General features: G+C 33.8%; 48 protein-coding genes and 1 pseudogene (1 of these 49 running past the window's edge). 23 read left to right on the top strand and 26 right to left on the bottom strand.

What is annotated here, in order from left to right:
• Positions 1–43: 43 nt before the first annotated feature.
• Complete coding sequence (locus PHR76_RS01235; protein ID WP_300057530.1) at positions 44–1,576, top strand: cryptochrome/photolyase family protein; 1,533 nt, start codon at positions 44–46, stop codon at positions 1,574–1,576.
• Here the strand turns inward: PHR76_RS01235 and PHR76_RS01240 are convergent.
• The 13 genes from PHR76_RS01240 to PHR76_RS01300 form a co-directional block, all read right to left on the bottom strand.
• Positions 1,573–3,960, bottom strand: a complete 2,388-nt coding sequence (locus PHR76_RS01240) for a penicillin acylase family protein (RefSeq protein ID WP_300057533.1) — start codon at positions 3,958–3,960, stop codon at positions 1,573–1,575. The two genes, PHR76_RS01235 and PHR76_RS01240, sit on opposite strands and share 4 nt — an antisense overlap.
• Before the next feature lie 85 nt (positions 3,961–4,045).
• Positions 4,046–5,134 (bottom strand): agmatinase family protein, encoded by a 1,089-nt coding sequence (locus PHR76_RS01245; protein ID WP_300057535.1) that lies wholly within the window; start codon positions 5,132–5,134, stop codon positions 4,046–4,048.
• Between the two features lie 18 nt (positions 5,135–5,152).
• Complete coding sequence (gene kynU / locus PHR76_RS01250) at positions 5,153–6,442, bottom strand: kynureninase (RefSeq protein WP_300057537.1); 1,290 nt, start codon at positions 6,440–6,442, stop codon at positions 5,153–5,155.
• Positions 6,443–6,751: 309 nt separating this feature from the next.
• Positions 6,752–7,801 carry a tRNA preQ1(34) S-adenosylmethionine ribosyltransferase-isomerase QueA gene (queA, locus tag PHR76_RS01255; RefSeq protein ID WP_300057539.1) on the bottom strand — a complete coding sequence of 350 codons (1,050 nt, stop codon included), beginning with the start codon at positions 7,799–7,801 and terminating at the stop codon, positions 6,752–6,754.
• Between the two features lie 178 nt (positions 7,802–7,979).
• Positions 7,980–9,221 (bottom strand): 3-phosphoshikimate 1-carboxyvinyltransferase, encoded by a 1,242-nt coding sequence (aroA, locus tag PHR76_RS01260; protein WP_300057542.1) that lies wholly within the window; start codon positions 9,219–9,221, stop codon positions 7,980–7,982.
• The gene (locus PHR76_RS01265) at positions 9,222–9,548 is read right to left on the bottom strand and encodes a multidrug efflux SMR transporter (RefSeq protein WP_300057870.1); all 327 of its coding nucleotides are present in this window, start codon (positions 9,546–9,548) and stop codon (positions 9,222–9,224) included. It abuts the gene before it with no gap.
• Positions 9,549–9,550: 2 nt separating this feature from the next.
• Positions 9,551–9,877, bottom strand: coding sequence for a nucleotide pyrophosphohydrolase (locus PHR76_RS01270; RefSeq protein WP_300057545.1), 327 nt, complete (start codon positions 9,875–9,877; stop codon positions 9,551–9,553).
• 108 nt (positions 9,878–9,985) lie between these two features.
• Positions 9,986–11,965 carry a DUF3857 domain-containing protein gene (locus tag PHR76_RS01275; RefSeq protein ID WP_300057548.1) on the bottom strand — a complete coding sequence of 660 codons (1,980 nt, stop codon included), beginning with the start codon at positions 11,963–11,965 and terminating at the stop codon, positions 9,986–9,988.
• Between the two features lies 1 nt (position 11,966).
• Entirely contained in the window at positions 11,967–13,970 is a 2,004-nt protein-coding gene (locus PHR76_RS01280; protein WP_300057551.1) for a DUF3857 domain-containing protein, read from the bottom strand.
• 3 nt (positions 13,971–13,973) lie between these two features.
• The gene (locus PHR76_RS01285) at positions 13,974–15,881 is read right to left on the bottom strand and encodes a DUF3857 domain-containing protein (RefSeq protein WP_300057554.1); all 1,908 of its coding nucleotides are present in this window, start codon (positions 15,879–15,881) and stop codon (positions 13,974–13,976) included.
• A gap of 112 nt (positions 15,882–15,993) precedes the next feature.
• Positions 15,994–16,446: a D-aminoacyl-tRNA deacylase gene (gene dtd, locus PHR76_RS01290; RefSeq protein ID WP_300057556.1), complete on the bottom strand. Its 453-nt coding sequence runs from the start codon at positions 16,444–16,446 to the stop codon at positions 15,994–15,996.
• A gap of 41 nt (positions 16,447–16,487) precedes the next feature.
• On the bottom strand, positions 16,488–17,468 hold the full coding sequence (rsgA, locus tag PHR76_RS01295) for a ribosome small subunit-dependent GTPase A (protein ID WP_300057558.1): 981 nt from the start codon (positions 17,466–17,468) through the stop codon (positions 16,488–16,490).
• A 25-nt stretch (positions 17,469–17,493) separates the two neighbouring features.
• Complete coding sequence (locus PHR76_RS01300) at positions 17,494–18,576, bottom strand: bifunctional 3-deoxy-7-phosphoheptulonate synthase/chorismate mutase type II (RefSeq protein ID WP_300057561.1); 1,083 nt, start codon at positions 18,574–18,576, stop codon at positions 17,494–17,496.
• Positions 18,577–18,863: 287 nt separating this feature from the next.
• Here PHR76_RS01300 and gldA point away from each other — a divergent pair, with 287 nt between their 5' ends.
• Positions 18,864–19,763, top strand: coding sequence for a gliding motility-associated ABC transporter ATP-binding subunit GldA (gene gldA / locus PHR76_RS01305; RefSeq protein ID WP_300057564.1), 900 nt, complete (start codon positions 18,864–18,866; stop codon positions 19,761–19,763).
• Positions 19,764–19,765: 2 nt separating this feature from the next.
• On the opposite strand, the gene PHR76_RS01310 is transcribed toward gldA, so the two are convergent.
• From PHR76_RS01310 to PHR76_RS01320, 3 genes are all read right to left on the bottom strand, one after another.
• On the bottom strand, positions 19,766–20,503 hold the full coding sequence (locus PHR76_RS01310; RefSeq protein ID WP_300057567.1) for a head GIN domain-containing protein: 738 nt from the start codon (positions 20,501–20,503) through the stop codon (positions 19,766–19,768).
• A 59-nt stretch (positions 20,504–20,562) separates the two neighbouring features.
• Positions 20,563–21,648 carry an acyloxyacyl hydrolase gene (locus tag PHR76_RS01315; protein ID WP_300057569.1) on the bottom strand — a complete coding sequence of 362 codons (1,086 nt, stop codon included), beginning with the start codon at positions 21,646–21,648 and terminating at the stop codon, positions 20,563–20,565.
• 128 nt (positions 21,649–21,776) lie between these two features.
• Positions 21,777–22,691: a choice-of-anchor J domain-containing protein gene (locus tag PHR76_RS01320; RefSeq protein WP_300057570.1), complete on the bottom strand. Its 915-nt coding sequence runs from the start codon at positions 22,689–22,691 to the stop codon at positions 21,777–21,779.
• Positions 22,692–22,939: 248 nt separating this feature from the next.
• Between PHR76_RS01320 and metK the strand changes: the two genes are divergently transcribed.
• A complete protein-coding gene (gene metK / locus PHR76_RS01325; RefSeq protein WP_300057573.1) occupies positions 22,940–24,190 on the top strand; it encodes a methionine adenosyltransferase in 1,251 nt (416 codons plus the stop codon).
• A gap of 57 nt (positions 24,191–24,247) precedes the next feature.
• On the opposite strand, the gene PHR76_RS01330 is transcribed toward metK, so the two are convergent.
• Both PHR76_RS01330 and PHR76_RS01335 read right to left on the bottom strand, forming a co-directional pair.
• Complete coding sequence (locus PHR76_RS01330; protein ID WP_300057576.1) at positions 24,248–26,974, bottom strand: carboxypeptidase-like regulatory domain-containing protein; 2,727 nt, start codon at positions 26,972–26,974, stop codon at positions 24,248–24,250.
• Between the two features lie 23 nt (positions 26,975–26,997).
• Positions 26,998–27,900: a GLPGLI family protein gene (locus PHR76_RS01335; RefSeq protein WP_300057579.1), complete on the bottom strand. Its 903-nt coding sequence runs from the start codon at positions 27,898–27,900 to the stop codon at positions 26,998–27,000.
• A 112-nt stretch (positions 27,901–28,012) separates the two neighbouring features.
• Between PHR76_RS01335 and PHR76_RS01340 the strand changes: the two genes are divergently transcribed.
• The gene (locus PHR76_RS01340; RefSeq protein ID WP_300057583.1) at positions 28,013–28,810 is read left to right on the top strand and encodes a hypothetical protein; all 798 of its coding nucleotides are present in this window, start codon (positions 28,013–28,015) and stop codon (positions 28,808–28,810) included.
• Positions 28,810–29,424 (top strand): deoxynucleoside kinase, encoded by a 615-nt coding sequence (locus PHR76_RS01345; protein WP_300057585.1) that lies wholly within the window; start codon positions 28,810–28,812, stop codon positions 29,422–29,424. Before PHR76_RS01340 ends, PHR76_RS01345 begins: the two co-directional genes overlap by 1 nt.
• Positions 29,425–29,678: 254 nt before the next feature.
• Here PHR76_RS01345 and PHR76_RS01350 read toward each other — a convergent pair whose 3' ends face one another.
• Together PHR76_RS01350 and PHR76_RS01355 are read right to left on the bottom strand one after the other, a co-directional pair.
• The gene (locus PHR76_RS01350; RefSeq protein ID WP_300057587.1) at positions 29,679–32,141 is read right to left on the bottom strand and encodes a sodium-translocating pyrophosphatase; all 2,463 of its coding nucleotides are present in this window, start codon (positions 32,139–32,141) and stop codon (positions 29,679–29,681) included.
• A gap of 110 nt (positions 32,142–32,251) precedes the next feature.
• Positions 32,252–32,782 carry an inorganic diphosphatase gene (locus PHR76_RS01355; RefSeq protein ID WP_300057589.1) on the bottom strand — a complete coding sequence of 177 codons (531 nt, stop codon included), beginning with the start codon at positions 32,780–32,782 and terminating at the stop codon, positions 32,252–32,254.
• Positions 32,783–33,129: 347 nt separating this feature from the next.
• Between PHR76_RS01355 and PHR76_RS01360 the strand changes: the two genes are divergently transcribed.
• The gene (locus tag PHR76_RS01360; protein ID WP_300057591.1) at positions 33,130–34,107 is read left to right on the top strand and encodes a T9SS type A sorting domain-containing protein; all 978 of its coding nucleotides are present in this window, start codon (positions 33,130–33,132) and stop codon (positions 34,105–34,107) included.
• Between the two features lie 2 nt (positions 34,108–34,109).
• On the opposite strand, the gene PHR76_RS01365 is transcribed toward PHR76_RS01360, so the two are convergent.
• On the bottom strand, positions 34,110–36,593 hold the full coding sequence (locus tag PHR76_RS01365) for a DUF5686 and carboxypeptidase-like regulatory domain-containing protein (RefSeq protein WP_300057594.1): 2,484 nt from the start codon (positions 36,591–36,593) through the stop codon (positions 34,110–34,112).
• 63 nt (positions 36,594–36,656) lie between these two features.
• Positions 36,657–37,637: pseudogene (locus PHR76_RS01370) on the bottom strand (pyruvate dehydrogenase complex E1 component subunit beta); the annotation flags it as partial.
• Between the two features lie 269 nt (positions 37,638–37,906).
• Here PHR76_RS01370 and PHR76_RS01375 point away from each other — a divergent pair.
• The 5 genes from PHR76_RS01375 to PHR76_RS01395 all read left to right on the top strand — a co-directional run bounded on the left by PHR76_RS01375 (position 37,907) and on the right by PHR76_RS01395 (position 43,056).
• Positions 37,907–38,653: an electron transfer flavoprotein subunit beta/FixA family protein gene (locus PHR76_RS01375; RefSeq protein ID WP_300057596.1), complete on the top strand. Its 747-nt coding sequence runs from the start codon at positions 37,907–37,909 to the stop codon at positions 38,651–38,653.
• 35 nt (positions 38,654–38,688) lie between these two features.
• Entirely contained in the window at positions 38,689–39,657 is a 969-nt protein-coding gene (locus PHR76_RS01380) for an electron transfer flavoprotein subunit alpha/FixB family protein (protein ID WP_300057598.1), read from the top strand.
• A 127-nt stretch (positions 39,658–39,784) separates the two neighbouring features.
• On the top strand, positions 39,785–40,402 hold the full coding sequence (locus PHR76_RS01385; RefSeq protein WP_300057601.1) for a bifunctional nuclease family protein: 618 nt from the start codon (positions 39,785–39,787) through the stop codon (positions 40,400–40,402).
• A gap of 48 nt (positions 40,403–40,450) precedes the next feature.
• Positions 40,451–42,109 (top strand): nucleoside transporter C-terminal domain-containing protein, encoded by a 1,659-nt coding sequence (locus tag PHR76_RS01390; RefSeq protein ID WP_300057603.1) that lies wholly within the window; start codon positions 40,451–40,453, stop codon positions 42,107–42,109.
• 122 nt (positions 42,110–42,231) lie between these two features.
• Positions 42,232–43,056, top strand: a complete 825-nt coding sequence (locus PHR76_RS01395) for a thymidylate synthase (RefSeq protein ID WP_300057605.1) — start codon at positions 42,232–42,234, stop codon at positions 43,054–43,056.
• A 59-nt stretch (positions 43,057–43,115) separates the two neighbouring features.
• On the opposite strand, the gene PHR76_RS01400 is transcribed toward PHR76_RS01395, so the two are convergent.
• Entirely contained in the window at positions 43,116–43,412 is a 297-nt protein-coding gene (locus PHR76_RS01400; RefSeq protein ID WP_300057607.1) for an isoamylase early set domain-containing protein, read from the bottom strand.
• Between the two features lie 246 nt (positions 43,413–43,658).
• On the opposite strand from PHR76_RS01400, the gene PHR76_RS01405 reads away from it, so the two are divergent.
• Positions 43,659–43,988, top strand: coding sequence for a 2TM domain-containing protein (locus PHR76_RS01405; protein WP_300057873.1), 330 nt, complete (start codon positions 43,659–43,661; stop codon positions 43,986–43,988).
• Positions 43,989–43,994: 6 nt separating this feature from the next.
• Complete coding sequence (locus tag PHR76_RS01410; protein ID WP_300057609.1) at positions 43,995–44,477, top strand: dihydrofolate reductase; 483 nt, start codon at positions 43,995–43,997, stop codon at positions 44,475–44,477.
• Between the two features lie 61 nt (positions 44,478–44,538).
• On the opposite strand, the gene PHR76_RS01415 is transcribed toward PHR76_RS01410, so the two are convergent.
• A complete protein-coding gene (locus PHR76_RS01415; protein WP_300057611.1) occupies positions 44,539–45,021 on the bottom strand; it encodes a hypothetical protein in 483 nt (160 codons plus the stop codon).
• 33 nt (positions 45,022–45,054) lie between these two features.
• Between PHR76_RS01415 and ubiE the strand changes: the two genes are divergently transcribed.
• Both ubiE and PHR76_RS01425 read left to right on the top strand, forming a co-directional pair.
• Positions 45,055–45,786 (top strand): bifunctional demethylmenaquinone methyltransferase/2-methoxy-6-polyprenyl-1,4-benzoquinol methylase UbiE, encoded by a 732-nt coding sequence (gene ubiE, locus PHR76_RS01420; protein ID WP_300057613.1) that lies wholly within the window; start codon positions 45,055–45,057, stop codon positions 45,784–45,786.
• Between the two features lies 1 nt (position 45,787).
• Positions 45,788–46,489 (top strand): porin family protein, encoded by a 702-nt coding sequence (locus tag PHR76_RS01425; protein WP_300057615.1) that lies wholly within the window; start codon positions 45,788–45,790, stop codon positions 46,487–46,489.
• On the opposite strand, the gene PHR76_RS01430 is transcribed toward PHR76_RS01425, so the two are convergent.
• Complete coding sequence (locus PHR76_RS01430; RefSeq protein WP_300057617.1) at positions 46,486–47,214, bottom strand: RNA methyltransferase; 729 nt, start codon at positions 47,212–47,214, stop codon at positions 46,486–46,488. The genes PHR76_RS01425 and PHR76_RS01430 overlap by 4 nt on opposite strands.
• A gap of 36 nt (positions 47,215–47,250) precedes the next feature.
• On the opposite strand from PHR76_RS01430, the gene PHR76_RS01435 reads away from it, so the two are divergent.
• From PHR76_RS01435 to accD, 3 genes are all read left to right on the top strand, one after another.
• Positions 47,251–49,806 carry a BamA/TamA family outer membrane protein gene (locus tag PHR76_RS01435; RefSeq protein ID WP_300057619.1) on the top strand — a complete coding sequence of 852 codons (2,556 nt, stop codon included), beginning with the start codon at positions 47,251–47,253 and terminating at the stop codon, positions 49,804–49,806.
• Between the two features lie 120 nt (positions 49,807–49,926).
• Complete coding sequence (gene fbaA, locus PHR76_RS01440) at positions 49,927–50,994, top strand: class II fructose-bisphosphate aldolase (RefSeq protein WP_300057622.1); 1,068 nt, start codon at positions 49,927–49,929, stop codon at positions 50,992–50,994.
• An 87-nt stretch (positions 50,995–51,081) separates the two neighbouring features.
• Positions 51,082–51,936: an acetyl-CoA carboxylase, carboxyltransferase subunit beta gene (gene accD, locus PHR76_RS01445; protein ID WP_300057625.1), complete on the top strand. Its 855-nt coding sequence runs from the start codon at positions 51,082–51,084 to the stop codon at positions 51,934–51,936.
• A 54-nt stretch (positions 51,937–51,990) separates the two neighbouring features.
• Here the strand turns inward: accD and PHR76_RS01450 are convergent, their stop codons facing one another.
• A complete protein-coding gene (locus PHR76_RS01450) occupies positions 51,991–53,244 on the bottom strand; it encodes an ABC transporter permease (protein WP_300057629.1) in 1,254 nt (417 codons plus the stop codon).
• Between the two features lie 249 nt (positions 53,245–53,493).
• Here PHR76_RS01450 and purH point away from each other — a divergent pair, with 249 nt between their 5' ends.
• The 5 genes in view from purH to mrdA are tightly spaced (at most 57 nt apart) and all read left to right on the top strand, a layout consistent with a single transcriptional unit that may run on beyond the window.
• Positions 53,494–55,020, top strand: coding sequence for a bifunctional phosphoribosylaminoimidazolecarboxamide formyltransferase/IMP cyclohydrolase (gene purH, locus PHR76_RS01455; RefSeq protein ID WP_300057632.1), 1,527 nt, complete (start codon positions 53,494–53,496; stop codon positions 55,018–55,020).
• A gap of 57 nt (positions 55,021–55,077) precedes the next feature.
• A complete protein-coding gene (locus PHR76_RS01460) occupies positions 55,078–56,106 on the top strand; it encodes a rod shape-determining protein (protein ID WP_300057635.1) in 1,029 nt (342 codons plus the stop codon).
• A gap of 56 nt (positions 56,107–56,162) precedes the next feature.
• Complete coding sequence (gene mreC / locus PHR76_RS01465) at positions 56,163–56,987, top strand: rod shape-determining protein MreC (protein WP_300057638.1); 825 nt, start codon at positions 56,163–56,165, stop codon at positions 56,985–56,987.
• Positions 56,980–57,486 (top strand): rod shape-determining protein MreD, encoded by a 507-nt coding sequence (locus tag PHR76_RS01470; protein ID WP_300057641.1) that lies wholly within the window; start codon positions 56,980–56,982, stop codon positions 57,484–57,486. Before mreC ends, PHR76_RS01470 begins: the two co-directional genes overlap by 8 nt.
• Positions 57,483–57,671: the beginning of a penicillin-binding protein 2 gene (mrdA, locus tag PHR76_RS01475; RefSeq protein WP_300057644.1), read on the top strand. 1,665 nt of this gene lie beyond the right edge of the window; only the first 189 of its 1,854 coding nucleotides appear in the window; the start codon lies at positions 57,483–57,485; the stop codon falls past the right edge of the window. The genes PHR76_RS01470 and mrdA overlap by 4 nt, the downstream gene beginning before the upstream one ends.

Below are 57,671 nucleotides of genomic sequence, written 5' to 3' on the forward strand. Positions count from 1 at the left end.
TAATCACGTCTTAATACTTAATACTAAAATCTTAATACATCAAATGAAAAAACTAAGACTTATTCTCGGAGATCAATTAAACAGTCAACATTCATGGTTTACAGAAGTAGATGAAAACACGATTTATTTGATGGCAGAAATGCGTCAAGAAACCGATTATGTGAAACATCATATTCAGAAAGTAGTGGCTTTTTTCCTTTCGATGCGAAATTTTGCTGCTGATTTACAAGCAAAAGGTCATGACGTGATTTATTTTAAAATTTCGGATGAAAACAATTTGAACGATTTGGAAAAAATCATTTCAAAATGTATTGAAGAACATCAAATTACCCAATTTGAATATCAATTGCCTGATGAATTTCGATTAGATGAACAATTGAAACAAATTTGTGCGAACTTAAAAATTGATTCTAAAGTTTATGATACCGAACATTTTTATACGTCAAGAACCGAATTAAAAGAATTTTTTGAAGGCAAGAAACTCTTGTTAATGGAAAGTTTTTATAGAATGATGCGTAAAAAACACCATGTTTTAATGCAAGGTTCGCAACCCGAAGGCAATCAATGGAATTATGATAAAGACAACCGACTGAAATACAAAGGCCAAGTTCCTGTTCCAAATGCTATTATTTTTCAAAAAAATATCGAAGAATTGGTTGCTGAAATTGAAAAAGCTAAAGTAATAACATTTGGAAAAATTGATGTTTCAAGTTTTAATTGGCCAACATCAAGATCAGAATGTTTAGCACAATTGGACTTCTTTTGTACGCATTTATTGAAACATTTTGGAGATTATGAAGATGCTTCGCACACCGATGAAAAGTTTTTATTTCATTCGAGATTATCGTTTGCTATGAATAGTAAAATGCTTTCCCCGAAAGAAGTTAATAATAAAGTTGTAGCGTATTATTATGAGAATCAAGAAGATATTTCCATTTCTCAAGTAGAAGGTTTTGTGCGACAAATTTTAGGCTGGCGAGAATATGTTCGCGGTATTTATTGGAAAGAAATGCCGAATTACGGAAAAATGAATTCCTTGGAAAATCACAATAAACTACCTGATTTTTATTGGACAGGTAAAACCAAAATGACTTGTATGCAAAAAGCGATTTCTCAAAGTTTGGAAGAAGCCTATGCTCATCACATTCAACGGTTGATGATTATTGGCAATTTTTCTTTACTCACACAAATGCATCCTGATGAAGTAGATGCTTGGTATTTAGGCGTTTATATTGATGCGATTGAATGGGTCGAATTGCCCAATACGCGTGGTATGAGTCAATATGCTGATGGTGGCATTTTGGCTACAAAACCCTATGTTTCCTCAGGAAGTTATATCAATAAAATGAGTAACTATTGCACTACTTGTCATTATAATGTAAAAGACAAGTTTGGTGAAAAAGCGTGTCCTTTTAATACCTTATATTGGAATTTTTTGGATGAGAAAAAGGAGCATTTCAAAAACAACCAACGCATGGCGATGATGTTAAATTTATTGAATAAGATTCCGGCAGAGGAGCTATTTAAAATAAAAATAAAAGCCAATCATGCGATTAAAAACCTTGATGATTATTAGCTTTTAGGACGAAAAATCAACTTAGTAGAAACGCTTTCAATCTCCTTTTTATTCAACAGCATTTTTCTAAATTTCCCTTCATTAAACAGGACTGCTTGGTCTTTGTAATGCGAGCTTAGCGGATTTCCCGACTGACCTGTTGGCAAAATACTCATACTGTTTTCTACATCTGAAAAATCGATAATTCTTCGCGTCGAAGGTCCAGCTTTCACTTCATGATTTCCTTCTTTGGTAAACGTAAACGCTAAATTATTAATCACTTCATTCGAGCCACTGATTTCATAGGGTCCAACATTAAAATAACTACGTAAAGCGGCCACTTCCCCTAATGGATGCTTGTGTTCTACCGTATGCACACGATTCCAAGTCCAAGTAGTAAAATCTTGGCCTAATTTATTTTGAAGATGAGCAATTGTTTTTTGAAAGCTATTTGTCAAAATTGTTTCACGGGTTTCGGTTACATCTTTTGTTAGAATATTGTCCCACCAAGGAGAAGTTTCATTAGCCGTTTGAGCCGCAATCATTTGTTTCATGATGTGCGTGGTTAGAAAAAGCTCAAATCGGTCTTGTCCCAATTCGTCTGCAAAAGTATCTTGTAGATAAAAATACATCCATTGATTATAAATCGTCGAAGCAATTTCATTCAAACCGTTGCTTCCTTTCCATTTTTGTAATTCGATAAACGCTTTTTTCTCGACTTCTGAAAGTTGACTTTCTGTAATACTTGCTAGCATGTTTTGAGCTACAGATGGTGTTACAGCCGAAGTGTCATCATTAATCATGTTCATAAAATCCTCTTTTGTCCAATCATTTTTGGGTTCTATCAATTGCGTAATTCGTTTGGCTCTATCTTCTGGTAAATAATAACCGGGATATAAATAATCGCCCATTTTTTCAACCTGATTATTGGAAGAGTAAACATAATGCCAATCTGGATTAATCGAATAGGGATTTTGTTCAAAATCGTAGTATTCTTTTTGTTCATCGAGCCCATTTGAACCATTTAGAATAAAATTTGCGTTGACATTTTCAGGCATTTTATATAATTTTCCTGAAGTTATCCATGCAATATTCCCTTTTGCATCACCGTACATGATGTTCAATCCAGGAGCAGCAATTAACTCGATACTTTGATGAAAATAGTCGACATCTTTTGAATGCGATAACGCATAAAGTGCCTCCAAAATATGATTTTTATGCTGCAAATAGGTCCACCACATCGAAACGGGTTTATCTTTATTTATTCCGGCCACTAAATCATTGATTAACGGTCCGTGATGGCTTTTTCTCACCGTCAAGACCGTGGGTGTAGAATCTTTAACACGGATTGTTTTTTCAACCACTTCATAGTTTTTAAAACCTTCTACGGTTTGATATTGAGTTGCATTTTCAGGATTATTGGTTTCTAAAAACAAATCCATATCATCGTTTTCAAACATCGTTAAGCCATAGGCATATTCGCGATTGTGTCCTAATAACGGAAAAGGAGTCCCAGCTAAATAATAACCATAAATTTCATAATTAGGTGTAGAAATATGAGCTTCATACCACGTTGCAGGTTGCGAAAAACCAATATGTGGATCATTAGCAAAAAGCACTTTTCCGTTTTTTGTTTTTTGTGGTCCTACAACCCAACTGTTACTTCCAATAAAAGGAGGAACTGGTGATTGTTCTAACAAACCAGCTACTGATTTAGCAATTTCAGAATAAGCTTCTGTTTTTCCTTTGAAACTTTTTAACTTGGTATGAGCCAATGAACCATCAATGCCAAAATCTTTAAGATATTCCATTCCCAGCTCGTCGCGAATATCCGTTAGTAACGGGTCTGATTTTTGAGCCATCGCAAAACTAAAAGCCATGTAACCAAAAATATTATAAACATCTTTAACAGTAAATTTTTCTTTTTCAACGCCCACTAATTGAAATTCAATTGGCATTGCTCCTGTTTCAAGGTATTGATTTACTCCCTCTAAATAAGCTAAGGTTAATTGATAACTTTCGCTATTTTTATCGAGTAAGGCAATGGCTTTTTCACTATCCTCATCAATTCCAATACCTGCAAAAAACATATCGTTTTTTAACATGACCGAACCAAAAATTTCAGACAATCTTCCTGGAGCAATGCGTCGCATCAATTCCATTTGCCATAAACGGTCTTGTGCGTGCAAATAACCTAAAGTGGTCATGGCATCTTTTTGGGAATTGGCATAAATATGTGGAATTCCATACGTGTCAAAATAAACAGTTGTTTCTTTTTCTATCTTTTCTAAAGCCACTTCCCCTTCGTATTTGGGTTTTAAATAAAAGCCATAGGCAACAGCTGCAATAGCCAAAATAAGAAAAAGAATAAAAACACCAATTATGATTTTTTTTAATCTACGCATGGATAGAAGCATTTTTGGTTAAAAACCGGTGAGTAAAATATTTTTTTTTAAAAGTTCAAGAAGACAAATAATGGAAGTTATAAAATTATTTTCTATTGAAAACGATACTTTCACCAACATTCATCTTGTTGTTTTTTGCTAAAACACCACAAAGGTGAAATAACATTCGAGCTCCCACATTTCCATCCCAATCATCCGTTTGACCCGGGGCAACTTCGACTAAATCAATGCCAATAATTTCTTTATCTGTATTGGCTAATCTACTTAATAAATACGTTGCTTGTTCAAAAGAAAATCCGCCAGGAACTGGAGTCCCCGTATTCGGGCAATACCATGGATAAAGTCCATCAATATCAAAACTAATACATACTTTTTGAGGTAAAGCTGCAATTATAGCGTCACATTGTTGTTGCCAAGTTTTCCCTTCGAACGCCTCTCTTTTCAAATCGGAATCACTGTGAATAACTACACGATCTTTTTCGTTTTTTGCTACTGCTACTTCTTGCTCACAAAAATCGCGAATACCTACTTGTACGATTTTAGTAATTTGTGGAATTTGCAATGCATTATACATAATGGAAGCGTGTGAATATGTAAACCCTTCATAACCAATTCTTAAATCCATGTGAGCATCTAAATGAAGAATACCAAAATGATCATTCTTTTCTGCTAAAGCTTGATAATAACCCAGTGGCGTACTATGGTCACCGCCCAAAAGCACGACTTTTTTTCCGGTATTTAACCAATGGAGTGTTTTTTTACGAACGGCTTCAACCATATCCGCACACGCATAATTGATTTTATCCAACTGTTTTTGTAAACCTGGATGATTTTCAATAACAGTTCCGCTTTCTAAGGCTTCAATAATTGGTTGGGCTTTCTTTTTAAATTTTTTAGAATTCTTTTTAGTTCCTTTGGGTGATTCATCCATAAATATCCCTAATTTCCATAATTCTGGAAATTCTTGGTGATTTAAATCGACTTGAAAAGAAGCTTCTACTATTGCTTCTGGTCCTTTAGAGGCACCTGAACCATAACTTACGGTTACTTCCCAAGGCACTGGAATGATAATGATTTCGCTATCTTCAATAGAAAAAGGCAATCCAAAGATGGTTGCATCGGCCAAACCAGGTTGACTTGGGTCAAATGTTTTGAGTAGTTCTTGTTTATTCATTTTTATGAGTTGCTGAGTTTACTTGCTTATTCCCGCTTTTAAAATTTGTCCGAATTCATACATATCTTCAAAAGAGCAGTATAATGGAACAGGAGCTAAACGAATTACGTTTGGTTCACGCCAATCAGTTATCACACCATTTTTCATGAGGTAATCAAACAATGTTCTTCCTTGACCATGCAAATATACAGACAATTGACAAGCTCGTTCCTCTTGATTCGCTGGCGTAATAATTTCAAATTCGGTTCCGTCAATTTCACGATCAATTTCATGAAGAATGAATTCAAGATAAGCCGTTAAAAGATTTCTTTTTTTGATTAATTTTTTCATTCCTACTTCGGCAAACATTTCAACAGAAGCCAAATACGGAGCTAGAGATAAAATTGGAAGATTACTAATTTGCCAACCATCTGCACCTTGTACGGGCTCAAAAACAGGTTCCATTTTAAAACGCCGTTCTTTGTTATGTCCCCACCAACCTGCAAAACGAGGCAAGTCCTTGTCATGGTGATGTTTTTCATGCACAAAGCAACCGGATGCATTTCCAGGTCCAGAATTCATATATTTATAACTACACCAGCAGGCAAAATCGACGTTCCAATCGTGTAATTTCATTTCGATATTTCCAGCGGCATGAGCTAAATCCCATCCTACATATACTCCTGTTTTTTGGGCTACAGCCGTAATTGTTTTCATGTCAAACACTTGACCCGTATAATAATTAACTCCACCAATTAGAACCAAAGCTAATTCGTCGCCAATTTCTTCAATTTTGGCAAGTACATCTTCTAATCGAATATTGTGCTCGCCTTCTCTTCGTTTGATTTCAACTATAATTTCTTGCGGATCAATTCCGAGGTGTTGTGCATGAAAATGAGCCTGACTTTGAAACATATATTGGTCGGAAGGAAATGCTTTTTCTTCGCACAAAATTTTATATTTTTTTATCGTTGGCCGATAAAACGAAACCATCATTAAATGAAGATTAACCGTTAAGGTATTCATCACTGTAATTTCAGTAGGTTTAGCTCCGACAATTTCACTTAACGGAACTGCAAATCGTTCATGGTAATCCCACCACGGTTTATCGGCATAAAAATGTCCTTCCACCGCAAGTTTGGCCCAATCATCCATCACTTCGTCAACATATGCCTTGGTTCTTTTAGGTTGTAATCCCAACGAATTGCCTGTAAAATAAATTACTTTTTTTCCGTTAACGGAAGGAAAAATAAACTCCTCTCGGTAATTAAAAAGTTCATCTTGTTGGTCAAGTTGTTGGGCAAATTCGCGTGTATTTTGAAAATTCATGAATTTTTTGGTTTGTTGCGTAAAGATAATAATTTTTTGGGATTTTTTGGATTTTTTGGACAGGTCGCGACCTGTCCGTACGGAATATTATTATAGTGCGAAAATGCGTGAGGGATTAAAGTGAAAAGCCCGGAGCGGCAAGTGGCTCATTTTTTTGGGTGGCAAAAGCGACTAAAAGAAGCTCTTTGTCGCTCGTTAAAAATTGCTACTTGGCGTGAGGACTTGTAACGGAAAGCCCGACCCTTGGGTCACGCCAAAAAAAATCCCACACTTTCGTATGGGATTATATAAAAATATGTTGATTTTTTCTTAGATAATCAGCATTGCATCGCCATAGGAATAAAATTTATATTTTTCTTTAATGGCTTCCTCGTACGCTTTTTTCATTAAATCGTGTCCGCAAAATGCAGAGACCATCATAAGCAAAGTTGATTTTGGTGTGTGAAAATTGGTAATCATACAGTTAGCAATACTAAAATCATACGGTGGATAAATAAATTTATTGGTCCAACCTTCAAAAGTATTTAACGTTCTGGCAGAAGAAACCGCACTTTCAATGGCACGCATCGAAGTGGTTCCTACGCAGCAAATACGTCTTTTTTGTGTAATAGCATTATTCACTATATCACACGCTTTTTGATTAATGATTAATTCTTCCGAATCCATTTTGTGTTTCGATAAATCTTCAACTTCCACAGGATTGAAGGTGCCTAAACCAACATGCAAGGTTACTTCTGCAAAGTCAACACCTTTTATCTCTAATTTTTTCATCAAATGCTTAGAAAAGTGAAGTCCTGCCGTTGGTGCTGCTACAGCACCTTCTACTTTTGCATAAATGGTTTGGTAACGCTCTTCATCTTCTGGCGTAACTTCTCTAGTGATGTATTTTGGTATTGGTGTTTCACCTAACTCTGTCAGTTTATAACGGAATTCTTCATACGAACCATCGTAAAGAAAACGCAAGGTTCTTCCTCTTGAGGTTGTATTATCAATAACTTCGGCAACTAACGAATCGTCTTCGCCAAAATATAATTTATTTCCGATACGAATTTTTCTCGCTGGATCAACTAAAACATCCCAAAGTCGTTGTTCTGCATTTAATTCGCGAAGTAAAAAGACTTCAATTCTTGCTCCGGTTTTTTCTTTATTTCCGTATAATCGAGCAGGAAATACTTTCGTATTGTTCATAATCATAATATCGCCATTGTCAAAATAATTGATAATGTCTTTAAATAATTTATGTTCAATTGTTTTTTTAGCTCGATTGATGACCATTAAACGTGATTCGTCACGGTTTTCAGAAGGAAATTCTGATAATAGTTCGGTTGGCAAATTAAATTGAAAATGAGATAATTTCATATAAAGTAATTAGTGATTAGTAATTAGTGTATAGTTTCACTACATCTAATTTTTCTGGTTGCAAAGATACGACTGTGAAGTAGGCGTTGTCAAGTGTTTTAAGGTTTATTTTCTGAGAAAGATGCAAAGGTGCAACGACACTAAGGTTGTCTAACACAAAAACCTTTAGAAAACGTCTTTATAATGTTTGAAATCCGACACTTTTCAAATCTTTCCAAAAAGAAGGATACGATTTTGAAACTACCCCAGCTTCTTCAATAACAAGGTTTGTTCTTAAAGCCAAAGGAGCAAAAGCCATTGCCATACGATGATCTTGGTAGGTTGCAATGCGTTTATTCGCATTTAGCGAATGTGCTTGTTCAATTGAAAGCGAATTTGTTGTAACAGAAACAATGGCACCGAGTTTTATTAATTCATTTTTTAAAGCTTCTACTCTATCGGTTTCTTTTATTTTTAAAGTGTGTAATCCTGAAAGATGACAAGCAATTCCTAATCCGAAACAAGTTACCGCAATAGTTTGAGCAATATCAGGAGCGTTAACGAGGTTGTAGTTTACAGCTTGTAGGTTGTGCATGTCGATTTTTGAAATGGTGATGGAGTCATTTTTATTGAATACGGTTTTAACCCCAAAATCTTTATAAATTTCGACTAGTATGGCATCGCCTTGTAAACTGTTCTTTTTGAATTTTGAAAGTGTAATTTGTGTTCCAATTTCTGCTAAAGCGACAATAGAATAAAAATAGGAAGCCGAACTCCAGTCTGATTCGACACTTATTTGAGCTGCTGAAACAGATTTAGCCTGGCCAACTTTAATAATATTATTTTCAAAAGAAGTTTCAATACCGATTTCATTTAATAAAGCTAAGGTCATTTTGATGTAAGGCAATGACGCGATTGGTCCTTCTACTAGTAATTCTAAACCGTTTTCAAGTTTTGGAGCAATTAGTAAAAGTGCTGAAATATATTGACTACTCACGTTAGCCTCGAGTTTAACCTTACTTTTTGTTAGTTTTTTTCCTTTAATCCGTAAAGGCGGAAACCCTTCTTTTTTTTCATAAGTGATTGCTGCTCCAAGTTGTCTTAAAGCATCGACTAGAATTTTTATAGGCCGTTCTTCCATTCTTGATGAACCCGTTAAAACCAGTTCTTCTCCTTCTTGAATAGCAAAAAAAGCAGTTAAAAAACGCATTGCTGTTCCCGCATGATGAACATTAATAGGATAGTTAGTTATTGACTGAGCATAATCAGAAAGCACTTTAATCATTACGTCAGAATCATCTGATTTTGAACTATTTTCTATCGTAATGTTAGGATATAAAGCTTGTAACAATAACAAACGATTGGTTTCTGATTTAGAACCTGTGATTATTATTTTTAAAGTTTGTCTTTTGACTTTTGACTTTTGAAAAGAAATATCCATCTAATTTGAAACAAATTTTAATCCTACAATAGAGAGAATTAAAGTGGTTATAAAAAAAACACGCCAAAAAGTGGCTGGTTCTTGGAACACAAAAATACCAACTAAAACACTTCCTACCGCTCCAATTCCTGTCCAAACTGCATACGCAGTTCCGATTGGTAGTTCTTTTGTAACTTTTACTAATAACGCCATGCTGATTGTTAGGCAAATTAAAAAACCGGCATACCAAAAAAGAGCAGTGCTTCCAGTCGTTTCTTTTGCTTTTCCTAAGCAAGTGGCAAAACCAACTTCAAATAATCCGGCGATGAGGAGTAAAATCCAATTTATCATTATTTCAATTTCTCATTATTGTGATGTCTATCGTGATCACGATTGGTTTTTACGTCCATTTTTTTATCAAAAGCCGCTTGTAAATCAATTCCTGTTTGATTTGCCAAACACAAAACCACAAAAACAACATCAGCCAATTCTTCACCTAAATCTTTGTTTTTATCGCTTTCTTTTTCGGATTGTTCACCATAACGACGGGCGATAATTCGAGCTACTTCACCTACTTCTTCTGTAAGTTGAGCCATATTTGTGAGTTCGTTAAAATAGCGAACGCCGTGATTTTTAATCCAATTATCTACTTCGAGTTGAGCATGTTTTAGGTTCATGGTATATTTTAAATTTTGGTCTTTTTAGATTTCCTTTTTTAATAAAAGTAGCTTCTCAAAATTACAAACAAAACATGAGAAATAGAAATTACTTTTTTATTGAAATCTTCAGCCTTTTTTAAGCACCACTTTTTCTGTTTGTTTGCTCACCATTTGTTTAAAAAATAATTTTAATTCTTGGTAATAATCTGCATTAATAAGTGGTTGATTGATTTCTAAAACACATAAGAGTTGAATCAGATTTCCATTATTGGATATTGAAAATTTAAAACTTCCTAATCCATCTGGCAAAGAAATTACCTTTGACTCAGGCATTGTTTCAATACTGTATCCTTCAGGAATTTTAACACTTACATTGTATTTTTCTTGATAAGGAAAAACAAAATCAATTGGATACAATCGGTTTTCTTGTTTAAACGGATTCTCTGTTGTAGCAAAAAATAATAAGGGCGAAAAGTACATGTTGTTTCCAATAATTTCAACTTCATTACTAGACTCAAAACTATAATTTTCGATAATCGGTTTAGCAACTTCTTTATTTTGGAGCACTTCATGATTAAGCACTTCTAAACTGGAATGTTCTTTTTCGATATAATCCATCCGAATCGTTGAATTTGAATTCCCAAAAATAGATCTAAACCAAAGGGCAAAATAATCAAAAAATTGTTCTCTAATTTTTCCGTTCACTTCGCCGTTTGAATTAATTTCTGCCATGACATTAACCATCTTGACTGAGTTTTTTTTGGGCATTAAATCAACTTCTTCACTACTGTTATTAGGGTCCATACTTCTTCCAGACCAATTTAATGCACGCAAAGGAATACTATTGATATCGGTATATTTTTCTGTTGCATCTAGCAAGAGTGTTTCTCCGTCTAATTTAACCGAAGTTATTACATAATTAAAAACAGAATGATTTGGGAAAAATGCTACTCCGTTTTTTCGAGTACTCACTAAAACAGGATTTGCATCGAACCCAACTAATCGCAACATCGCCGTGAGAATTAAATTAATTTCAGCTACGTTACCCGTTTTTTCTTTATAAGCGGCTTCAACTCCTTTTTTAGTATAATAACCATAACGATTATTCCAATTCATTCTGTCTTGTACATATGAAAATATTGCTTTCATTTTTTGTTCATTTGTAGTCAAACCACGCACTAGATTTTCTGCGTCTTTTAGAAAATAATTGAACTTTATTAATTCAAAACCAAACTCTTTTTCTTCAAAAATGGTTTTTACTACATTTTCCCAAGTGGTTGATATTTGTTTCGGTTGTTCACCTGGCAAACGAACCGTTTCTAATTCATGAAGCACTTTGCCATAATAATTGTCAATGTTATTTACATATTCTTCCTCAATGAGTGGTTTCACATCTTTTATACTGTAAAGTGTAACAACTTGCTTGTAGACCATTTTTAACCCTTGGTTATATTTATCCTGAAAAACATCTACTTTGCTATTCATTTTTTGTTCTGACGCAATTTTCTCAAATCCTGTAACAAAACCTTTGTATAAATAAAATTCAGGAATTTCTGTTAGTAATTCAGCATAGTTTACTGGAATTTCATATTGAAATTGGAATTCTGGTAAAATACTAATATTTTCCGTTTTCAATTTGTATTTCAATTCGATAATTGAACCTGCTTTAACACTTGGAAAACTGACTGTTATTTTACTCCAAAATTCGTTTAACTGGTTATCAAATTTACTTTCTTTAGTTACTTTTTGTTTATCAATTGCATTATCAACTAAGTTATAAGTAAAGGCAGAAAGTATTTCTATTTTCTCGTCTTTTAATTTTTCATAGCCAATATAGTATGGAATTTCAACATCAGCCCATTTAAAACCTTCAGGTTTATAGACTTTTATTTTCATTTCAACCTCTGTAAACGACTTAAAACCATCATTCTTATAATCAAAATACGTTTTAGCTTTCTTGAATAGAATAGCGGCTACAGCAGAAGTATCCTTTTTATGGAATTCTTCCGCTAATTCTTCTTTTGTCACTTTTCCCAATTCATATTTTTGAGCCGTGACTTGAAAAGTAACAAATAAAAAGACGAAGAAGAAATGCATTTTGGTCATCTTATATTTTTTTAAGCACCACTTTTTCTGTTTGTTTCTCAACCATATCTTTATAGAAAGCTTTTACTTCTTCATAATCTTCCGAACCAATAATGGCCGTATTTACTTCAAAAGAATAAACCAATTGAATTTGATTGCCCGTGTTTGAAATTGCATATTTATAAACGGCTTTGTTTTCTGACATTCCAATAGCTTTTGACTCTGGCAATGTTTCTACAGTATACCCTTCTGGAATTTTGACACTGATGCTGTATTTGTCTTGATGCGGAAAAACGAAATCGATAGGATATAATCTTGTTTCTTGTTTAAACGGATTTTCTTTCAAAGTAAAGTGTAAAAGCGGCGAAAAATACATTTTGTCTCCAATAATTTCAACATGATTAGTAGAGCTAAACGAATAATTTTCTATGATGGGCTTAGACAAATCGTCGCTATTTATAACTTCTAAAGCAGTAATTTCTAATCCGAGATATTGTTTTTCTATTTTTTCAATTCGGCTGTTGTTATTTAATCCGTTATAGCTGTCGCGATAAATAAAGGCGTTGTAATCAAAATATTGGTCTCTTGTTTTACCAGTAATTTCGCCTTGTGCATTGATTTCTGCCATCAGATTAATCATTTCTTTGGAGTTAGTTGTGGGCATCAAATCAATTTGAGTAGACGACTCATCTTTTCGAATTAATCGACCAAACCAATTTAAATCACGAATTGGTAATATGTTTGGCAACGCATATTTATTGGTCGCATCTAATAAAACCATTTGATTTTTAAATTGCAAACCTGTAATTACATAATCAAAAGCTGTACGTGCTGGAAATAAAGCAATTCCATTTCCTCGGGAACTTAAAATCACAGGATTGGCGTCAAACCCTGCATAGCGAAGCATTGAGGTGAGCATTAAATTAATTTCGGCAACATTCCCAGTTTTGTTTTGAAAAGCTTTACGAACGCCATCATTACAATAATAACCATAGTATTTATTCCAATTCATATTAGATTTTACGTAAGAAAAAATAGCCGCAATTTTTTCTTCTTGCGAAGTCGCTTGAGCTAATACGGCATCAATTTCTTTTTCGTAATAACCTGTTTTATTAAGTTCATTTCCGAATTTTTCGTTTTGATAAATATCTTTCACTAAGCCTTCCCAAGTAGTAGAATAATCTTTGTAGGCCATATTAGCTTTTCGTATACCAGAAAGTTCTAATACGATTGATGAAATGTAATTTCTAATGTTATTTACATAGGCTTCTTCTTTTAAAGCTGGTGCTTTTTGAACAACATAAGTCGTAATCATTTCTTTGTATTCAGATTGATCTAAAGAGGCTGCCGAATTTGTTCTATTATTTCCAGTCATCCTATCTCTTGAAACTGAGGTTATCGTTACTGTTTTTTCGGTTTGTGTAACTTTTGGCTGTAAAAACCCTTTAAAAACAGGTTTAAAAACATAAAAATCGGGAATATAGGTTTTGAATTCACTGTATAAAACAGGAATTGTTTCTTGAAAAAACCATTCGTCTAGTGAGCCAAAGTTTTCTGAAGTAAGTGTATATTCAAATTCAATTATAGAACCTTCTTTTACATTGGGTAATGTGATTTTTTTTCTCCCCCAGAAATCGTTGACTTTTTCGTCAAATTCGCCATCACTTTTTAATTTTGTTTTTTCAACTTTTCCACCCACTAAATTATAAGTTGCTTCATTTTTAAAACTCAAACTTTCTTTGCTGTTCCCGCCAATATAATAACGAACCGATTTATTGGCCCAATCATAGCCTTCCTTTTTATATATCTTAATTTTTGTTTGTACAGTTGTACTCAACACAAATCCTTTATTTTCAACATAGGTGAAGCGTGATTCCCCTTTTGAAAATAGAATCGCTGCCACAGCACTCGTGTCGGTTGGACATACTTTTTCTTCCAGTTCTTGAACGGTAACTTTACCCAATTCATATTTTTGGGCTACTGCATTAATACTGCACAACAGTGCTAAAAAAAAAATTTTTTTCATGGTTTAGGATTTTGAAATGACTACTTTAGAATTATCGGAACGGGCAATGGTTTCTCTGAATTTTCTATATTCTTCAAATTTTGAACTTTCATAAAAACCTTTATGAATTACTATTTTACGTTTTAAACGGATTGTTAGATTGTCAACAGTACTAAATTCAATTTTATAATTTCCAAATTCAGAAGATAATGCAACATTATTTGGCATCGCTTCAATATGAAATCCTGCTGGAATTGCAATGGTTATTTCATCTTCATCGGTAAAACCACGTTGTATTTCAAAGGGAAGCTCTCTGTTTCGATGTTTTTTAGGCACATTCGTGCTTTGATTAAAAGCATTGAGAGCAAACATCAACTTTCCGCCGGTGAATTGTCCGTAATTTTCAGCTTCAAAGTTTAATTCCTCCGTAAATTCAATTTTACTTTTGTCATTTAAAAAATTGATTTTGTTGATTTTCATATTGTTGATATGACTAAACTCCTCTTTACAGGCTTTGATTTGATCTTCTTTACTTAATCGTTCTTTTGGAAAATTATTATCATATTGGATACCGTAAGAAACCATTTTTAGAGTTGCCTTTATTGTACCGTTTTCAGATACGGAATAAAACCCTGAACTTTGTTTTAAATTCTCGGATTCAGAAAAGGTCTTTGTCTTAACAATTTCACCCCCATCAGGCTTAATTAGCAACACGTTTCTATCATCTGTAAAATCTCCCTGAAAACCGAAAGGATGAATTTGACTAGTACATTCAAGCCAAATCATTTCGTTATCAGAAGGAATCGATAAAATCACATGATTTCCTTGAACGGAAGAAATATCTTCTTGAATGTTTCTTCTTGAATTACCTGCGTAAACTACGGTATAATAAGAAGGAACGTCGACGGATTTTAAAAGCACACGCGTATAATTAGTTAATGCTTTACAATCACCGTAGCCTAATTTATCTACCTCTTTTGCCAACATTGGTTTCCAGCCTCCAATACCAACTTGAACGCTCACATAACGTGTTTTATCTTGTACAAATTGGTATACAATTTTTGCGATTTCTGTTTTATTTTTTTCATCACCAACCAATTGCTTTAATTTTTGAACTGTTGGTGCAGGAATCTCTTCCGTATCTTCTAAGAGTGCTTTATAATACCATTTGCCAAACTCATTCCAATTCGTCGCATTTCCTTGAACATTTTCTAAATAAAAATATTCTAATGCAAAACTTACAAAAGGAAAAACTTTATTAAAACTTGGGGCCAGTTCTTCTTTTTTTCTTGATTTGATAGCCGTAGCAGTATAGGAAATTGAATTTGTCGTTTCATTTTTATCTACTGAAATTAGAGTTGAAAAATTTTCTTCTTTCACATTTAACTTTAGTTCAGGCTTATAATTTAGGGTGAAAATATTTTTTTCAGTACTCACATAATAATCATCAATTGGTCTCCAAGACGGAATAAAAGCAGTATTAGATGTTTCCACCAAGGTTTCAAAAACTATCGTAAACGGATAACTAATAGGGGTATAATTTAAGACTAACGCCCGATTATCATTAAAAACCGAAAAACCATCCGCGACACTAATATCTCTAAAATCTTTTTTCTTAAATGTTTTGATTTCTTTTCCGAAGCCATCGTAAACGGTTACGTCTAGTTTAGAAATTTTGCGATTTTTATCATAGTATTCAGCTAAATTTAGGGTTCGCAAACCAAAATCGTTTAAAACAGTTGTCGCCACTTTAGACTGAATGGTCATGGCATTTTGGGCTGTAATAGCAATAGTGGTTTCGTTTAAACGAACTACCGCATTGGCATTTTCTTTTAAGACTTCATCAATAAGCAAATGAGAATAGACTGGTTTTTGACCAAAAACAGTTTGAACAAGAAAAAGTATACCAAAAATAACATAGTTGACCTTCATAAAAAAAGCTTTTATAAAAAACAAACACTATTAAATAGTGTTTAAATGATTTTATTTGGAAACTAGTCTTGTGGTGATTCAAATATAAATAATTAAGTTTTAATTAACCCTATTATTCTTTATTTTTTGTGTCAATTAAAATAGTAACCGGGCCGTCATTAATTAAAGTAACTTTCATGTCGGCACCAAAAATTCCAGTTTGGATTGTTTTTCCCAATTCGTCTTCCAATTGAAGTATGAGTTTTTCATATATCGGAATGGCTATTTCGGGTCGAGCCGCTTTGATATAACTCGGTCTATTCCCCTTTTTGGTAGAGGCTTGAAGTGTAAATTGGCTAACTAAAATCAAATCTCCTTTGATTTCTTTTAAGGATAAATTCATCACGTGGTTTTCATCATCAAAAATGCGAAGATTGACAATTTTGTTGGATAACCATGTGATATCTTCCGCAATATCGGCTTGTTCAATACCGATTAAAACCAATAAACCTTGGTTTATAGTCGCAACTTTTTTATCGTTGATAGTGACAGCAGCTTGAGACACTCTTTGAATAACGGCTTTCATTACATTAACGGTTTTTAAAATCCAAACTGCGACAGTATTTATTAACTCTTTCTCGTTTCGTCACTCGACTTTCTGTCTTCATTATAGATATCGTTTCGATACTGCTCTTCATCTCCTTCTAAAATCTGAAGGTAACTTCTATAACGAGACCAGGCAATTTCATCGGCTTCCAGAGCTTTTTTAACCGCACAAAGTGGTTCATCTTTATGTAAACAATTATTAAATTTGCATTGGTCTTCTAAAGCAAAAAACTCTGGAAAATAACCCTTAATTTCTTGTTTTTCCATATCGACAATGCCAAAACCGCGAATTCCAGGTGTATCTATAATTTTAGAACCAAAAGATAAGTCATACATTTCTGCAAACGTGGTTGTGTGCTGTCCTTGCTGATGTATCGCAGAGATTTCCTTGGTTTTTAAATTTAAATTAGGTTCCAAGGCATTCACTAAGGTTGATTTCCCTACTCCAGAATGGCCAGAAAACATACACACTTTTCCGAGCATCATTTCTTTTAATTGGTCTAAGCCTTTTTTGGCAACGGCTGAAACGCGTAAGCAATCATATCCAATTTTTGTATAGGTATGTTGCATATACAACTGCTCGTCTAAAGCTTCATTTTCTAGCACATCAATTTTATTGAACAAAAGAACGGTTTTAATGTGATAAGCTTCGGCTGTAACCAAAAACCGATCGATAAAACTTGTTGTGGTGATAGGATTATCAATAGTGATAATTAAAAAAACAATATCAATATTAGAAGCAATGATATGCGTTTGTTTTGATAAATTAACCGACTTTCGAACGATATAATTTTTCCGTTCATGAATATGATGAATAGATCCGGTGATGGCATCAGAAGTTTCATCTAAATCAAAATCGACTAGGTCGCCCACCGCAATTGGGTTGGTGCTTTTAATTCCTTTTAAGCGAAATTTTCCCTTAATCCGACAATCAAATTGCTGATTATCCTCCGTTTTTACGGTATACCAACTTCCGGTAGATTTATAAACGAGTCCTGTCATGCTACAAATATACGTTTTTCAGTAATCAAGATTTGAAAACATTTTCTTGATGGGTAATGCTTTCTTGATGAATCGCTTTGAACAATTGAATAATAAATTCTTGACTTAAGCCTTTATTGTCGCCATCCAAAATCATTTTATCAAGTAATTCTTGCCACCGCTTATTTTGAAGAATGGCTACATTTCGTTCTTTTTTTAATGACCCAATTTGATCGGCAATGGCCATTCTTCTTCCTAAAATTTCAATTAATTTAAGGTCAAAATCGTCAATTTGTGTCCGCAATTGATTCATCCTTTGATTAAAATCGTCTGCATCATCCGTGCGATTTCGCACTTTTAATTCGCTAAAAAGCTGCAATAAAACCGAAGGAGTAACTTGTTGAGCCGCATCACTCCAGGCATTATCTGGATCAATATGGGTTTCAATTATCAAACCATCATAATTTAAATCTAAGGCTTGTTGTGAAACTTCTTGAATCATTGTTCGTTTACCTGTAATATGGGATGGGTCGCAAATTAAAGGTAAATCCGGAAATTTATTTTGTAAATCAATGGCAATTTGCCACTCTGGATTATTGCGGTATTTTGTTTTTTCATAGGTTGAAAATCCGCGATGAATGACTCCTAAGTTCTTAATCTCTGCTTGACATAGCCGTTCTAATCCACCAATCCATAAAGATAAATCTGGATTCACTGGGTTTTTTAACAACACAATTTTATCGGTTCCATGCAAAGCATCGGCAATTTCTTGAACAGCAAAAGGGTTTACGGTGGTTCGTGCTCCAATCCAAAGCACATCAATATCATGTTCTAACGCTAACTTTACGTGATTGGCATTGGCAACCTCAACGGCCATTAATAATCCCGTTTCTTTTTTGGCTTTTTGCAACCATTTTAAGCCGATGGCTCCCACTCCTTCAAATCCACCGGGACGTGTTCGTGGCTTCCAAATTCCAGCACGAAATATCGACACGGCCGAGTTTTTTAAATCGTGTGCAATCTTTAGCACTTGTTCCTCTGTTTCTGCACTACAAGGCCCAGCAATCAGCAAAGGATGTTTTAAATTTAAATTTGTCAACCAATTTTTTAATTGCACGTTATTTTTCATAGCTTATATTCTTTTACAAAAATAAGGTCTTTTTTTGATTCTTTAGATTTTTACATCTATTCCTATCGCTTTTTTTAAGATTGCTAATGCCGATTTTAAATTAAGAAAATCCAAATTTATTTTTTGATTTAAAAATCATCCATAAAAGTCATTTTAATAGAATACATCCTAAAATCATCGGTAGGATATGACTTAGATTTACTAAAACAGCAAAAATCATCTTAAAATACTTTTGGGAAAGAAAATGAGTTAAATAAAAAACTTACTTTTGTTCTAAATCTTATCTTATGTCGATTGAAGTAAAAAATATTACCAAAATTTATGGTGCTCAAAAAGCATTAGATGCTGTTTCCTTCTCTGTTAATAAAGGAGATATTGTTGGATTATTAGGCCCAAATGGAGCTGGAAAATCTACCTTAATGAAAATTTTAACTTCCTATGTGATTGCTGATGAAGGAAGTGCTTTTGTTAACGAATTAGATGTAGTGAATGCAAAACATGCCGTTCAAAAGATTGTAGGCTATTTACCCGAACACAATCCGCTTTATCTAGACATGTATGTGCGTGAATATTTAGCCTTTAATGCTTCCATTTATAAAGTAGCCGCTTCACGCATTCAAGACGTTATTGAACTCACTGGATTGACCGCTGAAAGTCATAAAAAAATTGGTCAATTGTCAAAAGGTTATCGACAACGTGTAGGCTTAGCGACTGCACTTTTGCATAATCCTGAAGTTTTAATTTTAGATGAACCCACCACAGGTTTAGACCCAAATCAATTAGTTGAAATTCGAGAATTAATCAAAAATATTGGAAAAGATAAAACCGTAATTCTATCCACACACATTATGCAAGAAGTAGAAGCTATTTGTGATCGTGTGATTATTATCAATAAAGGAAAAATTGTGACTGATAAAAAATTAGACAATTTAATGAGGGAAGAACAAGAACAAATCATTGAAGTGGAATTTGATCAAGTGATTACTTCAGAATTATTAGCAACGTTACCAAATTTAAAATCGGCACAAATTACACTTAGTTCTACTTGGGAATTGCGATTTTTATCCTCAGAAGATATGCGTTCTAGTTTATTTGATTTTGCCAATCAGCACCAACTTAAAATCTTACAGTTAAATTTGAAAAGCAAAAATTTAGAACAAATTTTTATCGAAAAAACGAAGAAATAAATTTAGTTGTAGCGTAATTGTCCATAATAATGAGCCACCACTTCAATTTCTGGAGGCGTATGATAAAGCACCACATCTCCAGTGCTAAACAATTCTCCTTCTATACGTTGAATCGGACTAACATACATATCATTAGAACCGCGGTGAAATAATTTAATAACTTGAGCTTCTAAATTTTGAGCTTCTATCCGACCGTTGCCGTCATAAAAATTAAACAAAGCTTCTTGCGTTTTACCTGAGATGAAAAAACGGGAAACATTATTATTTTCAATGACTAATTGTCCGTTATCAATTTCAAAAATAAAATCGCCAGTTCCAGCACCTTCAGACAAATCCATCGCAATAAATCTTAAAATGGGATACGTTATTACCCCATCCGATTTGATGTCTTTTTCTGTTCTAGAATGAATTTCAACCAAATTGGGAGCCGTAATAAAAACGGTAGTTTCGCCATAATCGCGTACCCAATTGCACGTAGATTCATCTCTTAATGTTAAAACATTATCTTTTAAAACGACTGAAATATCGTCAATTAAATTCTCGCCTGAGTAAACTTCTACTTTATAGGCTGGCCCCTCTTTAATTATCAATTCGATACCTGAATAAACATAAATGGTCTCAAATGGTGTGACAGGAATTTCTTTCGTGACCATTGCACCAGAAGATTTAATACACTCTCCAGGTTTTTCACAACCTAAAAACGCTAATGCAATTACTATAATAAGTAGGTTCTTTTTCATAGGACGATATTCATTTTTAATATGATTTCTTCTGCTATTCGTTCTCTTGCTTTTGTAAATTATAATCTTACTCCTATTGAAAACTCCATTGCTTCTGCTAGAAAAATATGGGTTTTAACAGACAATCCGGCATAGATTTTTTTGGTTAGATAATATTTCATTCCTACCCGATCATACATTGGAATGTCTGATTTATAGGGTTGATAAACATAAAAACCAACTTGTGCTTCCAATGAAATTCGATTAATATATAGCTCGTAGCCAACAAAAACGCCTGCTCGTTTAAAATCAGTATCAGTCGTCACATTTTCTTCGGGATAGGCGATGGATTGGTACTTGATAAATTCTTTATAGGAATACGTCAGGAACAACTCGGCTCCCAATTGTAGTCCGCTTTTTCTACTGATGCGTTTATCAACATAAAAGCTAGAATGAAAAAAAGGTTTTTGACCACTGGCGATGACTGGATTTTCACTAATTCCACTACGCAAAACAAAATTATAATGTAATGGTTCAGTTATTTTAACTTTTAGCAATGTATCAATTTGAACGGGAAGTGGTGTTTCAAAATTATAGGTTAAACCAAGATTAATCCCATAAGAATTAACACCGCTATTGGGAGCTTTAATTCTTCCATTTGAAAAATGCGTAAATAGAAATCCCGCTTGTAAATCAAATTTATCAAATAATTTCGTGGTATAATTAAGTCCGAAATTGGTATTCGCTACTAATTTTGAACCAAAAGCAGAATTTTTACTGTTTGTTACTTTATCATGTGGATTGGTTGCGTAGGCAATTCCTTCTCCAATTTTGAAATACAGTTTTCGGTTGAGAAAATAAAAATGATATTGAGCTCCAACGCCATAAACTTTACCTAGAATATCGTTTTTAAAATCTTGATAGATAAAATAACCTCCATAATCTGGTCTTCCAAACGTACGCTCCCATTCTTCATAGCCATAGGTTTTTTTAGATAAACTAATCAGAATACCATCGGGATGACCTTGAAGAAAATGTTGTAAATCATCGGTATGCGGCAGCACATTTCCTCTAAAATATTGTATATCTAAAGCAGTTGTTTCTGTTTTTTCTTGTGCGAAAATTGCATGCGAAAAAATCAGTAAGACAAAATAAATTTTCTTCATTTTAAATGATAAGGCGACAAATATAATAGAATATCTTTAGTCAGAAAATTATAATAGAAAATGGTTTAGTAATAAAACAAAAAAAGGTCAGACACGGCTGACCTTTTTATTTAAAATACTAAAAAATATTAGTTTTTTATAAATTTTGAAGTTGCAGTTCCTTCTGCTGTTTTAATGTCAATTAAATATAATCCAGAAGTTAAATCGGCTACATTAATTTGCATTTCTGATTCAAATCCACTTTGAACTGTTTTCACTACTCTTCCGTTAAGGTCGATGATTGAAATTTCATTGATAGATAATCCGTTTTTAACCGCTAAATTCAACGTGTTTTTAGTTGGATTTGGATACATTGCAAAGTTAGATGCAAAAAATGATTGAGCACTAGCCGTTACCATTGCAGTTACTTGAAAATCATCTACGGCAAATCCGAATTGGTCATCAGAAATACAGTTAATCGAAATATAAATTGGCTGATTTGCATAAGTATCTAAATCAAAAATGTATTGTACCCAAACTTTAGCAGGATCAGTCAAGATAAAAGCTCCTTCTGAAATAACCGTAAAGTTTGCAGGTGCTGTTCCTGTAGTTGAAATTCCTACTTTAAATTTTTCTGCACCATACGTTGCATCGCAAGATTTAGCATAAAAAGATAACTGATTTCCAGATTCGCCCAATGTTATTTGAGGAGAAATTAACCAATCGTTGTTTACAGAAGGAGCAGGATTAGCAGCTGCAAAACATACCATGCTTTTATTTCCTGTTTTAGCTGTCCAGTCACTCGTAGCAGTTGGTGCAATTGGTGGTGTTGTAGTGGTAGCGTTGAAAACCTGAAAAGATTTTGCAACACCTGAGTTAAGGAAAGTAATTCCATTAAATCCATAAGTTGATTTTAAATCAACATCTGTTAATGTCCAGCTTCCAACGTTTGCAATTGCAAAATCGTCGTAGGCTTCAAAAGAATCCTCAAACAAAACTGTTTGAGAAAAAGCAATACTGTTAATGCCTAAAAGCATTAATCCTAAAAGTAAGTTTTTTTTCATAATGTGGTTATATTTTATTTAAGCAATAAAAATAATAAATATTAATCGAAGAAACAATTATAATTTAATTTTAACTTCTTATTTAAACAATCTCATAAAACATTTATATCTTTGCAGTCTAATTGGAGGAAAAATTTGAACTGATTGCAACCTCGTTAAAAAAATGCTAAAGCAGAAACCCTTCTTTAGCTTTTTTCTACATCCTAATCTTTCCTATTTTTCCATAATCATATAAAATAATTTATAGTATGGCCTATTTATTTACGTCGGAATCTGTAAGCGAAGGACATCCAGACAAAATCGCTGACCAAATTAGTGATGCATTAATTGACAACTTTTTAGCTTTTGACCCAGAATCGAAAGTAGCTTGTGAAACGCTAGTCACCACTGGCCAAGTTATCTTAGCAGGTGAAGTGAAATCAAAAACCTATCTTGACGTTCAACACATTGCTAGAGAAGTAATTCGCAAAATTGGATACACCAAAAGCGAATATATGTTTGAGGCTAATTCTTGTGGCGTACTTTCTGCCATTCATGAACAATCTGCCGATATTAATCAAGGTGTAGACAAGACTAATAAAGAAGAACAAGGTGCGGGCGACCAAGGAATGATGTTTGGTTATGCCACCAATGAAACAGAAAATTTCATGCCATTGGCCTTAGATTTATCGCATACTTTACTAATTGAATTAGCGAATTTACGTCGGGAAAACAAGGAGATTACTTACCTACGTCCAGATGCTAAATCGCAAGTTACTTTAGAATATTCAGACGATAATAAACCCGTTCGAATTGATGCCATCGTTATTTCGACCCAACATGATGATTTTGCTCCTGAAGCAGAAATGTTGGCTAAAATTAAAAATGATTTGATTTCGATATTAATTCCGCGAATTAAAGCAAAATATCCGCAATACGTTCATTTTTTTAATGATGACATCACCTATCACATCAATCCAACAGGAAAATTTGTAATTGGTGGGCCGCATGGCGATACTGGTTTAACGGGAAGAAAAATTATTGTAGACACCTATGGCGGAAAAGGTGCTCACGGTGGTGGTGCTTTTTCTGGAAAAGACCCGAGTAAAGTGGATCGATCTGCTGCTTATGCCACTAGACATATTGCTAAAAATTTAGTGGCTGCTGGTTTATGTGACGAAATTTTAGTACAAGTTTCGTATGCAATTGGTGTCGCTAAACCAACATCAATCAACGTAAATACCTATGGAACAGCAAAAATTGACCTAAAAGATGGTGCAATTAGCAAAATTGTAGAAGAACTTTTTGATATGCGTCCCTATTTTATTGAACAACGATTAAAATTGAGAAATCCAATTTATAGCGAAACGGCTGCCTATGGCCACATGGGTAGAAAACCAGAAACGGTTACTAAAACATTTAGTTTGCCAAATGGCGAAGACAAAACCGTTACCGTAGATTTATTTACTTGGGAAAAACTAGATTATGTGGATAAAGTAAAAGCAGCATTTAGTCTGTAACAACAATTTCAAAACCATAAAAAAACCCTGATTTTAAAAAAAGTCAGGGTTTGTTTTTTATAAATTATATTTTAAGGAAAACACAACGTATCGCGGCTGAACCAAATATTGCGAAGTTCTGAAACTGGTTTGGTTAAAACTATCATCGTTAAGCGATTTGGTATTGAGCATATTTGTTACTCCCAAACGATATTCTAATTTAGCATCTTTTTTTCTATAGCTCAAATTACTGTTTAAAAAATCATACGTATTATTTACCGTTCCTGATGAATTGGTATATTGATAATAATCATACGTTGTATCAAAAGCAAAGCCATTTAGGAAAAAATAATCCAATTTGGCAAACGGCTGCTGCGTTTTAAATGTGGTGCCTTGATAATCATTCAACGTCACCGTATAACCAACTTCTAAATTTGGCCAGGTTTTATATTGTGTTCCCATTGAAGCACGATAAGTCTGACTAAAAGACTCTGTTGTTTGCACGAAATCCAAAGAATTATCAGTTGGATTAGATGGGTTTACACGCAAAGTATTAAACTTTGACCAATTTAAATTTACGCCTAAACTTCCTTTGTAATATTTTAAAAAAGACCTTTGGTAACCAATCATTCCGTTAATGCTTTCATTTTCAAAATTAGCATTTACTTTTTCACTTGTTTGATAAATACCATTAAAAAAAGCACGATTGATAACTGGATCAGTTGTTTTTACATAATTCAAATTGCCAAAAATGGTGGTATAATTAAATAAATTGTATTTAAAATACCGCAAAGAATGAGTTTGTTGCAAAGCATTTTCCAATAAACTATTTCCTCTATTTAGTGAATTAAAATTATTAAATGTAAAGCCTTCCGCAAAGGAATTAATATCGCTAAACACATTATTCATCCGGTAATTATAGGTAAGCGATTCCGATTTTTTTAGTTGGTATTGTGCAAATAAATCGGGCAAAACACGCGAAAAATTATCTTTTATTTTTACATTTAATTGATCGTTAAACGTCGAATAACGATGAAAACTTAAGCCTGGATTAAATGTAAATTTACCTGTAATAAATTTATAATGAGCCCCTAAAAAAGCATCGTTAAAACTATATTGTACGTCATTATTGTAAATTGCTTCATTCAAATTGTTTTCAGCACCATTATCCAAAATTTGAAAAATAGAAGAAGTATAGGTCTGAAAGGAATACGTATTTCCAAAAGTTAAATTAAGATTGCTTTTGGCCGTTAACGAATAGTAATAATCAGCTTTCGCATCAATCCGATTGGTTTTTACAAAACGAGACTGGTTTATGTTGTAAAAACTTTGATTCTCATCAATACCATCAATAAACGGAAACGGATTATTGAGTAATTGCGGATTATATAACGGGTCTTCATCTTGGTATAAATGTTGGATTTCAAATGCCCAGGTACTTTTTTCGGACTGTGTCCAAAACATATTCAAACTTTGATTTAACGTGATTGGGTCTTGCTTTTTGAAAGAATTAATCGAATTGAAGGTTTGTGTTCCGTCTGTAATAGAGGTCGTTTCTAATACATTCGTTTCTTTTTGATTCGAACGCTTTAACGAAACATCATAATCAAATTGAAAAACAGCACTTGGTTTATACTTTGAACCTATCTTAAAAATGGCTAAATTGTTAGTTAAATCGGAGATGTCGCTTCTTTTTTCTTCCGTTTCAATCTCGGTAGAGTTGGGTTCATAATATTCATTTCTTGACTGCGTATTGGTCTTCGTTTTGTCTGCAGAAAGCACTGCAAACCCACTCAAATTCCATGTTTTTGACATTTGTTGCGTAATATTTACCGCTCCAAATTTCGTGTCGATTTCTTCCGCTCTATCATTTCGTTGGGTAGAAATTCCTAAATCGTTAGAAGAAACATTAAAATTAGTTCCGTTTCGACTCATCGTATTTCGGGAAGCTCCCGTTAAACGGAAATAATCGCGTAAAGAAAACGGAACATCACCAATATTATTGAAATTACTAATGACGTTGATGCTGGTTTTCGGGCTGTAATAAAATAGTTTCGGATTGATAATATAACGTTCATCAGGACCAACTCCTGCCGAAATATCACCAAACCAAAATTTATTCTTTCCTTTTTTTAATTTGATATTGATAGCGACGTCTTCATTATTATTTTCTAGGCCTCGGAGTTGACTTACTTCGGTGTAATTTCGCAAAACTTGTACTTTATCTACCGCATCTGACGGAATATTTTTAGCCCCTAATTTGGTATCACCCTCAAAAAACTTTTTGCCATCTACTAATAGTTGAGTTACTTTTTTGCCTTCCACTTCAATTTCGCCATCGGCATTAACCTCTACACCAGGCAATTTTTTCAAAATATCTTCTAGTTTTTTTTCAGTTCCTGTTTTGAACGAATCGGCGTTGTAAATAATTGTATCGCCACTAATGGAAACAGGCATTTCATGCACTACTTCTACGCCGTCTAAATTCACATCCCCTTCTTTGAGCGTAATTATTTTTTGGAGATTTACTTCTTTGGTTTCAACAGTCGTTTCCAACGATTGGAATCCAATATAACTCACTTTAATTTTATAAGTTGAATTGGTTTTTAAATTGAGTTGAAATCGTCCTTTATCATTCGTAATCGCATAGGAATCCATTGCTTTGGTTTCCTGATTGATCGCCATTACATTGGCCATTTCAAGTGCTTTTTGTAAAGTGTCTTGAATTGTTCCTTCTAATCGAATGGATTGAGCTTGCGCAAAAAAAGATAGAAAGAGCAAGAAAAAAAATAGTTTATTTTGCATGATAAAAAATTGAATCCGACTTTTTACTGACCGCCCATTCTAAATTGTGAACCTCTTCCGCCTTGTCCTTGATTCATCTCACGCATTTCTGCCATTTTTTCGGTCACGATTTTGTCATATTCTGCTTGGGTCACCACTTTTCCTTTGGATGGTGCTTTAATTTCTTTTTTCTCTTTGGTATTCATCACAATTTTAGAACATAAGATAATCGTTTTTCCGTCGTTCACTTCTAAAATTAATCCAGGTAAACCCCAATAATTTTCTGGCCCTTGGTTCACAGGAATATCTGGCGTATACCAAGCCGTGACTACCATTTCTGTTGGCATTTCCCAACCATCTGTAAAATTAGTTGTTTTCTTGTCGTCGGTTTTTGTCTCTTCTGACTTATCATCTGCTTTTTTATCGTCTTGTTTTTTTCTGTAATTTTTAAAATCTGATTGACTTACAGGACGAACTGCCGTGGCTTTAAAACAAGTATAATTGCCAATTTGTTTGGTTTCGCCTTCTAATTTCCAATCTAATTTGGGTAAGGAATCTTTAATTAAAAATTCTTTTCCAAAGAATTCTTTATCAACGGAATAGATTTTTTCTTTTACATTTTTATAGTTGGTGCCGCCACCGCCCATCATACCAGACATCATTCGCATGCTACCACTTTGACCGGTTGCGTCTAATTTTTCTTCTTCCTTATAAATAGAGGCGTTTCTATCAAAATTTAGAATGAATGTTTTTTCAAACATTTGCTTCATTCGCTCTTCAATTGTTTTCTGCATTTCTGGTGTAATTTCTCTATTTCCAGCAAAACTAGATTTAAAATCGGCTGTGCTTGTTTTAGACTCATAAACGGCCATTCCTTGAAAATCTTGAGCGAAAGCACTAATCACAGCGGTAAATAAAGTTAATAAAGTGACAATAATAGTTTTCATGTTTTGCGATTTAAATTAATACAAACAAATATGACGAGTAATTTGGTTTTTTGTTACCAATAAATTGTTAAAAATAATGAGATAATCGCATTGTTAATTGTACTTTAGCTTGATGAAATCTTTAATCTCTTCTTTTTTGGTTTGTCTCTTTCTTTGCTCTACTGCTAATGCACAAGAAAAAAAGAGTGTAATTACATTAATTTCAAAGACAAAATTAGAAGCCAACACGTTTGTGAATACCGATCCTTTTGGTTATCAGTATTTTATAAGAAATAACATTCTTTTTAAACAAAAAGATCACGAATTATTTCAATATAAGAATCTTTCGTTGGGAAAAATTAAGAAGGTTGATATTCAAAATCCACTTAAGATAGTGTTGTTTTATGAAGGATTTAATACGGTTGTACTCTTGGACAATCAATTAAATGAAACACAAGTAATTTCTTTTTCTAAAAATCAGGCTACCATTATGGCCTCTGCCGTTGGATTGGCTTCTCAAAATCGACTTTGGACTTTTAATTCGCTAACGATGCAATTGGGCTTTTATGATTATTTAAAATTAACTTATACTCCACTGGCTCAGCCCTTTCAACAACCCATTCGCGATTACGATTCTAATTTTAATGCGTTTTATTGGATTGACACTTCGCAAGGATTCTATTCGTGTGATGTTTATGGGAAAATTTCGTCCTTAGGCAAGGTTCCTGCTTATGAAAACATTCAGTTTAACACTGGAAAAGGCGTATTTTATCAAATAGATAATCAATTGTATTATTATGATGTAAAAGAGTCAAAATCAAACTTAATTGAAATTGATGAAAAAAGCTTTGAAAGTTTTCGGTTTAAAGACCAATTTTTGATTATTTTTACAAACAGCGAAATTAGTACTTATAAATTTAGTTTACCATAATGCATATAGCAGTAGCAGGCAACATTGGAGCCGGAAAAACAACCTTAACGAGATTATTAGCCAAACATTTTAAGTGGGAGCCCCATTTTGAGGATGTCGTGGACAATCCGTATTTGGATGATTTTTATCATCAAATGGAACGTTGGTCTTTTAATTTGCAGATTTATTTCTTAAACAGTCGTTTTCGACAAGTTTTGCAAATTCGCGAAAGCGGAAAAAAAATTATTCAAGACCGAACGATTTATGAAGATTCGCATATTTTTGCTCCGAATTTACATGCGATGGGATTAATGACCAATCGCGATTTTAATAATTATAAATCGCTGTTTGAATTGATGGAAAGCATGGTGCAAGCTCCTGATTTATTGATTTATTTACGAAGTTCAATTCCGAATTTGGTGAGTCAAATTCATAAAAGAGGAAGGGAATATGAGAATACGATTTCGATTGATTATTTGAGTCGTTTAAATGAGCGGTATGAAGCTTGGATTCAAGGTTATGACAAAGGGAATTTGTTGATTATTGATGTGGACAATATCAACTTTGTAGATAATCCTGAAGATTTAGGAATGATTATCAATCGAATAGATGCGGAGATCAACGGATTGTTTTAAATAAAAATAGACCCAAAATAATACTAACCCTTTTTACGAAGGGTTTTTTTATGCTTGGTTGGTATCAACTGAATTACTTTTGATGTTTTTCTAATTTTATCTTTTTAATTCTGACGCTTTGCGAAATAGACAACGATGAAATTTACAGCGATTCTTTAGAACCGTTTGGATGCTTTTTAACTATCTCGGTTTGGTATCAAAAAAAATGCCTTTCAAAGATTTGAAAGGCATTTTTATAGTTGATATAATTTGAATTATTTCAAGGCATCAATTTTTGCTTGAACTTCTTCTGCAGTTCCTTCAAAGTCTGAAACAGTTACTTGACCCTCTTTAGTGATTGTTACTGTTGCTTTTACTTTTCCGTCTACATTTTCTTTTACGATTGAAATTTCATTAGAAGCCATGACCGTTTTTTCAGCCATGTGCTCGCATGTAGCATTTGTACACCCTTTTGCGACACATTCTTCTTTAGACATCGAAGAACATACGCCCACTGTTGAACAACAAGACATTCCTGTATTTTCAGTAACAGTATGAGCATCGCTACCTAAAATTGGAGCAATTACTAAACCAATTAAACACGTTAATTTAATTAAAATATTCATGGATGGACCAGAAGTATCTTTAAATGGATCACCCACGGTATCACCAGTTACGGCAGCTTTGTGAGCATCAGAACCTTTGTAAGTCATTTCTCCGTTAATCATGACGCCTGCTTCAAACGATTTTTTAGCATTATCCCAAGCTCCACCTGCATTGTTTTGGAATACAGCCCAAAGCACCCCTGAAACGGTTACTCCAGCCATATAACCTCCTAGCATTTCTGCTACTAATTGGTTATTGTCAGGATAAACAACTATGCCTAATAAAACAATTGCAATTGGGAAACCAATGGTTAAAATTCCAGGCAACATCATTTCGCGTAAAGCGGCTTTTGTTGAAATTTCTACACATTTGCCATATTCTGGTTTTCCAGTTCCTTCCATAATTCCTGGAATTTCTTTGAATTGACGACGTACTTCATACACCATATCCATCGCTGCTTTTCCAACCGAGTTCATTGCCAAAGCAGAGAAAACCACTGGAATCATTCCGCCCACAAATAACATTGCTAAAACCGGAGCTTTGAAAATATTAATTCCGTCGATTCCTGTAAACGTTACATAAGCAGCAAACAAAGCTAATGAGGTTAATGCTGCCGAAGCAATTGCAAAACCTTTACCAGTTGCAGCTGTTGTATTTCCTACTGAATCTAAAATATCTGTTCTTGTTCTAACTTCTTTTGGCAATTCGCTCATTTCTGCAATTCCACCTGCGTTATCCGCAATTGGTCCGAAAGCGTCGATGGCTAATTGCATGGCCGTTGTCGCCATCATCGCCGAAGCGGCAAGAGCTACACCATAAAATCCAGCTAAAGAATAAGATGCCCAAATAGCACCAGCAAATAATAAAACCGTTGGAAAAGTTGAAATCATTCCAGTTGCTAAACCAGCAATCACGTTGGTTCCGGCTCCTGTTGATGATTTTTGCACGATTGCCATAACTGGTTTTGTGCCCAATCCGGTATAATATTCGGTTACTGATGAAATTACGCCACCCACTACTAATCCAACAAGCGTAGCATAAAACACACGCATAGATGAAATATCTTTTAAACCTTCGCCAAAGAATTCCATATTCATGGTTTCTGGCAACATATATCTAACTAAAACAAAACAAGAAATTGCGGTTAAACCGATAGAAACCCAGTTTCCAACATTTAAGGCACCTTGTACTTGTTTTTCTTTGGCATTATCTGACGTAATTTTGACAAGCATGGTTCCGATGATAGAAAATAAAATTCCGAAACCAGCGATGGCCATTGGTAATAAGATTGGTCCCATTCCTCCAAAACCTTGGTCAACAATATTGCCGCCCATGTCTTTAATTACATAATTACCCAAAACCATAGCCGCTAAAACTGTTGCGACATACGAACCGAATAAATCGGCACCCATTCCAGCAACATCTCCAACATTATCACCTACGTTATCGGCAATTGTAGCAGGATTTCGTGGATCATCTTCTGGAATACCCGCTTCTACTTTACCTACTAAATCGGCTCCTACATCGGCTGCTTTGGTATAAATACCTCCACCAACACGAGCAAACAACGCGATAGATTCTGCTCCAAGTGAGAAACCCGCTAAGGTTTCTAAAACAATGGTCATGGTTTCTGTATCTTGCCAAACCCCGCCCGAAAGCATGTGGAAAAAGATGATAAAAAACCCTGTAAGACCAAGTACTGCCAAACCAGCAACGCCTAATCCCATGACGGTTCCGCCACCAAAAGAAACTTTTAATGCTTGTGGCAAACTCGTACGAGCAGCCTGCGTTGTTCGGACATTTGTTTTTGTAGCGATTTTCATTCCCATATTTCCTGCCCAAGCAGAAAAAATAGCTCCGAAGATAAAAGCAACCACAATTAACAAGTGTGTTTTTACGCCAGGTATAAATGTAACTCCAGCCAAGACAAAACTTGCTCCAATTACAAAGAACGTTAATAATCGATATTCTGCTTTAAGGAAAGCCAATGCTCCTTCGTAGATGTAATCTGAAATTTCTTTCATCTTTCCATCTCCTGCATCTTGTTTTAGAACCCAGGATCTTTTTACTGCCATAAAAGCTAATCCTATTAATGCCATTACTATTGGCACATAAATCATAATTGAATCCATAAAAATGTATTTTATAATTTTTTTAACGGTTGCAAAAGTAGCAAAATAGGAATGAAAAAAGCAACATTCTTTGTGTAATGTTGCTTTTTTAAATAAAATAGTAAAAAAATTTAGCGAATACTAAATAATCCTGCTGGCTTGTTTTCAATTTCGGCAAAACGGTTGACACATTTTTCGATGATTTCTTTGGCTTCTAACACATCGCCCCAGCCTTCTACATCGACTCTTTTTTGTTCTAAATCTTTATAGACTTGGAAAAAATGTTCAATTTCTTTTAGTAAATGTGGGTTTACATCTGATAAATCGTTGAGTTTATTCCAAATTGGATCAGAAACTGGCACACAAATTACTTTTTCGTCTGGGCCTTTTTCGTCGGCCATATGGAAAACTCCGATTGGCTTCACTTCCATCACACAACCCGGAAAAGTAGGCTCGGTAACCAAGACTAAAACATCCAATGGGTCGCCATCTAATGCTAAAGTTTCAGGAATAAACCCGTAATCGGCTGGATACATCATCGAGGAAAATATCATCCGATCATAGCGGATTTTTTTTAATTCAAAATCGTATTCATATTTATTACGGCTTCCTTTTGGGATTTCAATTAAGACATCAAACGATTGTAGTTTGGCTGCACTCATAAAGTTTATGTTTTAAAATTCAAGACCACAAAGGTACGTTGTAATCTCGTAATAGCTTCCTTCTATTGCATTTTTGTTAAAAATCGAATATCCGTTGCAGATGTTTGAGAAGTATGAAAAAAAATCGAAAAAATGTTTGAAATTAAAAATGAAAACTAGTTTAGCAACGTTTAAATTTTTTAAATTAGTACCGGAAATAAAATTTAAATAGTCTAGTTGGTTAGCTGAATTAAATCCCATTGCTTTAAAAATATCATTTTGGAAAGAATAGAAACTAAAAATAGTATAATTAAATAACACATTATCTCTTTGCAAATTAATTGCAAAAAGGTGTCAATAACATTAAAATGAAAAAACTATATATTATCTTTCTTTTAGCAAATTTTTACTGCTATAGTCAAATTATTAATATCCCTGATCCTCATTTTAAGGCTTTGCTGCTACAAGCAGACACTGATAATGACATTGCTGGATTAGTAAAAATTGATATGAACAACAATGGTGAAATAGAGCAAAACGAAGCTCAGTTAGTTTATGTTTTTGTTTTTCCTCCCGGTAACATAAGTAGTTTAGTAGGAATAGAATATTTTACTAATCTAATGTATTTTAGTTGTCCGACTAATCAAATTATATCATTAGACTTAAGCAACTTAACGCAATTAATTACTTTAGGTCTTGGAGCCAATCAGTTAACAAATTTAAACTTAACAGGTTTAACCAATTTAGAGTTTATTAATTGCGGTGGTAATCAAATCACCGAACTTGATTTTTCAACTTTAACGGCATTAGAAGTTATAATTTGTGGACAAAATTTATTTACTGAATTGGATTTTAGTAATAATCCTGTATTTGATCAACTTCGAGCAGATGAATGTCCTAATTTAACAACTATAAAAATAAACAATAATTATCAGCAAATTTTCACACAAACACCATATAATAGTTGCTGGGTTAACAACCCTAATTTGGTCAACATTTGTGTGGATGCCAATGAGGTTACACCTATTCAAACATTTCTAAGTAATTGTAACATCACGCAACCCATAAACATTTATACGGATTGTGCGTTGAGCAACGATGATTTTGTTGACACAGCCTTTAAGTTAGTTCCAAATCCAACAAAAGGAACTGTATTTTTTGATAATAGTGTAAACACGTTTAATACAGTTCGTGTATATAATTATCTTGGACAAGAAATTTTGAGTAAAAAGTTGAATCCCGTTTTTGATGAAAACGTTGATTTAGAAAACGTTGCTAAAGGAATTTACATTTTGAAATTAGAAGATGGAAACCAAAGTTTCACTACAAAAATCATAAAAGAATAATTCTAAAAATAAAACCCAAACGAACCTTTTACCGTAAAGTTATTTGTGCCAGGTAAATCGCGGTAATTTCCTCGCCAGGTACAATCTAAACGAAAGACTTTAAAGATGTTTCCTATTCCGAAACCATATTCCCAATAGGGTTTGGTTGGAGCAAGGTAATTTAAGGTGGAGGCGTTTAATTGTCTGTTTTCAGCTGACACATCGCCAACAACCGTTCGGATGGAAACAATTTCACGTAAGTTTAGTTTTCGAACTCCTGGAATTCTAGAGAACAATCGCCCTAAAAAGTGATGTTCTAATTGAAACGTAGCATATTCATCAGAAACAAATTCGTAGAAATTTAAATTATTAAACGTGTTGTCAATAATAAAATAAGATTGATTACCCGGAATGACACTCAATAAACCTAACGGCACTGCTCCAAAGGTTTTTCCTGCTTCGGTAATGATATTTAAACGTCCAAAACCACCAACTAAAACAGGTTGCTTGAGGTATATTTGCAACTTCTGGTAATCAAAATCACTATCTAAAACTCCTTTATATCCATTACTATAACTTACAAAAAAGCGGGAATACGGACTGTCTACGATACCTCTTTCTACGCCATAACCATAGGTTTTTCGCCCTGGCGTATAATCGATTGAAAAAGACATTTCCGATTGTTTCACCTCTGATTGAATGGTAGTTTGAGACGCATCAGTATAATAATCTAAGCTAAAAGTATCGGAAGCTGACTTTAAAGTACGGTAAGAAATCCCAGCTTCAAAAGTGACGTTTTTTATGGGTTCAATGTTTGCTGAAAGTGTACTTAAATTGATACTTGTCAAATTTGTATTTGAGCCGCTCATAAACAATCCAGTTGAGGCAAAACTTCTACCGAGTACATTATTGGTAGTGGTTAAGTTGGCTCCGATTTGCTCGATGTCACGACGGTTTCCTCCTTCTAAAATCAAGCGATTTTTCGGATTGAGCAGTATTTTTCCTGAAAGACCATATTTCACCTGATTATCTTTAAACCCATAGGCGGTATAGCCTTGAAGTCGCCACGGGTCATTTCGTCCAAAATAAGTTCTTCCGCCAACACGCAAACGCAATCCTTCGACATCACTATAACCAACCGTAGAAAAGATAGGCCCAAAATCAAAATTATTCATCTCGACATAGCCACTTCCTAAAATGGTGACAAGACTATACATTTGTTTAAATTTTTTGACCGTTTGCAAGGTGTCTAACATTTTATAAACGCCTAACTCATCTTTGCTTAAACTTTCAAAACGGTTCTCTGCCCAGTAATCATCGGGCTGATTATAAACAGCATTGTCTATAAAATTGATTTCTTCTTTATAAAACTCTTTTGGTTTTTCTTGGTTAAATTGATGATTTTTATATAAGGTCGTTCGTTTGCCATAAACACCTTGTGATTCTTCCTTCTTATTGAAGGCAAAATCAGACATCATGTGGTCGCGTTTCAAAAGAAAAACTGAATCATTCACTACATCAAAATCTTGTTCAATATAAATTTCTTTCACCCAGTTAATGTTGGCACTTTTGGTCACGCCCATTTTAATGGATTTCACAGCAAACGTAGTGTCATTGACCCAAAAATCGCCTTTAAATGTTAATTCTCCTTTTCTTCTAGGATAATAGACAATGTTGTAACACCATTTTTTATCAATAAACATACTGTCTACCAACGCGTAATTGTAGACATCAATTCCTGTTCGTGACAACGGGCTTACAAAATCTTTTGCGAAAAATTTTAGATAATTATCATAAATATCATATTCTGAATACAATTCTTTTACGAAAGTAATTACTTGTTGGTTGTTATTAAATCCTGAATTTTTATTGGCTTTAATGATTTCTTTTTCTTTATTAATGACGTTGTTTCCGAAGACTTCAGAAATGGCTTCATTAATAAAAATAGGTAAATATGTTTTTCCGGTAATGGCCGAGGTATCCATTTGTTCAAAAACGAATTCCATTCCTTTGAAAAGCTTACTTTTCATGGTTGTACTGTCGATTGTATTTAAATCAAATTCGATTTTTTCATACTTATCATATTGATATTGATCAAATTGACGCAATCCATTCATTCGTTTTCGTGCCCAAATTTTTCGTAAAATATCAATGGCAGGATTATTCTTTTTGGATAGTTTTCCGGAAACCAAAACAACTTCTCGTAAGGTTTCTCCTTCAACCAATTGCACTTTAAGGTTATAGGTAACTGCTTTTGTTAAATTTATTTCTTGAGGCGTATATCCGATAAACGAAACAACTAAAATAGGATGACTTTTTGCCGATTCAAGATAAAATTTCCCATTTTCATTAGTGATGACACCTTCGGAAGAATTTTTAAAATAGACATTCGCAAAAGGAATTGGTTCGTTATTATCGTCCACAACAATTCCACTAACTTTGGATTGAGCAAACAAAGCAGCCGAAAATAATAGTAGGATTAGTAAATAAATTGAGGGAGACTTCATAATATTAAAAAAAACTTCATCAAAAACAGGTTGATGAAGTTTCAAATATAGTAGATAATTATATTATTTATACATTACTTTCTTGACAGCCTTAATTACATCAGTAGAATTAGGCAACCATTCTTTCAACAAAACGGGTGAGAAAGGAGCGGGAGTATCTGCTGTTGTGATGCGTTGAATCGGAGCATCCAAATAATCAAAAGCTCTTTCCTGAACCATGTAGGTAATTTCTGAAGCGACACTAGCAAAAGGCCAAGCTTCTTCTAAAACTACCAATCGATTTGTTTTTTTAACAGATTTCAGAATCGCATCGTAATCCATCGGACGAACGGTGCGTAAGTCGATGATTTCACATGAAATTCCTTCTTTTGCTAATTCATCAGCCGCTTCATATGCTTCTTTAATGATTTTTCCAAAAGAAACAATGGTCACATCATTTCCTTCTCTTTTAATTTCAGCAACGCCTAATGGAATAGTATATTCTCCTTCAGGAATTTCCATTTTGTCACCATACATTTGTTCTGATTCCATAAAAATTACGGGATCATTATCACGAATAGCCGATTTTAATAAGCCTTTTGCATCATACGCATTCGATGGAACGACTACTTTTAGACCTGGCGTATTGGCAAACCAACTTTCAAAAGCTTGTGAATGTGTCGCAGCTAACTGACCCGCAGAAGCAGTTGGTCCACGAAAAACCATCGGCATAGAAAATTGTCCAGCAGACATTTGTCGCATTTTAGCGGCATTATTTATAATTTGGTCAATTCCAACTAACGAGAAGTTAAAAGTCATGAATTCTACAATTGGCCGACAACCATTCATAGCTGAACCAACGGCAATACCAGCAAAACCAAGTTCTGCAATTGGCGTATCGATAACTCGTTTTGGCCCAAATTCATCTAACATTCCTTTGGAAGCTTTATATGCTCCATTATATTCGGCCACTTCTTCACCCATTAAATAGATGCTTTCATCACGACGCATTTCTTCGCTCATGGCCTCACAAATCGCTTCTCTAAATTGAACTGTTTTCATATCGAATTTTTCTTTAAATCTTTAAATCGAAAGGCAAAAATAATTAATTTTAATCATTTTCAAGCTAAAATCTCAAGCAAAATAGCATTTCAAAAAGTAATTTTAAAAATTGAATTATTTTAAAACTTTTTGATTTGTGCGAACTTGACTATAAATTTTAAAAACAAACCCTACGAAAACGATATATTAGCGAAAATTTAGTATGCATGCATATAAAATATAGAAAATTTATTTGTACTTTCGTAACCTTAAAATAATCATAACTTTATTATATGAAAATATTAGTTTGCATCAGTCACGTACCTGATACTACGTCTAAAATCAATTTTGTGAACGGTGATTCTGAATTTGATACCAATGGCGTTCAATTTGTAATTAACCCTAATGATGAATTTGGTTTAACCAGAGCCGTTTGGATTCAAGAACAACAAGGAGCTACGGTTACTGTAGTGAATGTAGGCGGACCAGATACCGAACCTACTTTACGAAAAGCCTTAGCTATTGGAGCAAATGAAGCTATTCGGGTAAATGCTGCACCAACCGATGGTTTTTATGTTGCTAAACAATTAGCCGAAGTAGCTAAAAATGGTCAATATGACTTAATTATTTGCGGAAAAGAGTCGCTAGATTATAATGGTGGAATGGTTCCTGGAATGGTAGCCAGTTTATTAGATTATAACTTTGTCAATGCTTGTATCGACATAAAAGTTGATGAAGGAAGTGCCACTGTAATTCGAGAAATTGATGGTGGAAAAGAAACAATATCTGCTTCTTTACCTTTAGTTATTGGAGGTCAAAAAGGCTTGGTGGAAGAAAAGGATTTACGCATTCCAAACATGCGGGGCATCATGACCGCACGAACTAAAGCCTTAACGGTTCTTGAACCTGTGGAGGCCAATGTAAAAACTAAAGCTGTAAAATTTGAGAAACCTGCTCCAAAATCGGCTGTAAAACTAATTTCGGCAGACAACTTAGATGAATTAATTAATTTGTTACATAACGAAGCGAAAGTAATCTAATTCAATAGTAAATTTCAACATTAAAAATAAACAGTATGTCATTATTAATATATGCAGAATCGGCAGAAGGAAAATTCAAAAAAGTAGCTTTTGAATTAGCATCATATGCCAAAAAAATAGCAGAATCATTAGGCACGACCCTAACTGCAGTAACCATTAACGCAGGAGATGTTTCTGAATTGTCTAAATACGGAGTAGACAAAGTATTAAAAGTTACCAACGATAAATTAGCCACGTTCAATGCGAAGGCTTATGCCGATGTAATCAAACAAGCCGCCCAAAAAGAAAACGCTAAAGTAATTGTGCTTTCGTCTTCTACAGACAGTATTTACCTTGCTCCTATTGTTGCTATCGGACTAGAAGCTGGCTATACCTCTAATGTGGTTAGTTTGCCATTAAGCACTTCTCCTTTCCAAGTAAAAAGAAATGCTTTTTCTAGTAAAGCATTTACCGTTACGGAAGTTTCTACAGACGTAAAAGTAATTGGTTTAGCAAAAAACTCTTACGGTATTATTGAAACAAATGCCAATCTTACAACAGAAGATTTTTCGCCAAATTTAAACGAAGGGGATTTTGCTGTGAAAATTGAAAAAGTTGAAAAAGTAACAGGCAAAGTAACGATTGCGGATGCAGAAATTGTTGTTTCTGGTGGAAGAGGACTAAAAGGACCTGAAAACTGGGGCTTAATTGAAGATTTAGCTGCCGTTCTTGGAGCAGCAACTGCTTGTTCTAAACCTGTTTCAGATTTAGGATGGCGACCGCATAGCGAACACGTAGGTCAAACAGGAAAACCCGTTGCTACTAACTTATATATTGCTATAGGAATTTCTGGAGCCATTCAGCATATTGCTGGAATTAATGCTTCAAAAGTTAAAGTTGTTATCAATACCGATCCCGAAGCTCCTTTTTTCAAAGTAGCCGATTATGGAGTCGTGGGCGATGCTTTTGAAATTATTCCTAAATTAACTCAAAAATTAAAAGAATTTAAAGCTCAAAATTCATAATTTTTTATAAATTGTGCCCCTATTGGGCTGTCTAAATGGAGATAGTTGTATCTTTGTTTAGATAGCCCAATTTTTTAATACTAATTTACTCTAAGTTTATCATACTTAGCACGTTGCACAATATCATATGAGTCTTGTAAAATTAGCCATAAAAGGAATTTCCTATAGCCAAACCCAAAATGGGGCTTATGCTTTAATCCTAAATGAAGTGGATGGAGAGCGAAAACTACCCATTGTCATAGGAGCATTTGAAGCACAATCAATTGCGATTGCCCTTGAAAAAGACATAAAACCACCAAGACCACTCACCCACGATTTATTTAAAAACTTTGCCGACCGCTTTGATATTGTGGTCAAACAAGTCATTATTCATAAATTAGTTGACGGAGTTTTCTATTCTAGTATTATTTGCGAACGAGACAAAATTGAAGAGATTATTGATGCTCGAACTTCCGATGCGATTGCTTTAGCTTTACGATTTAATGCTTCGATTTTTACTTATAAAAACATTCTAGATAAAGCAGGAATCTACTTAAAAGGAAATTCTTCGGATATAGAAGGATTTGAAAGTGAAGAAATTCTAACCGAACCAGAAACATTTGGCAAAGAAGAATTGGTCTCCAAAGATAGTTACAGCAACAAAACAGTCCAAGAACTCTATGAATTGTTAAATGAAGCGGTACAGCAGGAAGATTATGAAAAAGCAGCCAAAATTAGAGATGAAATCTCTAAAAAAGAATCCTAGAAATTGTGCTTAAATTTAAAAGAAAGACTACCTAAAACATTATAAAAAATGTATAAAAAAATATTACTGTTTTCTTTAACCTTATTGTGTGTATTTGGTTTACAAGCTCAAGAACTAGAGCGAAAATGGCAACTCAACGCTTCTACAACAGACTATTTAGAATTAAAAGAAGGCGGTTATGATTTAAAAATTAGTTCTGATAGCCTCGTTCAAAAAGGCGATTATTTGGTTCAAGACAATTATCTTTTTTTATTTGAAAATGGTGCCGATGCTCCAACAAAACGGTTTACCATCGAAACCAAATCTGATTCGGTTTTGACCTTAAAATCTAAAGACAAAGCCTATTCGTTTTTTTCTTCTAATAAAATCAAACCAATTAATCCAAAATCGGAATTAATTGTGAGTCAAGGTCTTTCTTTTACCAGCATTTGGAAAGGTATTTTGGGTATGCTTTCGCTATTGGCCTTAGCTTACGTGTTTAGTGCCAATAAAAAAGCGATTAATTGGAAAACAGTTGGCATAGGAATTGGAGCTCAATTAATTTTAGCCATTGGCGTATTAAAAGTTGATTTTGTTAAAGCTGGTTTTGAATTTGTTGGTGGCTTATTTGTTAATGTTCTTGATTTTACTCGTGCGGGAAGCGAATTTTTATTGGGTGGCATGATGAATGTTGATAATTTTGGCTTCATCTTTTTGTTTCAAGTTTTGCCAACAATTATCTTCTTTTCAGCCTTAACCTCTTTATTATTTTATTTAGGCATCATTCAAATTGTGGTAAAAGGTTTAGCGATGCTCCTCACTAAATTATTAGGAATATCTGGTGCAGAAAGCCTTTCCGTTGCTGGAAATATCTTTTTGGGTCAAACCGAAGCTCCCTTAATGATTAAAGCTTACCTCGAAAAAATGAACAAAAGTGAAATGCTTTTGGTCATGGTTGGTGGAATGGCAACGGTGGCAGGTGGCGTTTTAGCCGCCTATATTGGTTTCCTTGGCGGAAATGATCCTGTGCTTCGATTAGAATTTGCCAAACACCTCTTGGCTGCCTCTGTCATGGCTGCACCAGGTGCAATTGTTGTTTCTAAAATACTTTATCCACAAACCGAAAATGTAAATACTGAAGTTGAAGTTTCCAAAGAAAAGATAGGCTCTAATATATTGGATGCCATTGCAACCGGAACCTCTGAGGGATTAAAGCTAGCGGCCAATGTAGCTGCAATGTTATTAGTATTTATCGCCTTTATCGCTATGATTAACGCGACGTTGGGTTGGGTTGGAAGTTGGTCTGGTTTAAATGAAGTTATTGCAAACTATACGCCGTATGATCAATTCTCGTTAGAAACCGTTTTAGGAATCGTATTTTCTCCTTTAATGTGGCTGATTGGTGTTGCAAAAGAAGACATCATGCTCATGGGTCAATTGTTGGGAATTAAATTAGCCGCTTCTGAATTTGTTGGTTATATTCAATTGGCCGAATTAAAAAATACCGCCAATGCGATTCATTTTACGTATGACAAATCGGTGATTATGGCGACGTATATGTTATGCGGGTTTGCCAATTTTGCTTCAATCGGAATACAAATTGGAGGGATTGGTTCATTAGCTCCTGGTCAACGAAAAACACTATCCGAATTTGGATTAAAAGCTGTAATTGGTGGAAGTTTAGCTTCATTACTGTCTGCGACCATTGCAGGAATGATTATTGGGTAACACTTTTGTTATTTCAAATTCGATTCTGATTTTTTAATACTATCATTCAACTAAATTAAAAAGTGAAGGAGTTAAGACTAATTCAGCTTGACAAAAAAATGCAAACTATTTAAATTAAAAAAATGCAACAATACCACGACTTAGTAAAACACGTTTTAGAAAATGGAACGCAAAAAGGTGACCGAACTGGAACAGGAACCAAAAGTGTATTTGGTTATCAAATGCGTTTTGATTTAAGCGAAGGTTTTCCGATGGTTACCACAAAAAAATTACATTTAAAATCGATTATATATGAATTGCTTTGGTTTTTAAAAGGCGATACAAACATTGATTATTTAAAAGAAAACGGTGTTAAGATTTGGGATGAATGGGCTGATGAAAACGGCGATTTAGGCCCCGTTTACGGACATCAATGGCGAAATTGGAATAATGAAGAAATTGATCAAATTTCAGAGTTAATCGAAACATTGAAAACGAATCCAAATAGTAGAAGAATGTTGGTTTCCGCATGGAATCCATCCGTTTTACCAGATACTTCCAAATCATTTTCTGAGAATGTAGCTAATGGAAAAGCCGCACTTCCTCCCTGTCACGCATTTTTTCAATTTTATGTAGCAGACGGAAAACTAAGCTGTCAATTATACCAACGCAGTGCCGATATTTTTTTAGGTGTTCCGTTCAATATAGCTTCTTATGCCTTATTTACTTTAATGGTAGCCCAAGTTTGCAACTTACAAGTTGGTGATTTCATTCACACTTTTGGTGATGCACATATTTATAATAATCATATGGAACAATTGGAATTACAATTATCTAGAGAGCCAAGATCCTTACCAAAAATGATTTTAAATCCGGATATTAAAAATATTTTCGATTTTAACTTTAACGATTTCACCTTAGAAGGTTATGACCCGCATCCACATATAAAAGGAATTGTAGCAATTTAAAAATAAAAAAAATCCGTTTGAAGTTGATTCAAACGGATTTTTTTTTATTTTGAGAAGTTTTAAACAGCTACCACACTATTTTCTGCAGCTGCAAAATCATTCCATTTAAAAGCATCTGCTTCTGCCTCATTCACATATTCTCCGTCTACTAAATAACGAAATTCATACGAATTAGAAGCAGGCAATTCAAAAGTTGCTTTGAAAGTGCCGTTTTTCAACTTACTTAATTCGCCTTCTGCGGGATTCCAATTGTTAAAATCTCCAATTACTGCTGCTGATTTAGCTTCTTTAGCCTCGATTGAAAAAGTTACTTTACAAACAGGTTTTGTTTTTATAAATTGTTTCTTAATTGCCATAACTATCTAATTTTTAATATTATGCTGCAAAGAAACAAATAGAATGTTACATATCAAATCATTAGAATCACTTTTATCATATTAACAAAAAGAGTCCAAAAAAAAAGAAAAATTATTAGTTTAAAGCTCTTTAAACTAAAAGATAAAAACCGTCAAACGGTTTCGTAGTCCATTATGTGTAAAAATATTTTTTTCTTTTTTAAAAAATACTACCTTTAAAAACAAAAAAATAGATCAATTATGGAAATCGATAAAGATCAACATGAGCAATATGAATATGCTCGTAGACGATTAAAACAAAAGAAAAGACTGTATTATCATTTTGTTTTGTTTTTAATTGGAAGTTTGTTTTTGTTTTTAGCAGAACGTTTTTTTAACATGCACCCGTTTCAAGGATGGTATCTTTGGACGATAACTATTTGGTTTTTCCTTTTCATTCTTCATTTTATAAAGGTGTATATCACCGACCGATTTATGAATAAAACTTGGGAGAGAGAACAGATTAATCGATTAGTCGCAAAACAAGAACAACGAATCAAGCAATTAGAACAAAAAATTGAAAATGATTTAAAATAAACACGCATGATTATTATGATTGCTGCTGCGGCAGAAAATAATGCCTTGGGCAAAGACAACGATTTAGTTTGGCATTTGCCCGATGATTTTAAGCGATTTAAAAACTTAACTTCTGGACATCCCATTATTATGGGAAGAAAAACGTTTGAAAGTTTTCCTAAACCGCTTCCAAATCGTTTACACATTATTATAACTCGTCAAAAAGAGTACCAGTTTGACGGATGTTTAGTTGCATCTAGCCTCGAAAAAGCATTATCACTTATACCAAAAAACCAAGATGCTTTTATTATTGGAGGTGGTGAAATATATAAACAAGCATTGCCTTTTACAGATAAAATTGAATTAACTCGCGTGCATCAATCTTTTGATGCCGACACTTATTTTCCGGAAATTAATCCTGACAAATGGCTCCTCATTCAGGAAGAATATCATCCGAAAGACGAAAAACATGCAGTAGATTTTACCTATCAAACATTCATTAGAAAATAAAAAAAAACATCTCGAAAATTCGAGATGTTTAGAACCAATGTTTTTAGTTTCGAGAATAAGCTTATTCAAGCAGCAATATCTGATAACTTAATATAAAAATCACTACTGCCAAAAACACTCCAGAAATGAAGATAATGACATTAGCAAACCTTTGAGAATACATCTCAAAGAAGCCTTTAATACCAAATACCACAAAGGTACTAAAAGCGAAAAAAACTAAAATTTCCAAAAACAAATTTAACCCTAAGAACGTTTGTGGCACCCCAACTTCAATTCCGCTTAAAAAAGCGAAATTGTTGATAATGCTAACAAGAAGAAATGTGATGACTAGTGCCAGTAGTATCCATTTTATTTCCGCTTTTAACACTCTCGATAACATAATAGTAAACAGTTGATTCATAATGTAAAATTGCATATTATCAACCACTTGTACAATACCTATTTTTAGGGGTTTTTGCAATATCCCTAAATTTAGGGATATTTTGTTTAATTTTATTTTAAAAAGATTAAACACTATATCTTCTATCCTACTTGTTAGAAGCAAGAGAATAGTTTATATTTGCCTAAAATTTTGTGCATGACTAAAAATATCACTCCTTATAAAGATTCTACGCTTGGAAAGAAAGAACAAGTAGCTCAAATGTTTGATGCCATTTCAGGAAATTATGATGGATTAAATCGGGTTATTTCTTTTGGAACAGATATAAAATGGCGGAAAAAAGTGTTAGCAATAGTAAAATCTAAAAACCCAACTTCTGTTTTAGACATTGCAACTGGAACTGGTGATTTAGCCATTTTAATGTCGGAATCAGGAGCGTCTAAAATTGTAGGCTTAGATATTTCTGCTGGAATGCTTGAAGTAGGCAGAAAAAAAATTGCAGAAAAAAAATTATCCAATAAAATTGAAATGATTTTAGGCGATTCAGAAAAAATGCCTTTTGAAGACAATTCCTTTGATGCAATTACCGTTGCTTTTGGGGTTCGGAATTTTGAAACTTTAGAAAAAGGATTAGCAGAAATTTTACGTGTTTTAAAACCAAACGGAATTTTTGTGATATTAGAAACATCTGTTCCTGAAAAATTTCCGTTTAAACAAGGTTATCAATTTTATTCTAAAAACATCTTACCTTTAATAGGTAGAATTTTTTCAAAAGATGATTCTGCTTACCAATACCTTTCAGAATCTGCTTCTGTTTTTCCTTATGGAGAAGCTTTAAACAATATTTTGAGAAAAATTGGGTTTATAGACGTAGAATCAAATCCACAAACATTTGGGGTAGCAACTATCTATGCAGCATCTAAAAAATAAAATGAAAAAATTTAGCTTTCTTTTCATACTACTATTAAGTCTACAATCCAATGCCCAATTCAGTGGTGTTTTTGGTAAAGACCCGATTGTTAACTTAGAAAATTTTGACAAACAACGCGTTTATTGGGGTTATTTTCTAGGATTCAATTCTTTAGATTTTAAGATTGATCAAAACATTCCAACTGATGAGATTTTAGTAAATACTTCAATCGGATTCAATGTTGGATTAGTAGGTGATTTACGACTTTATGATTACATCAACTTACGCTTTGAACCTGGCTTGTATTACACGCAAAGAGACCTTACTTTTCCGGGTTTTGACAATCAATTTGATGCCGTTCGACAAGTAAAGTCGACTTATATCTTTTTTCCTTTACTGCTAAAATTTTCTTCTTTACGAACAGGGAATATTCGTCCTTTTTTAGTTGGCGGAGTTTCAACATCAATTAACTTATCAAGTAATGCCAATTCGACAGACGATAATTCAAACAATCGGTTTCGGATGAATAAATGGACTAATTATTATGAAGTAGGTTTTGGGATTGATTTTTATTTGGAATACTTTAAATTTTCCCCTTCCATTCGTGGTGTTTTTAGTCTAAATGACGAATTAATTCGAGATAATGACCCGAATAGTCCGTGGACTTCATCCGTTGACGCCATGCAAACGCGTGGGATTTTTATCAATTTCACCTTTCATTAATTTGTTCTTCGAAATTCGCTTAATAAAATAGCCGTAGCTGTTGCGACATTTAAGCTCTCGGCTTTTTGGATATTACCAAAACGAGGAATACTAATTTTTGAAGTAATTTTAGAAGCTATAAGGTCACTTATACCATTCGCTTCATTCCCTAAAACCAAAATTCCATTGGTAGAAAGTGACGATTCATAGACGTTTTTTCCATCCATAAAAGCACCATAAATAGGTAAAGAAGTTTCTTTTAAAAAGACATTTAAATCGGTATAAATCACATTTACTCGACTGATAGAGCCCATTGTTGCTTGAATAACTTTCGGATTATAAAGGTCAACAGTTTCTGTAGAACACACCAACTGTTCAACCCCAAACCAATCACATAAACGAATAATTGTGCCTAAATTTCCAGGGTCTCGAATAGCGTCCAAGCAAACAACTAAACCACTTAGGTCCATCACTTTTGATTTTGGCATTCTAAAAACCGCTAAACAATCGTTTGGCGTTTTTAAACAACTTATCTTTGATAGATCAGCTGTAGAAATTAGTTCTGGAACAAAAGTTGCTACCGCATTTAATGCAGAATTTGTTGTGAAGAAAAATTCGGCTTCAAAGCCAGCCAAAAATAATTCCTCGATGACTTTAATTCCTTCTGCAATGAAAAGCTGGGCTTCATTTCTATACTTTTTTTGATGTAAACTCGTAATTCGTTTAATTTGATTTTTACTAAGCATAAAAAAATGTACTTTTGAATTAAATTTGTTACTCCTTTGAAAAGAATCACTGCAAAAATATCATTTATAATTGTAATAGCTTTATTATTCTATGCTTGTAATGCTATCAAAAGAGTTCCAGACGGTAAAAATCTACTCGTTGAAACAGAACTATTGGTAGATGGCCGAAAAGTTAAAACAGAAGAAGTTACGAATTTAATTGTACAAAAACCCAATACGCAATTCTTAAGACGCCCACTAAGTTTATACGTGTACAATTGGGCTCAACCCAATCCGGATTCGCTTTTTGCAGAAAAATTTATTAAAGACACCCTCCGATTTAAACGATTATCAAAACTCTTATCTGAGAAACAAGTTTATCGTTTAGGCGAATCTTTTTGGCACAGTGGCGTTCATAAATTTCTAAAAAAAACAGGGGAACCACCAGTTATCATTGACGATAGCAGAACTAAAAAAACCTTATACAAACTGCAATCTTATTATTTTAATGAAGGTTATTTTAAAGTAAAAGCAGAAGCTAAAACAGATTCAGTTGGATTAAAAAAAGTAAAATCAACCTATACCGTTACGCTGGGCACTGCTTATGTTATTGATAGCATTAGCAGAAAAATAGATTCTCCTGACTTAGATTCATTATATCTTATAACCGAGAAAAATTCTTTAATAAAAAAAGGAGAACGCTATAATTCGGCCAACTTTGAAGAAGAACGCAATCGATTAACTGCTTTTTTTAGAAATAACGGAGTCTATAATTTTCAACAAAACTATATTAGTTACGATGTTGATACCATATCTACAGGCAATAAAGCCAATATTAATTTATTGATTGGCAATTATTCTTATCGCTCTGGAGATTCATTAGTAATGAAACCGTTTGAGATTTATAAAATTAGTGACGTCAACATTTATACTGATAATCCGAACTCAAAAAACAAAGTAAAAATTACGGATACAGTTACCTATAACAATTTTAATATTTATAGTTCGTCCAAGTTCAAATATAAGCCCAAAGCTATTACGGATGCTATTTTTATCACAAAAGGGTCTGTTTATAGCGACTTAAGGAATAATTTAACCTCACGTTCTTTATCTAATTTCAGGATTTTCAATTATCCAACTATATTATATGAAGTCAATAAAAAAGACAGCCTTTCTAATAGCTTAATTAGTAATATTTATCTGAGTCCCAGAAAAAAATATACGATGGCCCCTTCAATTGATTTAACCCATTCTGACATTCAAGATTTTGGTATTACGGCGAATCTATCATTAGGAATCAGAAACGTATTTAATGGTGCGGAAACATTTGACATTTCAGCCAGAGGAAACATAGGCTCTTCACAAGATATTGCCAATCCGAATGATCAATTTTTCAATATTTCTGAAATTGGTTTAGATGCCAAGCTTAGTTTTCCTAGAATTTTATTTCCGTTTAGCACCGATAAGATTATTCCTAAAAACATGCTGCCTTCCACCCAAATTAGCGGTGGTTTTGCCAAGCAAAAGAACATCGGATTAGATAAAGAAAATTTCACAAGTGCTTTTAATTATAAATGGACTCCCAAAAGAAATAATTCTTTGAGTTTTGACTTGGTTAATATTCAATATGTGAAAAACATCAATGTGAGCAACTATTTCAACGTTTATCGGTCTTCCTATGATGCTTTAAATTCGGTTTCACAAAATTATGATGCGAATCCTACTTATTATGATACGGATGGTGATTTAATAATTGAATCTGGTACCAATGGTTTTTTAAATGATGTATTAGGTGCTAATCCAACTATTTTTCCTTCAACAGAAGACATGAACGAAATTAAAAATATTGATGATCGAAAAAACAGATTAACCGAAAACAACTTTATTTTAGCGTCAAGTTTTAATTATTCAACTTCCTCCAAAAAAGGAATTTTAGATAATGATTTTGCAGTTTTTAGAACAAAAATTGAATCCGCCGGAAATGTTTTATCCTTATTTTCTGGAGCTTCTAACCAGCCATTAGGTCCAAATGGTAATAAAACAATTTTTGATGTAGAATATTCTCAATACATAAAAACGGAAGTAGAATTCATCAAACATTTTGAATTTCGAAAAAACAGTGTGATTGCTTCAAGAGCTTTTATCGGAATGGCCATTCCTTACGGAAATTCACAAAACATTCCTTTTTCACGTTCTTATTTTGCTGGTGGCTCTAACGACAATCGAGCTTGGCAACCATATAGTTTGGGTCCGGGAAGTAGTAATGCCCAAAATGACTTTAATGATGCTAACTTAAAAATCGCCTTTAACACCGAATACCGATTTAAAGTTTTTGGCCAAGTGCGTGGAGCATTGTTTGTGGATGTTGGTAATATTTGGAACTTTTTAGACAACGTTGATATTTCGGGAGCCCAATTCACAGGACTCAGTTCTTTAAAAGATATTGCGGTAGGTTCTGGATTTGGAATTCGATATGATTTCGGTTTTGTGGTGGCTCGTTTTGACTTTGGTTTTAAAACTTACAATCCCGCAAAAGCAAGTGGAGATCGTTGGTTTCAAGAGTATAACTTTAGCAACTCCGTCTTTAATGTAGGGATAAACTATCCGTTCTAAAACGTTATTGTTCATAATTAAATAAAAAACACTTACTTTGATAAGCTAATTTATACCTAATAATTTCACTAAACCTTTTTTAATTATTATTTTTGTTGTCTTAACTAATACACAATCAACATGGCTCATAACATAAAACCAGGTGTTGCAACCGGAGATCAAGTACAAGAAATTTTCAATTATGCCAAATCAAAAGGCTTTGCTTTGCCTGCGGTAAACGTAATTGGGTCGAGTTCTATTAATGGCGTTATGGAAACAGCAGCTAAATTAAATGCTCCTGTGATTATTCAATTTTCTAACGGAGGTGCCGCTTTTAATGCTGGTAAAGGACTTTCAAACGAGGGTCAAAAAGCAGCAATTTTAGGTGCAATTGCTGGTGCAAAACACATTCATGCCTTAGCAGAAGCTTATGGTGCAACTGTCATTTTACACACAGACCATTGTGCAAAAAACTTATTACCTTGGATTGACGGTTTGCTCGATGCGTCAGAAAAGCATTTTGCAGAAACAGGAAAACCGCTTTATTCTTCGCACATGATTGACTTATCCGAAGAACCGATTGAAGAAAACATTCACATTTGCAAGGAATACTTAGCTCGAATGAGCAAGATGGGAATGACGTTAGAAATAGAATTAGGGGTAACCGGAGGTGAAGAAGACGGCGTAGACAACTCTGATGTAGACAGCTCAAAATTATATACACAACCCGATGAAGTGAGCTTCGCTTATGAAGAATTAATGAAAATTAGTCCTCGTTTTACTATCGCAGCGGCTTTTGGAAACGTACACGGTGTTTACAAACCAGGAAATGTGAAATTGACACCTATCATTCTTAAAAATTCACAAGATTTTGTACAACAAAAATTCAATACTAGTAAAAACCCAATTGATTTTGTTTTCCATGGCGGATCAGGTTCATCTATAGAAGAAATTAGAGAAGCAATCACTTATGGTGTAATTAAAATGAATATAGATACCGATTTACAGTTTGCTTTCACAGAAGGTATTCGCGACTATATGACCAGTAAAATCGATTATTTACGCACACAAATTGGCAGTCCAGACGGACCAGATTCTCCTAACAAAAAACATTACGATCCAAGAAAATGGATACGCGAAGGCGAATTAACCTTCAACAAAAGACTAGAACAAGCTTTTGCTGATTTAAATAACGTAAACACATTATAAATTAAAAATTATGAATTATGAGTTATGAATTAAAAGAGAAAAACTTTAATTCATAACTCATAACTTTTAATTCATAACTACAAAATTATGGCTTGGTTTAAAAGAACAGAAAAAGGAATTCAAACGGCTACAGAAGACAAAAAAGATGTGCCAAAAGGCCTTTGGTATAAATCGCCAACGGGAAAAATTATTGATCAAGATGAATTGGCCAAAAACCTTTGGGTGAGTCCTGATGATGATTTTCATGTACGAATTGGAAGTAAAGAATATTTTGAAATCTTGTTTGACAACAATGAATTCAAAGAATTAGATGCAAAAATAACCTCTAAAGACCCGTTGAACTTTGTAGACACTAAAAAATATGCTGACCGACTGAAAGAAGCCGTGGTTAAAACAGGTTTAAATGATGCTGTTCGAACGGCTGTTGGAAAATCTAAAGGAAAAGATTTAGTGGTATGTTGTATGGATTTTGCCTTTATTGGTGGTTCCATGGGTGCTGTAGTTGGTGAAAAAATTTCTCGAGGAATTGATTTTGCTATTAAAAACAACCTTCCTTTTATGATGATTTCAAAATCAGGTGGAGCACGAATGATGGAAGCGGCTTATTCGTTAATGCAATTAGCAAAGACTTCTGTAAAATTAGCTCAATTAGCGGAAGCAAAATTACCGTACATTTCGCTTTGTACTGACCCAACAACTGGAGGCACAACTGCTTCTTATGCCATGTTAGGCGATATTAATATTGGCGAACCGGGTGCTTTAATTGGTTTTGCTGGTCCTCGAGTAGTAAAAGACACTACTGGGAAAGATTTACCTGAGGGCTTTCAAACTTCAGAATTCTTGTTGGAACATGGTTTTTTAGATTTTATCGTTCACCGGTCAGATCTCAAAGACAAAGTAAATCTGTATATTGATTTAATTCAAAATCAAGAAGTTAGATAAAATGAAAATCCCGAGAAATCGGGATTTTTTTATATTTAAAAAGCACTTTTACTTCTACATTCCGCTCCGAATTGCTTCTACAGGATCTAATTTGGATGCCGTTATCGCTGGAATAATTCCCGATATTAACCCAATTAGTCCAGCTAAACTAGCCCCTAAAAGCATATTCCCAAAACTCAAAATGAACTCAAAATCTAAAACACTCGACATAACCATCGCAATAATCCAAACCAGGAATAACCCTATCACACCACCAATAAATGAAAGAATGACTGCTTCAAACAAAAATTGAAATAAAATAAATTTATTTTTAGCTCCTAACGACTTTTGAATTCCAATTAAATTGGTACGTTCTTTTACAGAAACAAACATAATATTAGCAATTCCAAATCCGCCAACCAAAAGTGAAAAACCCGATATTATCCAACCTACTACGTTCATTTGTCCTACAATATTATCAATCATGTCTGTAAATCCAGAAAGCACATTGATAAAAAAGTTATCTATTTCTGATGTTTTTACACCTCTATAATTTCTAAGTTTTTGAGTTATTTCTCCTTTAAAGGCATCCATGTCAATGCCTTTTTGAGGTTTGATTAAAATGGCTGGAGTGATTCTGTCATTATTTTCACCGTATAGCCTTCGAATAAAATTCATCGGAATAAAAACCGCGTTGTCACGACTATCGCCAAAAGTAGAAAATCCTTGTTTTTGAGTGACCCCAATAACCAAAAATCGTTGGCCGTACATCCGAACTTTTTTTCCAATGGCTTGTTCCGGAGAATCAAATAAACCATTAGATACTTCAAATCCTAAAATTACTACCGGCGTTCCCGAATTAGATTCTGATTCGTTAAAAAAACGACCATGATCAATTTTTATTCCATCAATTCCAACAAATTCATCGGTTGTTGGTGTTACACGAACTGAACTAACGGTACGGTCTTCAAATTTAATATTTTCGTTTGCTGTAAATAAATTGAAAGCCATTTTATCCACCCCATTTAACGATTTTTTTAAATAATCGAATTCTTCATACGTTACATCTGGAAATTGTTCTCTTTTCCAACGTGGAATTTCAGAAGGACCAAATGAAAAACGCATCAAATAGACTGTGTTTTTGTCTAAATCGCCCAAATCTCCCTTAATTTTATGATCAAGCGAGTCCACCGCGGCAAGAACAGCAATGATGGAAAAAATTCCAATAGTGACGCCTAGAAGTGACAAAAAAGTACGCAACTTGTTGTTTCGCAATGCATTCATTGCAAAACTGAAACTTTCTTTTAATAATCGAAAATAGAGTAGCATAATTTTTTTATTCTGGTAAAGATACTAATTGGACGTTTATTTTTTAATTTGTTACAGAAAATAGCTTGTTAATTTTAACCGAATTCATTTTATAAAAAATCGTGTGAGATAAAAAACCCATCGCAAAAGATTTTTTTTGATTCCTTTTTTATTTTAAAAATAGTATAAAATAGTACCTAAACAAATCATAAATTACTTTGATTCTTAGGTATACAAATAGTACTTTTGCACTTTCCTAACTACAACAACATGACAACAACAAAAACGATTCAATCTGCTTTGATTTCTGTATTCGACAAAACAGGATTAGAGCCTATTGTAAAACAACTACACCAACAAAATGTCACGCTTTATTCTACCGGCGGAACAGAAGAATTCATTAAAAATTTAGGCATCCCCGTAGTTCCTGTCGAAGAAGTAACCTCTTATCCTTCTATTTTAGGAGGCCGCGTTAAAACCCTACATCCTAAAGTTTTTGGAGGAATTTTAAATCGTCAAGACAATCCAAAAGATGTGGAAGAAATGAAAGCATTTGAAATTCCGCAATTGGATTTGGTAATTGTAGATTTATATCCTTTTGAGAAGACGGTTGCCTCAGGTGCTTCAGAAACAGACATTATTGAAAAAATTGATATTGGTGGAATTTCATTAATTCGGGCTGCTGCCAAAAACTTTAAAGATACCGTCATTGTTGCTTCAGTCAATGAATATACTTATTTGTTAGAATTAATTACAACTCAAAATGGGGCTACAACTAGTGAACAGCGAAGACTTTTAGCGACAAAAGCTTTTCATGTGTCTTCTCATTACGATACCGCAATTTTTAATTATTTCAATACAGACGAAACTATTTTTAAAACCAGCATCAGCGAGGGTCAAGTTTTACGTTATGGTGAAAACCCACACCAAAAAGGTTTTTTCTTTGGTGAATTCGATTCGATGTTTACCAAATTGCACGGCAAAGAACTTTCCTATAATAATTTACTAGATGTAGATGCGGCTGTTAATTTAATTTTAGAATTCAAAACCAACGAGCCAACTTTCGCCATCTTAAAACACAATAACGCTTGTGGTTTGGCTACCCGAAAAACTATGCGAGAAGCCTATTTAGCAGCATTAGCAGGTGATCCAACCTCTGCTTTTGGCGGCGTTTTGATTGCCAATGGAAAAATTGACGCGGCTACCGCGATTGAAATCAACCAACTTTTTTGCGAAGTGGTGATTGCACCTTCTTTTGATGAAAAAGCAATTGCAATTTTATCTGAAAAGAAAAACCGAATCATTTTAGTGCAACATCAAGTAGAATTACCCACGCAACAAATACGAACTTGCTTAAACGGATTATTAATTCAAGATAAAAATACGATTACCGATACTAAAGAAGGATTAAAAAACGTTACTACTTGTGCCCCAACCTCACAAGAAATTGACGATTTACTTTTTGCCTCTAAAATTTGTAAAAACACTAAATCCAACACAATTGTATTTGCTAAAAACGGACAATTACTTGGCTCAGGAACAGGACAAACCTCGCGGGTGGATGCCTTACGTCAGGCAATTGAAAAAGCAACTGCTTTTGGATTTGATTTGAAAGGTGCTGTCATGGCAAGTGATGCTTTTTTTCCATTTCCTGATTGCGTGGAAATTGCTCATCATGCGGGAATTACAGCTGTAATTCAACCGGGAGGCTCTATTAAAGACACATTAAGCATAGACTATTGCAATGAAAATAAAATTGCAATGGTATTTACAGGAATACGTCATTTTAAACATTAATTTTTTTACCTTTGTACGTTAATTATTTTATAAACCTCTTTAACCATAAACATACGTATGGGATTTTTTGATTTCATGACCGAGGACATTGCCATTGACCTTGGAACCGCAAATACTTTGATTATTCATAATGACAAAGTTGTGATTGACTCACCCTCAATTGTAGCTCGCGATCGTATTTCTGGAAAAATTATTGCCGTTGGAAAGGAAGCCAACTTAATGCAAGGAAAAACGCATGAAAACATAAAGACCATCAGACCATTAAAAGACGGTGTTATTGCCGATTTTGATGCTTCTGAGAAAATGATTAGTATGTTTATTAAAAGTATTCCTGCTTTAAAAAAACGCTTGTTCACTCCCGCTTTGCGAATGGTAGTTTGTATCCCTTCTGGAATTACAGAAGTAGAAATGCGAGCGGTAAAAGAATCGTGTGAACGGGTTAATGGAAAAGAAGTTTATTTGATTCATGAACCCATGGCAGCAGCTATTGGAATTGGTGTGGACATCATGCAACCCAAAGGAAATATGATTGTTGATATTGGTGGAGGAACTACCGAAATTGCTGTTATCGCTTTAGGCGGAATTGTTTGTGATAAATCGGTAAAAATTGCTGGAGATGTGTTTACCAATGACATTATCTATTATATGCGAACCCAACATAACTTATTTGTGGGTGAAAGCACCGCTGAAAAAATAAAAATTGAAATCGGTGCAGCCATAGAAGATTTGGATACACCACCAGACGAAATGTCTGTTCAAGGACGTGATTTGTTAACTGGAAAGCCAAAACAAGTAGATGTTTCTTATCGAGAAATTGCAAAAGCCTTGGACAAATCTATCCAACGAATTGAAGATGCGGTTATGGAAACTCTTTCTCAAACACCGCCAGAATTAGCTGCGGATATTTATAACACCGGAATCTACCTAGCAGGCGGAGGCTCGATGTTGAGAGGATTAGATAGACGAATTTCATTAAAAACAGACTTACCTGTATATATTGCAGAAGACCCATTGCGTGCCGTTGTTCGAGGAACAGGAATAGCATTGAAAAACATTACCCGATTCAGAAGTATTTTAATTAAATAATAGGGCTAATCCGCCTCTTTTCAACTCACGGAATTACGCATTTGAATCACTGAATTATGCAGCAACTATTTGTTTATATATTTAAAAACAGTACTAGGTTACTGTTTTTGCTGCTTTTAGTGCTTTCCTTAAGTTTAACTATTCAATCGCATTCTTTTCATAGAAGCAAAGTCATTTCTTCTGCTAATTTTGTGACCGGAAATGTTTATGAACGCATCAATTCCGTAAACGAATACTTAAATCTTAAAGACGAAAATGAAGGTTTAGCATCTGAAAATGCCCGTTTAAAGAGCTTACTTTTTAACATCAAAGACACCACTAAAATTATTGACAAAGAAATGATGAGCAATTTTGGAAACTATAAAGTAATCCAATCTAAAATCATCAACAATTCTTATACGGTACCCGAAAACTTTTTGACTATTAATGCTGGAAGTTTAAAAGGGGTAAAACCCGATATGGGCGTCTTGAATAGTAAAGGAATCATTGGAATTATAGAACATACCTCTAAAAATTATGCAACGGTGATTAGTGTGCTAAATGTGAAATCACAAATCAATGCTAAAATTAAAAAAACAAGTCATTTTGGAACGCTGACTTGGAACGGAAAAAGCACTGGTTTTGTTCAATTAATTGACGTTCCAAGATTAGCCACTGTCAAAAAAGGCGATACTATTGTTACCGGTGCACAATCTATTATTTTTCCAGAAAATATCAATATCGGAACCATTCATAAGATTTATACGGATGACAAAACCAATTATTTTACGATAGACATCAAATTATTCAATGATATGACTAGTTTAGGTCATATCTATATTATTGAAAATCAAGACCGCAAAGAAGTACTCGAACTTGAAGCATTAACAAAAGATGAATAGTGCTGTTATTTTAAATATCATCCGATTCAGTTTATTGATTCTAGCTCAAGTAGCTGTATTCAATAAAATTAACTTATTTGGCTTCGTCAATCCTTATCCCTATATTCTATTTATCTTGTTATATCCAGTAAATGGAAATAAAAACGGTTTATTGTTAGCTAGTTTTTTATTGGGAATTAGCATGGATATGTTTAGCAACTCTGGCGGAGTGCATGCTGCTGCTTGCGTGACATTGGCTTATCTTAGACCCACTTTTTTTAAGTTTTCTTTTGGGTTGAGTTATGAATACCAAACCGTAAAAATTAATGACCGCCTCACCCCGGAACGTTTTTCGTTTATTTTAATTTCTGTTTTGACGCATCACCTTATTTTATTTTTATTGGAAATATTCCGTTTCAGTTTTTTCTGGAATATTTTGCTTCGAACGATTCTGAGTACTATCTTTACCTTGGCCCTTTGTATTATACTCATCTATTTGTTTAAGCCTTCTAAAAATTGAGAAAAGCAATATTACCTTCATTAATTATCATTGTAACCCTTGTTGTATTGGCGAGGCTCTTCTACTTGCAAATTATTGATGATGAATATAAATTGAAATCTGAAAATAACGCTATTAAAATTGTTTATGAATATCCTGAACGAGGATATATTTATGATAGAAATGGCAAATTAATTGTAGCGAAC

The organism is Flavobacterium sp., assembly GCF_028689845.1.
GTDB lineage: Bacteria > Bacteroidota > Bacteroidia > Flavobacteriales > Flavobacteriaceae > Flavobacterium.

Coding starts and splice junctions, on each gene's coding strand:
- PHR76_RS01235 (WP_300057530.1), top strand. CDS start 44: ATGAAAAAACTAAGACTTATTCTCGGAGATCAATTAAACAGTCAACAT.
- PHR76_RS01240 (WP_300057533.1), bottom strand. CDS start 3,960: ATGCGTAGATTAAAAAAAATCATAATTGGTGTTTTTATTCTTTTTCTT.
- PHR76_RS01245 (WP_300057535.1), bottom strand. CDS start 5,134: ATGAATAAACAAGAACTACTCAAAACATTTGACCCAAGTCAACCTGGT.
- kynU (WP_300057537.1), bottom strand. CDS start 6,442: ATGAATTTTCAAAATACACGCGAATTTGCCCAACAACTTGACCAACAA.
- queA (WP_300057539.1), bottom strand. CDS start 7,801: ATGAAATTATCTCATTTTCAATTTAATTTGCCAACCGAACTATTATCA.
- aroA (WP_300057542.1), bottom strand. CDS start 9,221: ATGGATATTTCTTTTCAAAAGTCAAAAGTCAAAAGACAAACTTTAAAA.
- PHR76_RS01270 (WP_300057545.1), bottom strand. CDS start 9,877: ATGAACCTAAAACATGCTCAACTCGAAGTAGATAATTGGATTAAAAAT.
- PHR76_RS01275 (WP_300057548.1), bottom strand. CDS start 11,965: ATGACCAAAATGCATTTCTTCTTCGTCTTTTTATTTGTTACTTTTCAA.
- PHR76_RS01280 (WP_300057551.1), bottom strand. CDS start 13,970: ATGAAAAAAATTTTTTTTTTAGCACTGTTGTGCAGTATTAATGCAGTA.
- PHR76_RS01285 (WP_300057554.1), bottom strand. CDS start 15,881: ATGAAGGTCAACTATGTTATTTTTGGTATACTTTTTCTTGTTCAAACT.
- dtd (WP_300057556.1), bottom strand. CDS start 16,446: ATGAAAGCCGTTATTCAAAGAGTGTCTCAAGCTGCTGTCACTATCAAC.
- rsgA (WP_300057558.1), bottom strand. CDS start 17,468: ATGACAGGACTCGTTTATAAATCTACCGGAAGTTGGTATACCGTAAAA.
- PHR76_RS01300 (WP_300057561.1), bottom strand. CDS start 18,576: ATGAAAAATAACGTGCAATTAAAAAATTGGTTGACAAATTTAAATTTA.
- gldA (WP_300057564.1), top strand. CDS start 18,864: ATGTCGATTGAAGTAAAAAATATTACCAAAATTTATGGTGCTCAAAAA.
- PHR76_RS01310 (WP_300057567.1), bottom strand. CDS start 20,503: ATGAAAAAGAACCTACTTATTATAGTAATTGCATTAGCGTTTTTAGGT.
- PHR76_RS01315 (WP_300057569.1), bottom strand. CDS start 21,648: ATGAAGAAAATTTATTTTGTCTTACTGATTTTTTCGCATGCAATTTTC.
- PHR76_RS01320 (WP_300057570.1), bottom strand. CDS start 22,691: ATGAAAAAAAACTTACTTTTAGGATTAATGCTTTTAGGCATTAACAGT.
- metK (WP_300057573.1), top strand. CDS start 22,940: ATGGCCTATTTATTTACGTCGGAATCTGTAAGCGAAGGACATCCAGAC.
- PHR76_RS01330 (WP_300057576.1), bottom strand. CDS start 26,974: ATGCAAAATAAACTATTTTTTTTCTTGCTCTTTCTATCTTTTTTTGCG.
- PHR76_RS01335 (WP_300057579.1), bottom strand. CDS start 27,900: ATGAAAACTATTATTGTCACTTTATTAACTTTATTTACCGCTGTGATT.
- PHR76_RS01340 (WP_300057583.1), top strand. CDS start 28,013: ATGAAATCTTTAATCTCTTCTTTTTTGGTTTGTCTCTTTCTTTGCTCT.
- PHR76_RS01345 (WP_300057585.1), top strand. CDS start 28,810: ATGCATATAGCAGTAGCAGGCAACATTGGAGCCGGAAAAACAACCTTA.
- PHR76_RS01350 (WP_300057587.1), bottom strand. CDS start 32,141: ATGGATTCAATTATGATTTATGTGCCAATAGTAATGGCATTAATAGGA.
- PHR76_RS01355 (WP_300057589.1), bottom strand. CDS start 32,782: ATGAGTGCAGCCAAACTACAATCGTTTGATGTCTTAATTGAAATCCCA.
- PHR76_RS01360 (WP_300057591.1), top strand. CDS start 33,130: ATGAAAAAACTATATATTATCTTTCTTTTAGCAAATTTTTACTGCTAT.
- PHR76_RS01365 (WP_300057594.1), bottom strand. CDS start 36,593: ATGAAGTCTCCCTCAATTTATTTACTAATCCTACTATTATTTTCGGCT.
- PHR76_RS01375 (WP_300057596.1), top strand. CDS start 37,907: ATGAAAATATTAGTTTGCATCAGTCACGTACCTGATACTACGTCTAAA.
- PHR76_RS01380 (WP_300057598.1), top strand. CDS start 38,689: ATGTCATTATTAATATATGCAGAATCGGCAGAAGGAAAATTCAAAAAA.
- PHR76_RS01385 (WP_300057601.1), top strand. CDS start 39,785: ATGAGTCTTGTAAAATTAGCCATAAAAGGAATTTCCTATAGCCAAACC.
- PHR76_RS01390 (WP_300057603.1), top strand. CDS start 40,451: ATGTATAAAAAAATATTACTGTTTTCTTTAACCTTATTGTGTGTATTT.
- PHR76_RS01395 (WP_300057605.1), top strand. CDS start 42,232: ATGCAACAATACCACGACTTAGTAAAACACGTTTTAGAAAATGGAACG.
- PHR76_RS01400 (WP_300057607.1), bottom strand. CDS start 43,412: ATGGCAATTAAGAAACAATTTATAAAAACAAAACCTGTTTGTAAAGTA.
- PHR76_RS01410 (WP_300057609.1), top strand. CDS start 43,995: ATGATTATTATGATTGCTGCTGCGGCAGAAAATAATGCCTTGGGCAAA.
- ubiE (WP_300057613.1), top strand. CDS start 45,055: ATGACTAAAAATATCACTCCTTATAAAGATTCTACGCTTGGAAAGAAA.
- PHR76_RS01425 (WP_300057615.1), top strand. CDS start 45,788: ATGAAAAAATTTAGCTTTCTTTTCATACTACTATTAAGTCTACAATCC.
- PHR76_RS01430 (WP_300057617.1), bottom strand. CDS start 47,214: ATGCTTAGTAAAAATCAAATTAAACGAATTACGAGTTTACATCAAAAA.
- fbaA (WP_300057622.1), top strand. CDS start 49,927: ATGGCTCATAACATAAAACCAGGTGTTGCAACCGGAGATCAAGTACAA.
- accD (WP_300057625.1), top strand. CDS start 51,082: ATGGCTTGGTTTAAAAGAACAGAAAAAGGAATTCAAACGGCTACAGAA.
- PHR76_RS01450 (WP_300057629.1), bottom strand. CDS start 53,244: ATGCTACTCTATTTTCGATTATTAAAAGAAAGTTTCAGTTTTGCAATG.
- purH (WP_300057632.1), top strand. CDS start 53,494: ATGACAACAACAAAAACGATTCAATCTGCTTTGATTTCTGTATTCGAC.
- PHR76_RS01460 (WP_300057635.1), top strand. CDS start 55,078: ATGGGATTTTTTGATTTCATGACCGAGGACATTGCCATTGACCTTGGA.
- mreC (WP_300057638.1), top strand. CDS start 56,163: ATGCAGCAACTATTTGTTTATATATTTAAAAACAGTACTAGGTTACTG.
- PHR76_RS01470 (WP_300057641.1), top strand. CDS start 56,980: ATGAATAGTGCTGTTATTTTAAATATCATCCGATTCAGTTTATTGATT.